The organism is Cupriavidus sp. SK-3 (assembly GCF_000611145.1).
Classification (GTDB): domain Bacteria; phylum Pseudomonadota; class Gammaproteobacteria; order Burkholderiales; family Burkholderiaceae; genus Cupriavidus.
The window spans coordinates 84,253-141,299 of record NZ_JFJV02000185.1 but is presented as its reverse complement, the minus strand read 5'-3'; the positions used below and the strand labels follow the sequence as shown (position 1 = coordinate 141,299).

At 66.3% G+C, this 57,047-nt stretch carries 53 protein-coding genes (2 of these 53 only partly in view); 21 read left to right on the top strand and 32 right to left on the bottom strand.

The features are described from left to right. The 5 genes from CF70_RS18205 to CF70_RS18185 form a co-directional block, all read left to right on the top strand. Positions 1 to 366 carry the 3' portion of a YceI family protein gene (locus tag CF70_RS18205; protein WP_035867508.1) on the top strand. 225 nt of this gene lie to the left of the window's left edge, so only the last 366 of its 591 coding nucleotides appear in the window; the start codon falls outside the window, past its left edge; the stop codon is at positions 364 to 366. A 433-nt stretch (positions 367 to 799) separates the two neighbouring features. Then, a complete protein-coding gene (locus tag CF70_RS18200; protein WP_035867506.1) occupies positions 800 to 2,191 on the top strand; it encodes a class I SAM-dependent methyltransferase in 1,392 nt (463 codons plus the stop codon). Positions 2,192 to 2,213: 22 nt separating this feature from the next. Then, positions 2,214 to 3,545 carry a sensor histidine kinase gene (locus CF70_RS18195; protein ID WP_035867504.1) on the top strand — a complete coding sequence of 444 codons (1,332 nt, stop codon included), beginning with the start codon at positions 2,214 to 2,216 and terminating at the stop codon, positions 3,543 to 3,545. Between the two features lie 8 nt (positions 3,546 to 3,553). Continuing rightward, entirely contained in the window at positions 3,554 to 4,687 is a 1,134-nt protein-coding gene (locus tag CF70_RS18190) for a hybrid sensor histidine kinase/response regulator (protein WP_035867502.1), read from the top strand. Next, entirely contained in the window at positions 4,684 to 5,691 is a 1,008-nt protein-coding gene (locus CF70_RS18185) for a response regulator (protein ID WP_035867499.1), read from the top strand. Before CF70_RS18190 ends, CF70_RS18185 begins: the two co-directional genes overlap by 4 nt. A 108-nt stretch (positions 5,692 to 5,799) precedes the next feature. On the opposite strand, the gene secF is transcribed toward CF70_RS18185, so the two are convergent. From secF to queA, 5 genes are all read right to left on the bottom strand, one after another. Beyond that, complete coding sequence (secF, locus tag CF70_RS18180; RefSeq protein ID WP_035867495.1) at positions 5,800 to 6,771, bottom strand: protein translocase subunit SecF; 972 nt, start codon at positions 6,769 to 6,771, stop codon at positions 5,800 to 5,802. 90 nt (positions 6,772 to 6,861) lie between these two features. After that, the gene (gene secD / locus CF70_RS18175) at positions 6,862 to 8,733 is read right to left on the bottom strand and encodes a protein translocase subunit SecD (protein WP_035867493.1); all 1,872 of its coding nucleotides are present in this window, start codon (positions 8,731 to 8,733) and stop codon (positions 6,862 to 6,864) included. A 235-nt stretch (positions 8,734 to 8,968) separates the two neighbouring features. Further along, positions 8,969 to 9,298 carry a preprotein translocase subunit YajC gene (yajC, locus tag CF70_RS18170; RefSeq protein WP_035867491.1) on the bottom strand — a complete coding sequence of 110 codons (330 nt, stop codon included), beginning with the start codon at positions 9,296 to 9,298 and terminating at the stop codon, positions 8,969 to 8,971. A gap of 188 nt (positions 9,299 to 9,486) precedes the next feature. Further along, entirely contained in the window at positions 9,487 to 10,617 is a 1,131-nt protein-coding gene (tgt, locus tag CF70_RS18165; RefSeq protein WP_035867488.1) for a tRNA guanosine(34) transglycosylase Tgt, read from the bottom strand. Positions 10,618 to 10,664: 47 nt separating this feature from the next. Next, positions 10,665 to 11,711 (bottom strand): tRNA preQ1(34) S-adenosylmethionine ribosyltransferase-isomerase QueA, encoded by a 1,047-nt coding sequence (gene queA / locus CF70_RS18160; protein WP_035867556.1) that lies wholly within the window; start codon positions 11,709 to 11,711, stop codon positions 10,665 to 10,667. 185 nt (positions 11,712 to 11,896) lie between these two features. On the opposite strand from queA, the gene recG reads away from it, so the two are divergent. The 6 genes from recG to ubiA all read left to right on the top strand — a co-directional run bounded on the left by recG (position 11,897) and on the right by ubiA (position 18,927). After that, entirely contained in the window at positions 11,897 to 14,116 is a 2,220-nt protein-coding gene (gene recG, locus CF70_RS18155) for an ATP-dependent DNA helicase RecG (RefSeq protein ID WP_035867487.1), read from the top strand. Positions 14,117 to 14,242: 126 nt separating this feature from the next. Continuing rightward, entirely contained in the window at positions 14,243 to 15,196 is a 954-nt protein-coding gene (locus CF70_RS18150) for a LysR substrate-binding domain-containing protein (RefSeq protein WP_035867485.1), read from the top strand. 461 nt (positions 15,197 to 15,657) lie between these two features. Then, on the top strand, positions 15,658 to 17,103 hold the full coding sequence (locus CF70_RS18145; RefSeq protein WP_035867483.1) for a catalase: 1,446 nt from the start codon (positions 15,658 to 15,660) through the stop codon (positions 17,101 to 17,103). 68 nt (positions 17,104 to 17,171) lie between these two features. Further along, positions 17,172 to 17,375, top strand: coding sequence for a hypothetical protein (locus tag CF70_RS18140; RefSeq protein ID WP_035867481.1), 204 nt, complete (start codon positions 17,172 to 17,174; stop codon positions 17,373 to 17,375). Between the two features lie 78 nt (positions 17,376 to 17,453). Next, a complete protein-coding gene (locus CF70_RS18135; protein WP_035867478.1) occupies positions 17,454 to 17,939 on the top strand; it encodes a Dps family protein in 486 nt (161 codons plus the stop codon). Between the two features lie 130 nt (positions 17,940 to 18,069). Then, positions 18,070 to 18,927, top strand: coding sequence for a 4-hydroxybenzoate octaprenyltransferase (gene ubiA, locus CF70_RS18130; protein ID WP_035867476.1), 858 nt, complete (start codon positions 18,070 to 18,072; stop codon positions 18,925 to 18,927). A gap of 52 nt (positions 18,928 to 18,979) precedes the next feature. Here the strand turns inward: ubiA and proC are convergent, their stop codons facing one another. Both proC and CF70_RS18120 read right to left on the bottom strand, forming a co-directional pair. Next, entirely contained in the window at positions 18,980 to 19,804 is an 825-nt protein-coding gene (gene proC, locus CF70_RS18125; RefSeq protein WP_035867474.1) for a pyrroline-5-carboxylate reductase, read from the bottom strand. A gap of 47 nt (positions 19,805 to 19,851) precedes the next feature. Continuing rightward, entirely contained in the window at positions 19,852 to 20,619 is a 768-nt protein-coding gene (locus CF70_RS18120; protein ID WP_051648628.1) for a YggS family pyridoxal phosphate-dependent enzyme, read from the bottom strand. Positions 20,620 to 20,682: 63 nt separating this feature from the next. Here CF70_RS18120 and CF70_RS18115 point away from each other — a divergent pair, with 63 nt between their 5' ends. The 3 genes from CF70_RS18115 (at position 20,683) to CF70_RS18105 (ending at position 23,473) form a co-directional block, all read left to right on the top strand. Then, positions 20,683 to 21,726: a type IV pilus twitching motility protein PilT gene (locus CF70_RS18115; RefSeq protein ID WP_035867472.1), complete on the top strand. Its 1,044-nt coding sequence runs from the start codon at positions 20,683 to 20,685 to the stop codon at positions 21,724 to 21,726. A gap of 34 nt (positions 21,727 to 21,760) precedes the next feature. Continuing rightward, positions 21,761 to 22,900, top strand: coding sequence for a PilT/PilU family type 4a pilus ATPase (locus CF70_RS18110; RefSeq protein WP_035867469.1), 1,140 nt, complete (start codon positions 21,761 to 21,763; stop codon positions 22,898 to 22,900). Between the two features lie 81 nt (positions 22,901 to 22,981). Continuing rightward, entirely contained in the window at positions 22,982 to 23,473 is a 492-nt protein-coding gene (locus CF70_RS18105) for a glutathione peroxidase (RefSeq protein ID WP_035867467.1), read from the top strand. 10 nt (positions 23,474 to 23,483) lie between these two features. On the opposite strand, the gene CF70_RS18100 is transcribed toward CF70_RS18105, so the two are convergent. The 12 genes from CF70_RS18100 to CF70_RS18045 all read right to left on the bottom strand — a co-directional run bounded on the left by CF70_RS18100 (position 23,484) and on the right by CF70_RS18045 (position 34,814). Beyond that, positions 23,484 to 24,173 (bottom strand): helix-turn-helix transcriptional regulator, encoded by a 690-nt coding sequence (locus CF70_RS18100; protein ID WP_035867465.1) that lies wholly within the window; start codon positions 24,171 to 24,173, stop codon positions 23,484 to 23,486. Positions 24,174 to 24,227: 54 nt separating this feature from the next. Continuing rightward, on the bottom strand, positions 24,228 to 24,593 hold the full coding sequence (locus CF70_RS18095; RefSeq protein WP_051648627.1) for a VOC family protein: 366 nt from the start codon (positions 24,591 to 24,593) through the stop codon (positions 24,228 to 24,230). Positions 24,594 to 24,667: 74 nt separating this feature from the next. Next, a complete protein-coding gene (locus tag CF70_RS18090; RefSeq protein WP_081862229.1) occupies positions 24,668 to 25,393 on the bottom strand; it encodes an LrgB family protein in 726 nt (241 codons plus the stop codon). Next, positions 25,390 to 25,773 (bottom strand): CidA/LrgA family protein, encoded by a 384-nt coding sequence (locus CF70_RS18085; protein ID WP_035867463.1) that lies wholly within the window; start codon positions 25,771 to 25,773, stop codon positions 25,390 to 25,392. Before CF70_RS18085 ends, CF70_RS18090 begins: the two co-directional genes overlap by 4 nt. A 174-nt stretch (positions 25,774 to 25,947) precedes the next feature. Next, positions 25,948 to 27,204, bottom strand: coding sequence for a glycolate oxidase subunit GlcF (gene glcF / locus CF70_RS18080; RefSeq protein WP_035867461.1), 1,257 nt, complete (start codon positions 27,202 to 27,204; stop codon positions 25,948 to 25,950). 55 nt (positions 27,205 to 27,259) lie between these two features. Next, entirely contained in the window at positions 27,260 to 28,375 is a 1,116-nt protein-coding gene (glcE, locus tag CF70_RS18075; RefSeq protein ID WP_235185108.1) for a glycolate oxidase subunit GlcE, read from the bottom strand. 30 nt (positions 28,376 to 28,405) lie between these two features. Then, complete coding sequence (locus tag CF70_RS18070; protein ID WP_035867458.1) at positions 28,406 to 29,353, bottom strand: ion transporter; 948 nt, start codon at positions 29,351 to 29,353, stop codon at positions 28,406 to 28,408. 2 nt (positions 29,354 to 29,355) lie between these two features. Beyond that, positions 29,356 to 30,849 carry an FAD-linked oxidase C-terminal domain-containing protein gene (locus CF70_RS18065; protein ID WP_035867456.1) on the bottom strand — a complete coding sequence of 498 codons (1,494 nt, stop codon included), beginning with the start codon at positions 30,847 to 30,849 and terminating at the stop codon, positions 29,356 to 29,358. A 260-nt stretch (positions 30,850 to 31,109) separates the two neighbouring features. After that, complete coding sequence (locus tag CF70_RS18060) at positions 31,110 to 31,517, bottom strand: GNAT family protein (protein ID WP_349675116.1); 408 nt, start codon at positions 31,515 to 31,517, stop codon at positions 31,110 to 31,112. A 108-nt stretch (positions 31,518 to 31,625) separates the two neighbouring features. After that, positions 31,626 to 32,420, bottom strand: a complete 795-nt coding sequence (locus tag CF70_RS18055; protein ID WP_035867454.1) for a hypothetical protein — start codon at positions 32,418 to 32,420, stop codon at positions 31,626 to 31,628. 71 nt (positions 32,421 to 32,491) lie between these two features. Further along, a complete protein-coding gene (locus CF70_RS18050; protein WP_035867451.1) occupies positions 32,492 to 33,382 on the bottom strand; it encodes a LysR substrate-binding domain-containing protein in 891 nt (296 codons plus the stop codon). 13 nt (positions 33,383 to 33,395) lie between these two features. After that, entirely contained in the window at positions 33,396 to 34,814 is a 1,419-nt protein-coding gene (locus tag CF70_RS18045) for an FAD-binding oxidoreductase (RefSeq protein ID WP_035867448.1), read from the bottom strand. A 241-nt stretch (positions 34,815 to 35,055) separates the two neighbouring features. Here CF70_RS18045 and CF70_RS18040 point away from each other — a divergent pair, with 241 nt between their 5' ends. The 4 genes from CF70_RS18040 to CF70_RS18025 all read left to right on the top strand — a co-directional run bounded on the left by CF70_RS18040 (position 35,056) and on the right by CF70_RS18025 (position 41,365). Further along, positions 35,056 to 35,601, top strand: a complete 546-nt coding sequence (locus CF70_RS18040; protein WP_035867446.1) for a cob(I)yrinic acid a,c-diamide adenosyltransferase — start codon at positions 35,056 to 35,058, stop codon at positions 35,599 to 35,601. A gap of 194 nt (positions 35,602 to 35,795) precedes the next feature. Further along, positions 35,796 to 37,796 (top strand): molecular chaperone DnaK, encoded by a 2,001-nt coding sequence (dnaK, locus tag CF70_RS18035; protein ID WP_304413172.1) that lies wholly within the window; start codon positions 35,796 to 35,798, stop codon positions 37,794 to 37,796. A gap of 175 nt (positions 37,797 to 37,971) precedes the next feature. After that, entirely contained in the window at positions 37,972 to 39,114 is a 1,143-nt protein-coding gene (dnaJ, locus tag CF70_RS18030; RefSeq protein ID WP_035867441.1) for a molecular chaperone DnaJ, read from the top strand. A 313-nt stretch (positions 39,115 to 39,427) separates the two neighbouring features. Then, the gene (locus CF70_RS18025; RefSeq protein ID WP_035867439.1) at positions 39,428 to 41,365 is read left to right on the top strand and encodes a chorismate-binding protein; all 1,938 of its coding nucleotides are present in this window, start codon (positions 39,428 to 39,430) and stop codon (positions 41,363 to 41,365) included. A 9-nt stretch (positions 41,366 to 41,374) separates the two neighbouring features. On the opposite strand, the gene CF70_RS18020 is transcribed toward CF70_RS18025, so the two are convergent. The 8 genes from CF70_RS18020 to hda all read right to left on the bottom strand — a co-directional run bounded on the left by CF70_RS18020 (position 41,375) and on the right by hda (position 48,172). Further along, positions 41,375 to 42,106, bottom strand: a complete 732-nt coding sequence (locus tag CF70_RS18020) for an energy-coupling factor ABC transporter ATP-binding protein (RefSeq protein WP_081862228.1) — start codon at positions 42,104 to 42,106, stop codon at positions 41,375 to 41,377. Continuing rightward, a complete protein-coding gene (locus CF70_RS18015) occupies positions 42,103 to 42,801 on the bottom strand; it encodes an ABC transporter permease (protein ID WP_035867436.1) in 699 nt (232 codons plus the stop codon). Before CF70_RS18015 ends, CF70_RS18020 begins: the two co-directional genes overlap by 4 nt. Before the next feature lie 16 nt (positions 42,802 to 42,817). Beyond that, positions 42,818 to 43,639: a 3-methyl-2-oxobutanoate hydroxymethyltransferase gene (panB, locus tag CF70_RS18010; protein ID WP_035867435.1), complete on the bottom strand. Its 822-nt coding sequence runs from the start codon at positions 43,637 to 43,639 to the stop codon at positions 42,818 to 42,820. A gap of 211 nt (positions 43,640 to 43,850) precedes the next feature. Further along, positions 43,851 to 44,492, bottom strand: coding sequence for a deoxynucleoside kinase (locus CF70_RS18005; RefSeq protein ID WP_035867433.1), 642 nt, complete (start codon positions 44,490 to 44,492; stop codon positions 43,851 to 43,853). A gap of 76 nt (positions 44,493 to 44,568) precedes the next feature. Next, entirely contained in the window at positions 44,569 to 45,087 is a 519-nt protein-coding gene (gene folK, locus CF70_RS18000; RefSeq protein ID WP_035867429.1) for a 2-amino-4-hydroxy-6-hydroxymethyldihydropteridine diphosphokinase, read from the bottom strand. Then, a complete protein-coding gene (gene pcnB / locus CF70_RS17995) occupies positions 45,087 to 46,673 on the bottom strand; it encodes a polynucleotide adenylyltransferase PcnB (protein WP_035867427.1) in 1,587 nt (528 codons plus the stop codon). Before pcnB ends, folK begins: the two co-directional genes overlap by 1 nt. A gap of 1 nt (position 46,674) precedes the next feature. Next, a complete protein-coding gene (locus CF70_RS17990) occupies positions 46,675 to 47,349 on the bottom strand; it encodes an HAD family hydrolase (protein ID WP_035867425.1) in 675 nt (224 codons plus the stop codon). Positions 47,350 to 47,464: 115 nt separating this feature from the next. Next, positions 47,465 to 48,172 (bottom strand): DnaA regulatory inactivator Hda, encoded by a 708-nt coding sequence (hda, locus tag CF70_RS17985; RefSeq protein WP_035867422.1) that lies wholly within the window; start codon positions 48,170 to 48,172, stop codon positions 47,465 to 47,467. A 278-nt stretch (positions 48,173 to 48,450) separates the two neighbouring features. Between hda and purM the strand changes: the two genes are divergently transcribed. Then, the gene (gene purM, locus CF70_RS17980) at positions 48,451 to 49,503 is read left to right on the top strand and encodes a phosphoribosylformylglycinamidine cyclo-ligase (RefSeq protein ID WP_035867420.1); all 1,053 of its coding nucleotides are present in this window, start codon (positions 48,451 to 48,453) and stop codon (positions 49,501 to 49,503) included. A 76-nt stretch (positions 49,504 to 49,579) separates the two neighbouring features. Here purM and CF70_RS17975 read toward each other — a convergent pair whose 3' ends face one another. The 3 genes from CF70_RS17975 to mutL all read right to left on the bottom strand — a co-directional run bounded on the left by CF70_RS17975 (position 49,580) and on the right by mutL (position 53,192). After that, a complete protein-coding gene (locus CF70_RS17975; protein WP_035867419.1) occupies positions 49,580 to 50,083 on the bottom strand; it encodes a GNAT family N-acetyltransferase in 504 nt (167 codons plus the stop codon). A gap of 61 nt (positions 50,084 to 50,144) precedes the next feature. Further along, positions 50,145 to 51,125 (bottom strand): tRNA (adenosine(37)-N6)-dimethylallyltransferase MiaA, encoded by a 981-nt coding sequence (gene miaA, locus CF70_RS17970; RefSeq protein WP_051648636.1) that lies wholly within the window; start codon positions 51,123 to 51,125, stop codon positions 50,145 to 50,147. Positions 51,126 to 51,176: 51 nt separating this feature from the next. After that, positions 51,177 to 53,192: a DNA mismatch repair endonuclease MutL gene (mutL, locus tag CF70_RS17965; RefSeq protein WP_035867414.1), complete on the bottom strand. Its 2,016-nt coding sequence runs from the start codon at positions 53,190 to 53,192 to the stop codon at positions 51,177 to 51,179. 140 nt (positions 53,193 to 53,332) lie between these two features. Between mutL and CF70_RS17960 the strand changes: the two genes are divergently transcribed. Next, positions 53,333 to 53,974, top strand: coding sequence for a VTT domain-containing protein (locus CF70_RS17960; RefSeq protein ID WP_035867412.1), 642 nt, complete (start codon positions 53,333 to 53,335; stop codon positions 53,972 to 53,974). Positions 53,975 to 54,017: 43 nt separating this feature from the next. Here the strand turns inward: CF70_RS17960 and CF70_RS17955 are convergent, their stop codons facing one another. Together CF70_RS17955 and murJ are read right to left on the bottom strand one after the other, a co-directional pair. Then, positions 54,018 to 54,866, bottom strand: a complete 849-nt coding sequence (locus CF70_RS17955; RefSeq protein WP_035867410.1) for a SirB1 family protein — start codon at positions 54,864 to 54,866, stop codon at positions 54,018 to 54,020. A 225-nt stretch (positions 54,867 to 55,091) separates the two neighbouring features. Next, a complete protein-coding gene (gene murJ, locus CF70_RS17950) occupies positions 55,092 to 56,645 on the bottom strand; it encodes a murein biosynthesis integral membrane protein MurJ (RefSeq protein WP_035867406.1) in 1,554 nt (517 codons plus the stop codon). A gap of 369 nt (positions 56,646 to 57,014) precedes the next feature. Here murJ and rpsT point away from each other — a divergent pair, with 369 nt between their 5' ends. Then, on the top strand, positions 57,015 to 57,047 hold the beginning of the coding sequence (gene rpsT / locus CF70_RS17945) for a 30S ribosomal protein S20 (protein ID WP_006157537.1). The gene runs 234 nt beyond the window's last position; 33 of the gene's 267 nt are visible here — the first part of the coding sequence; the start codon lies at positions 57,015 to 57,017; its stop codon lies beyond the right edge, outside the window.

Here is a 57,047-nt window from a genome sequence, read left to right as displayed (position 1 = left end):
AAGATCGACCCCGCCTCGGTCGACTTCGGCAACAGCAAGCTGAACCAGCACGTGAAGGGCCCCGACATGTTCAATGTCGAAGCCTTCCCGGAAGCCACCTACAAGGGCAAGTTCACCAAGTTCAATGGCGACGTGCCGACTGAAGTCGATGGTCTGCTGACCCTGCACGGCGTGACCAAGCCGGTCAAGCTGGAGATCCGTGATTTCAAGTGCATCCAGCATCCGATGCTCAAGCGTGAAGCCTGCGGCGCCGATGCCGTGGGTACCTTCAGCCGTGCCGATTTCGGTATCGACTACGGCGTGAAGATGGGCTTCAAGCCCGAGGTCAAGCTGGCGATCCAGGTCGAAGGCGTGAAGGCCGACTAAGACGGACGACAGATACGTCGCGAGGTCCGGGGGGTGTCCCGACTTCGCGCATCTGGGTAACAAAGAAAAAGGCCGGGGCGCAATCCCGGCCTTTTTTTTTGTTGCCGGCACATTGGGCGAGCCTGCGCGGGCATCGCCCAGGTTGTGTTGTCCGCACCTGGCGGCCACAGTACAATGATTCGCTAGTATTCAGTTACAGTCTCACTCAGTCACAGTCTCAGTCACCGTTACCAGGGTGTAGTCGCGCGCGTGCCTGCCATTAGTCAAGGACGCCCATGCCCGCAACCGATTACCGACATGTATCCCAGCAGTACCCCCTGATACTGGTCTAGCGTAGCGATCCATCGCCCTACGAGCTGTACCCGGCCAGTCAATGCCACACTGTTGAACTGGGCGGCCGGCAGCGTTTCTCGGATTTCTCTGGCGCAATACCGTGTACTCCCAAACGCAAATCGATCCGGTGGTCAGTTTCCGCAACTCGCAGGGCGAGCAGGTGCGGGGCACAATTATCAATCTCCAGAGAAAGTCTCTGGTGATGGAAATCTACAACCCATACTCGATCGTCCAGGTCAGCGAGGTGCTGAGCGAGTTGAGTGTGCGCATGGGGACCAAGAACGCCTACCTGGGCAAGGCGGTGGTGATGAGCCTGGTGAACACCGGCCTCACCGCGGTGGTATCGCTCACGCTGATCGACGAATGGCGCGAGTTGAGCGACCTGCCCAACGAGCCGAAGTCGGTCGGGCGCGAAGCGGAACTGTTTATCAACGACTGGGACGCGCGCTTCAATATCCGGCGCGATTACCAGATCGTGGTCAATGAAATGCGCGCGTTTCTCTCTGAAGTGTCGCGCTGGGTCGAGCAGGTCGACCTGACCGAAAACCTGCCCAAGACCGATGGACGGTTGCGGGAGGACGTATTCTACGAGCTGGCCACGCCGATCATGCTCAAGACCAAGTCCTACCTGGACCGGCTGGAAGGCGAGGCCGAGCAGGTGGACGCCGAGATCGCGCCCGTGCACCGTACCTATGCGCAGTCGGCCCTGCATCCGTTGCTGCTGCGCGCCCCCTTTGTCTATCGCACCTTCACCAAGCCGCTGGGCTACGCCGGCGACTACGAGATGGTCAACCAGATCCTGAGCGATCCGCAGCAGGGCCCGACCACTTACTTCCAGATTGTCAACACGGCGTTCCTCAAGGCGGCGGTAGCCACCGCCCACCGCAACCGGATCGACCTGCTGGTGGACTTCCTGTCGCGCCAGGCAGACGCCGCCCGTGCGGCCGGCAGGCCGTTCCGCGTGCTCAATGTCGGCTGCGGCCCGGCCTTCGAGATCCAGCGCTTCGTGCGTGAATACGCGCAGCCCGAGCTGCTTTCGTTCCAGCTGGTCGATTTCAGCGAGGAAACGCTGGCCTACACCAAGTCCTCCATCGAAAATTCGGCGGCCTCGGCGGGGCACAAGGTATCGGTGGAGATGGTGCACCAGTCGGTGCACGAACTGCTCAAGCGCAAGATTTCGCCGGACGATGCCTCGCTGCGCGAGTTCGACGCGGTGTATTGCGCGGGGCTGTTCGATTACCTGTCGGATAAGGTGTGTTCCCGGCTGCTAAGCTATTTTGCCGCGCGTACACGGCCTGGCGGCCAGTTGCTGGTGACCAATGTCCACTCCGCCAACCCCGAGAAGTTCGGCATGGAACATTTGCTGGAGTGGTACCTGATCTATCGCGACGAGGCCAGGATGAGTATGCTGCTGCCCGAGCAATCCCGCGACCATAAGCTCTACGTCGACCAGACCGGAGTCAATGTGTTCGCGGAAGCGATCATCCTCTGAAACACCAGTAGCCGGCCCAGCCATGAGCACGAATCAACTTTACGCGGGTTACCAGACCGAGCTGGCGGATTTCCGCCTGGCCTTCAGCCGCGGCGGCGCGTATACCGCCATCGTGCTGGTGCTGCTCGGCGTGGGGCTGGACTATGGCCAGTACCCGCAGCTGCAGGCGCCGTTCGCGGTGGCGCGCGTGCTGGTGTCGCTGCTGATCGCCGGCATTGTCATGCTGTTGTACAGCACCGCGGGGCGGCGCTTCGCGCCGTGGCTGACCTTGTCATGGCTGCTGCTGCCGCAGATCATGATCTCCTGGATGATCTGGCATACGGACGGCGTGGAGTCGCCCTACTACGTGGGGCTGAACCTGGCCATCTTCGCCTCCGGCATCGCATTGCCTTTCGGCCTGTGGCAGAACCTGGTGTTCGGGGTCCTTTCCTACCTGTTCTACCTGCTTGCCTGCCTGCTGCATTCCGGCGGCATCGAGCCGGCCGGCACCTTTATCGTCAATTCGCTGTTCCTGCTGTTTGCCGCGGCGGCCAGCGCGGTCTATACCTTCTTCAACGAGCGGGCGCGCTTCATGCTTTTCCGCCTGAAGGCCGAAGTGGCGGAAAAGAACGCCGAGCTCGAAGTCATCAACCGCAAGCTGGTCGACATCAAGGGCCAGATGCTGCAGCAGGAAAAGATGGCCGCCATCGGTACGCTGGCCGCGGGCCTGCTGCACGAGGTCAACAACCCGGTCAACTTTTGCCTGATGGCGATCGAGGTTGCGCTGGAAGAGCCGGTAGCCAAGAATGAACCGATGCTGCAGGAGTGCCTGGTCGATGCCAAGCAGGGCATGCAACGTATCCAGCATATCGTGTCGGACCTGAAGACTTTTGCCTATCGCAAGCCAGGCGCCGAAGCCGAAGGCACGCCGTTCCTGTTCGAAAAGGCGCTCGATTCGTCAATCCGGCTGACCGCGCATGAGTTGCGCGGGGTCGCTGTCACGCGCGAGTTGCCCACCGATACGCTGGTACTGGGCGATGAAGCGGCAGTGATCGGCGTGCTGATCAATTTGTTCTCCAATGCCGCGCTGGCCATGCGCAAGGCCGGCACGCAGAGCCCGGCGATCCACACCACGGTGAAGTGGGTCGAGCGCCGGTTGCATGTCACGGTCAAGGACAATGGCCCCGGCATCGCGTCCGAGCACCTGGCGCGCGTGTTCGAGCCGTTCTTCACGACACGTGAAGTCGGGCAGGGCCTGGGCCTGGGCCTGTCGATCAGCTACGCGGTGATCGAGCGCCATGGTGGCGTGCTGTTTGCTGAAAGCGAGCTGGGCCAGTGGGCCTCGTTCAGCTTCGACCTGCCGCGTGCCGACTGAGGAGCGCCATGAGCGATGCCCGGCAACCGAAGCTTACCGTCCTCTACGTCGATGACGAGGAGATGGCATGCAAGTACTTCGCCCGCGCGGTTGGCACGGAGTACGAGGTGCTGGTCGCCAGCGGTGCCGATGAGGCAATCGCGGTCCTGCGCCGGGAGAGCGCGCGCGTCGCCGTGCTGGTGACGGATTTCCGCATGCCGGGCCGCAATGGCGGCGACCTGCTGCGACAGGTGGCGCTCGAGTATCCGCAGATCGTCCGCATCCTGGTGACCGCCTATGCGGACAAAGACATGCTGTTGCAGACGGTCAACACCGGCGAGGTGTTCCGCATCCTGGAGAAGCCCCTCGAACTGGGGCAGGTGCGCGAGACGCTGCGGCTGGCGGCGGAACGTTACCGCGAGCGGTCGGTGCGCCACCAGCGCCTGATGGCCATTGACGAGACGCTCGCCTTTCTCGCCCATGAACTGAATACACCGCTGGCGGCGATCGCAAATTTTGCCCGCGGCATCGAAAGCCGGATCGCGGCGGAATACAATCCGCAGCGCCAGAGCGAGATCGGCCAGGCGGCAACGTCGATGCACGACAACGCGCAGTATTGCCTGGCCGTGATTTCGTCTTTCCTGCAGTCGGTGCGCAGCAGCGGGGGCCGGCCCAGCACGCAGCCCAATGCCAGCCGGGAAGTGACTGCCGGCGCCCTGATCGCCGCGCTGCTCGATACCTACCCGTTCGCGGGGCCGCAGCGCGAGTGGGTGAAGGTCGAGATGCAAGACGACTTTGCCGTGCGCACGCTGCCCAATTGCGTGGCGCTGGTCTTGTCGTCGCTGCTGTCCAACTCGCTGCGCGCTCTCGATGGCGTCGCTGCGCCGTCGCTGCGCTTCGTGGTGACGGCTGAGCCCGAGGCCGCGATCCGCATTTGCGACAACGGCCCGGGCATACCGCCGGAAGTGATGGGGCGCCTGCTGGTGGACCCGGTCACCACCCATGCGAATACGGGTGGCAACGGGCTGGGCATGATTTTCTGCAACCGTGTCATGCAGTCTTTCGGTGGCGGCATCCGGATCGAGTCGACGTCCGGTGCGGGCACCACCGTAACGCTGGATTTTCCAAATACCAAGAGTCGAATGCACAGGAGTAATCGATGAACGAACCGAATGCCACGCAGGCACCATCACCGGCGATTCTGTTCGTCGATGACGAGGCGACGGCCGTCAAGTATTTCCAGCGTGCCATCGGAGCCCTGGCGCCGGTCGTGACCGGCGGCTCGGTGGAAGAAGGCAAGGCGCTGCTCGATGCGCACGCCGACAGCCTGGCGGTCCTGGTCTCCGACCAGCGGATGCCAGGCGAGTACGGCAACGAACTGCTGCGCTACGCGCGCGAGCGCTATCCGCATATCGTGCGGATCCTGACGACGGCCTACTCGGAGATCGAGCACACCGTCGCCGCGGTCAACGAAGGCCAGATCCATCGCTACATCAAGAAGCCGTGGGACATTACCGCGCTGCGCATGGAGCTCAAGCAGGCGCTGGAGATGGCTGGCCTGCGCAAGGAGCGCGACCAGTTGCTGCGCGAGAAGCTAAGCGTGCTGCAAAGGCAGACCATCGCCGCGCGCATCGGGCTGATCCGCACGCTGTCGGCCAGCCTGATCGGCCCGGAGCGTTTCCAGCCGGTGGAAACCTACCTGGCTTCGGCCGCGCTGGCAGGCGTACAGAATCCCGAGCCGGACTGGCTGCTGATGGACTACGCCGACCTGGTGGCGGCGGAAAGCCGGCGCAGCGGCAGCTTCGGCTATGCGGTGGCGGCAAGGCTCGCGGGCCTGCGTACGCAATTCACCGGCCGTGGCGCGGGCGATGCCGTGGCGGTACTGGCCGAGACGCTGGCCGAGGCCGGCGGGGCGGATGCGGTGCGCCGGGATGGCGATGCCCTGGTGTGGATCCAGGGTGCCGCGCTTGGCGAATACCTGGGCGAGCCGGTGGACAAGGAGGTCTCCGCGCGCCATGTGGCCTGGCTGGCCGGACTGTTGTGGCTGGATGAAGCCGGCGGGGCGCTGAAGGCCGTGCGCGAGGGCGGCTCGATTATCTACCGCGCCGCCGAGCGCACGCCCGAGTTTTCCGCGGATCGCTTGGCGGTGTGGATCGAGCAGTTCTGACGCGCTGGCGATATGCGGTGCCCGGATCGAAGCGGGCAGGCGCGGCAATGAAAAATGGGCACCCGAAGGTGCCCATTTTTCATTGCCGGAGAATCCGTTGCGGGGCCGTCAGGCCTGCGCGCCGAAGTTCGGGTCGTCGCGGTCGACGTCGCCCGGCTTCTTCTCGCCCTTGACCAGGTCCTCGCGCTTGACGCCCAGCCACATGGCCAGCGCCGCGGCAACGAACACCGAGGAGTAGATGCCGAACAAGATGCCGACGGTCAGCGCCAGCGCGAAGTAGTGCAGGGTGGGGCCGCCGAAGAAGAACATCGACAGCACCATCATTTCGGTAGAACCGTGGGTGATGATGGTCCGCGAGATGGTGCTGGTGATCGCGTTGTCGATGATCTCATGCGTGGTCATCTTGCGGTACTTGCGGAAGTTCTCGCGGATCCGGTCGAAGATCACGACCGACTCGTTGACCGAGTAGCCCAGCACCGCCAGGATCGCCGCCAGCACCGACAGCGAGAATTCCCACTGGAAGAAGGCGAAGAAGCCCAGGATGATCACCACGTCGTGCAGGTTGGCGATGATGCCGGCGACAGCGAACTTCCACTCGAATCGGAACGACAGGTAGATCACGATGCCGGCTACCACGCACAGCAGCGCCAGCAGGCCGTCGGTGGCCAGTTCCTTGCCGACTTGCGGGCCGACGAACTCGACACGCTGAAGCTTGACGTCCGGTGCGGCGGCCTGCAGCGCGCCCATCACCTGCTCGCTCTGCTGGGCCGAGGTGGCCGGCTTGCCGTCCGGGCCTTTTTGCAGCGGCAGGCGGATCATGACGTCGCGCGAGGTGCCGAAGTTCTGCACCTGCACGTCGCTGTAGCCCAGCTTGCCGACCTGGCCGCGGATATGCTCGAGATCGGCGGGCTGCTGGTAGTTGACCTCCATCACCGTGCCGCCGGTGAACTCGATCGACAGGTGCAGGCCCTTGTGCGCGAGGAAGAACACGGCGGCGGCAAACGTCAGGAAGGAAATCACGTTGAAGATCAACGCGTGCTTCATGAACGGAATGTCGCGCCGGATGCGGAAGAATTCCATGTTGAATCCTGTTTTATACGGCAGCTGTGCTGCTGTTTTGTACTGCAGGTCTATGCTGGTTGGCTGCCGCGCGCGCGGCAGCCATGATGCTTACTTGGCGACGGTGCCCTGGCTGTCCGAGCCCGGCTTCCAGATCTGGCCGATCGCCACGCTTTGCAGCTTCTTCTTGCGGCCGTACCAGAGGTTGACCAGGCCGCGATTGAAGAACACCGCCGAGAACATCGAGGTCATGATGCCCAGGCAGTGCACCACGGCGAAGCCGCGCACCGGGCCGGAGCCGAAGGCCAGCAGCGCCAGGCCGGCGATCAGCGTGGTCACGTTCGAGTCCAGGATGGTGGCCCAGGCGCGGTCGAAGCCGACGGCGATTGCCATCTGCGGCGAAGCGCCCGCGCGCAGTTCCTCGCGGATACGTTCGTTGATCAGCACGTTGGCGTCGATGGCCATGCCGAGCACCAGGGCGATAGCGGCAATGCCGGGCAGCGTCAGCGTGGCCTGCAGCATCGACAGCACCGCCACCAGCAGCAGCAGGTTGACGGCCAGCGCGGCCACCGAGAACACGCCGAACAGCATGTAGTACAGCATCATGAAGACGGCGATGGCACCGAAGCCGTAGGCTACGGAGTCGAAGCCCTTCTTGATGTTGTCGGCGCCCAGCGACGGGCCGATGGTGCGTTCCTCGATGATTTCCATCGGCGCGGCCAGCGAGCCGGCGCGCAGCAGCAGGGCCAGGTCGTTGGCGGCTTCGGTGGAGTAGGAGCCGGTGATCTGGAAGCTGGAGCCGAGTTCGGACTGGATGGTCGCGACAGTCAGGACCTCGCCCTTGCCCTTCTCGAACAGCACGATGCCCATCGGCTTGCCGATGTTCTCGCGCGAGACGTCGCGCAGCACGCGGCCGCCCTGGGCGTCGAGCTTGATGTTGACGGAGGGGCGCTGGTTCTGGTCGAAGCCGGCCGAGGCGCTTTCAATGCGGTCGCCGGTGAAGATGACCTGCTTCTTGAGCACCACCGGGGCGCCGTTGCCCTGCGTGAACAGCTCGCTGCCGAAGGGAATCGGGTCGCCCGGACGCGGGTTGCGCGGCGCCTCGGGGTCCGCCAGGCGGGCTTCCAGCGTAGCGGTGCGGCCGATGATGTCCTTGGCCTTGGCGGTGTCCTGCACGCCCGGCAGCTGTACCACGATGCGGTCGGCGCCTTGCTGCTGGATCACCGGCTCGGCCACGCCGAGTTCGTTGACCCGGTTGTGCAGGGTGGTGATGTTCTGCTTGACCGCCGCATCCTGCACCGCCTTGCGGGCAGCCTCGGTGAACACGCCGGTGATGTTGCTGCCGTCCGGGGTGAACGCCAGCTCGCGCAGGCTATCGGCCAGGATGGCACGCGCCTTGGCGGCGTCGTCGGCGTTATTGAAGCGCACCGTCAGGCGCTCGCCGTCGCGGTCGATGCCGCCATGGCGGATACCCTTGTCGCGCAGCAGCGTGCGGGCGTCGCCGGCGAGGCTGTCGAGCTTCTTGTCGACCGCGCCCTTCATGTCCACCTGCAGCAGGAAGTGCACGCCACCGCGCAGGTCCAGCCCCAGGTACATCGGCAGCGCGTGCATGGCGGTGAGCCAGCGCGGCGAGCCCGACAACAGGTTGAGCGCGACCACGTAGGTGGCGTCACTGGGGTCCGGGTTGAGCGTGCGGGTCAGGATGTCCTTGGCCTTGAGCTGCTCGTCGGGCGTGCGGAAACGTGCCTTGACCGAGCCGGACTGGCCGTTCAGGTCGAAGAACATGCCGTCGGGCTGCAGGTTGTTCTGCGCCAGGATCTGCTCGATCTGCTTCTGCATGGCCAGGTCGATCTTGACCGTGGCCTTGGCGGAGGAGACCTGCACGGCAGGCGCCTCGCCGAAGAAGTTCGGCAGCGTATAGGTGATGCCGATGGCCAGCGCCACCAGGATCACGAGGTATTTCCAAAGCGGATAACGATTCATCTTTGGCCAGTCGTTCTTCGGTTGGCGGGGCCGACGTTACCGTCAGCAGGGAGGTCGGCACCACCGCACCGGTTGGCAAACAGCCGCCTGGCATCCACGGATAACCCGGGCTGGATCAGGCGGCTGCGGGGGCACGCGCGCTAAAGGCGTGCCGGGAAGGGCGAAAAAGCAGGCTAACGGGCGGGAGAGCGGTAAAAGCCGGAATATGGCAACGATCCACCCGCCATCGCGGTGCTCAGAGCGACTTCAGCGAGCCCTTGGGCAGCACCGTGGTGACCGCGCTCTTCTGCACCGTGATCTCGGTGCCCGCGGCGATTTCGAGGGTCACGTATTGCTCGTTGACCTTGGTGACGCGGCCAAGGATGCCGCCGGCGGTGACCACTTCGTCATTCTTGGCCAGGGCTTCCATCATTGCCTTCGCTTCTTTCTGGCGCTTCATCTGCGGGCGGATCATGATGAACCACAGCACCGCGAACATCAGGATGATAGGCAGGAAACTCATCAGGCCACCCGCCGCGCCGCCGGTGACACCGGCAGTCTGGGCAAATGCGTTAGAAATCAGCACGTTGCTTCTCCGTCACAAAGTCAGTCAGTTAGTCGATCATTCTACCACCCGCTTGCAACCGCACCGCACGCCGGATAAGGGCAATTGCAGTGGTTTACGGGTTTGTTCGGAGCGCCTTGGGCGCCGCTTGCGGCAGCCGGGCACCGCTATTCGACCGGCGCCCGGCGGAAAGTTCACGCCGGCGCGGCTTACTGCGGCCCGCGTGCGCGGTCGGCGGCGAACCGCAGGCGGAAGGCTTCGAAGCGGTGCTGCTCGATGGCCTCGCGCATTTCGGCCATCAGTTGCAGGTAGTAATGCAGGTTGTGGATGGTATTCAGGCGCGCGCCGAGGATCTCGCCGACCCGGTGCAGGTGGTGCAGGTAGGCGCGCGAGAAGTTGCGGCAGGTATAGCAGCCGCAGCTCTCGTCCAGCGGCCGCGTGTCGTTGCGGTGGACGGCGTTCTTGATCTTGACGTCGCCGAAGCGGGTGAACAGCCAGCCGTTGCGGGCATTGCGGGTCGGCATCACGCAGTCGAACATGTCGACACCGGCGGCCACGCCCGCCACCAGATCTTCCGGCGTGCCCACGCCCATCAGGTAGTGGGGCTTGTGGGCCGGCAGGCGCGGCGCCACGTGCTCCAGCACGCGCATCATGTCTTCCTTGGGCTCGCCGACGGACAGCCCGCCGATGGCGTAGCCGTGGAAGTCCAGTTCGGACAACCCGGCCAGCGACTCGTCGCGCAGGTCTTCGAACATGCCGCCCTGGACGATGCCGAACAGCGCGTTGGGGTTGGCCAGGCGATTGAATTCGTCGATCGAACGCTTGGCCCAGCGCAGGCTCATGCGCATGGAGGTCGCCGCCTCCGCATGGGTGGCGGGCCGGCCTTCGATCTCGTATGGCGTGCACTCGTCGAACTGCATCACGATGTCGGAGTTCAGCGTGCGCTGGATCTGCATCGAGATCTCGGGCGACAGGAACAGCTTGTCGCCGTTGACCGGCGAGGCGAAGGTCACGCCATCCTCGGTGATCTTGCGCAGCGCGCCCAGCGAAAACACCTGGAAGCCGCCCGAATCGGTCAGGATCGGCTTGTCCCAGCCCATGAAGCGGTGCAGGCCGCCGTGGGCCTCCACCACTTCCAGGCCGGGGCGCAGCCACAGGTGGAAGGTGTTGCCCAGGATGATCTGCGAATTGATCTCGTTCAGTTCGAGCGGCGACATCGCCTTGACCGAGCCGTAGGTGCCGACCGGCATGAAGATCGGGGTCTCGACCACGCCGTGGTTGAGAGTGACGCGGCCGCGGCGGGCGTTGCCGTCGGTGGTGAGCAGTTCGAAGTTGAGCATGGCTGGAATCGGGTTCGGGCGGTCGGTACGGCGCTGGCGCGGCGCGCTCAGGGCTGGGGCTGGCGCGTCAGCAGCATGGCGTCGCCGTAGCTGAAGAAACGGTAGCGCTGCGCCACTGCATGGCGGTAGGCGGCACGGATGGGCTCCACCCCGGCCAGCGCCGATACCAGCATCAGCAAGGTCGACTTGGGCAGGTGGAAATTGGTGATGAGGGCATCCACCACGCGGAACCGGTAGCCCGGCGTGATGAAGATATCGGTGTCCCCGCGCCCGGCGGCCAGCGTGCCATCGGCAGCGCCGGCGGATTCCAGCGCGCGCAGCGAGGTGGTGCCGACCGCGATCACGCGGCCGCCGGCGGCGCGCGTGTCGCGCACGGCCTGGGCGAGTGCCTCGGACACCTCATACCACTCGGCGTGCATCTTGTGTTCGGCAAGGTTCTCGGTACGCACCGGCTGGAAGGTGCCGGCGCCCACGTGCAGAGTCAGGAAGCCGCGGCGCACGCCCAGCGCATCGAGCCGGGCGAACAGCGCCTCGTCGAAATGCAGGCCGGCGGTGGGGGCCGCCACCGCGCCGGGGGCGCGGGCATAGACGGTCTGGTAACGGGTCTCGTCGAAGGCGTCCGGGTCGTGGGTGATATACGGCGGCAGCGGCAGGCGGCCGTGGCGCTCGATCAGATCCAGCGCCGGCTCGGGGAAGGTGAGCGTGAAGAACTGGTCCACGCGCGGGCCCACGGTGACGTCGAAGGCATCCGCCAGGCGCAGTTCGCTGCCCTCGGGCGGCGTCTTGGAGGCGCGCACCTGGGCCAGCACGGTATGGCTGTCCAGCACCCGCTCGACCAGCACCTCGACCTTGCCGCCGCTGCCCTTGTGGCCGAAGAAGCGTGCCTTGATGACGCGCGTGTCGTTGAATACCAGCAGGTCGTTCGGGCGCAGGTAGCCGACGATGTCGGCGAAGGTGCGGTCGGCCAGGCGGGTGGTGCCGTCCCGCGCGTCCGTATCCACCACCAGCAGCCGGCTTGCGCCGCGCTCCGGCAAGGCGGTCTGGGCGATCAGTTCGGGCGGCAGTTCAAAGTCGAAGTCGGACAGCGTCAGCATCATGGGGGCAAAAACGACCACTGGCCGCGCAGTGGCGCGGCCGGCATAGGTACAATCGGCGAATCCGATATTGTAAGGCTTGGGGCGGCGCGGCCGCCCGGGCGCGCATGATATCGCCTATTTGCGCCAGCCCTCCCTTGCCGCCAGGCATGAATCCCGACCCGAATCCGTAGCCACGCCGCCCGATGCCAGGAACCGCTCCAGACCCGATCCCGGAAACCACCGACAGCCTGCCCGCGGCGCCCGCCGGGGACAAGGCCGGCCGGCCGGGCAAGGGGCCGGGGGCCGCCAAAGGTGCCGCCGGCAAGCCGTCCTCGGCCATGGCGCGCTTGCACAAGCTTGGCCTCAAGCGCGACGTCGACATGGTGCTGCACCTGCCGATGCGCTATGAGGACGAGACCACGCTGCTGCCGATCGCCGATGCCATCCACCGCGCGGGCCTGGGCCTGGCGGTGCAGGTCGAGGGCGTGGTCACGTCCAATGAGGTGAGCTTCCGCCCGCGCCGCCAGCTGGTGGTCAAGATCGCCGACGATACCGGCGAGCTGACGCTGCGCTTTCTGAATTTCTACGGCAGCCAGGCCCAGCAGATGGCCGAAGGCACCTGCCTGCGCGTGCGCGGCGAACTGCGCGGCGGTGGCTTCTTCGGCGCGGAGATGGTCCATCCCACCGTGCGCCCGGTGACGCCGGGCGAGGCGCTGCCCGATAGATTGACGCCGGTGTACCCGAGTACCGCGGGCATTCCGCAGACCTACTTGCGCAAGGCCATCGGCGGGGCGCTTTCGCGCACGCCGCTGCCCGAGACCCTGCCATTGCCGGTCCTGAAAGGCCCGCTCGCGCAGCTCAGGCTGCAGCCATTGCCGGATAGCCTGCGCCTGCTGCACTCGCCGCCGCAGGATGTCGATGAAGCCGCGCTGATCGAGCGCTCGCACCCGGCCTGGCAGCGCATCAAGTTTGACGAACTGCTGGCGCAGCAACTCTCGCTCAAGCGCTCCCAGGCGGCGCGGCGCGACAAGAGCGCGCCGCCCATGCCGCGCCGCGCCGGCGGCCTGCTGACGGCTTTCCTGGCGGCGCTGCCGTTCAAGCTGACCGGTGCCCAGCAGCGCGTGGTGGAGGAGATCGCCAGGGATATGGGCGCACCCCATCCGATGCACCGGCTCCTGCAGGGCGACGTCGGCAGCGGCAAGACCATTGTCGCGGCGCTGGCGGCCTGCCAGGCCATCGACGCCGGCTACCAGGCTGCGCTGATGGCGCCCACTGAAATCCTGGCCGAGCAGCACTACCGCAAGCTTTCCGCGTGGCTGGAGCCGCTTGGCGTGACCGTGGTGTGGCTGGCCGGCAGCCTGAAGGCGCGCGCCAAGCGCGAGGCGGCGGCGCAGGTCGAGTCCGGCGAAGCCAAACTGGCCATCGGCACCCACGCGCTGATCCAGGACAGCGTCAAGTTTGCGCGCCTGGGTTTGTCGGTGGTGGATGAGCAGCATCGCTTCGGCGTGGCCCAGCGCCTGGCGCTGCGCGGTAAGGCGGAGCCCGATGCGGGCGCGCCGCCGGACAAGGCCGCAAAGGGCGCTGGCAAGGCTGCCGAGACCGTGCCGCACCAGCTGATGATGTCGGCCACGCCGATCCCGCGCACGCTGGCAATGACCTACTACGCCGATCTCGACGTCTCGGTGATCGACGAGCTGCCGCCCGGACGCACCCCGGTGGTGACGCGGCTGGTCAACGACGCGCGCCGCGACGAGGTGATCGAGCGCGTGCACCATGCCGCCGCCGATGGCCGGCAGGTCTACTGGGTGTGCCCGCTGATTGAAGAGAGCGAGGCGCTGCAGTTGCAGACCGCCGTGGAAACCTACGAGACCCTGGTGGCCGCCTTGCCGGAGCTCAAGGTAGGTCTGGTGCACGGGCGCCTGCCGCCGGCGGAAAAGGCTGCCGTGATGGAGGATTTCACGGCCAACCGCCTGCAGGTGCTGGTAGCCACCACCGTGATCGAGGTGGGGGTGGACGTGCCAAACGCATCGCTGATGGTGATCGAGCACGCAGAGCGTTTCGGCCTGGCGCAGTTGCACCAGTTGCGCGGCCGGGTGGGGCGGGGCAGCGCGGAATCGGTCTGCCTGCTGATGTACCAGGCGCCGCTGTCGCCCACCGGGCGCGAGCGCCTGGCGACCATGCGCGAGACCACCGACGGCTTCGAGATTGCCAGGCGCGACCTGCAGATACGCGGCCCCGGCGAGTTCCTCGGCGCGCGCCAGTCCGGCGAGGCGATGCTGCGCTTCGCCGATCTCAACACCGACGCCTGGCTGGTCGACTATGCCCAGGAAGCGGCGGAACTGATGCTGACACGCTATCCGGAGGCGGTGGAGGCGCACCTGCTGCGCTGGCTGGGCGGCAGGGAGCATTTCCTTAAGGCCTGAGGCAAAGGGCAGCATGCTTCTCATGGTCGCGCGACGACAAGTATCGCCTGCGCCGCATTGCCCTTCATCTCTGACAGAACCCCGAATCGAAGGTAAAATCTATCGCCTAATGGAAATTGATAAGTCATGACGCTCACCGAACTCAAGTACATCGTCGCCGTGGCGCGCGAGCGCCATTTCGGCCGGGCGGCCGAAGCCTGCTTCGTGTCGCAGCCGACGTTGTCGGTGGCCATCAAGAAGCTGGAAGACGAACTCAATGTGCAGATCTTCGAGCGAGGCACTTCCGAGGTCTCGGTGACGCCGATCGGTGAGCAGATCGTGGCGCAGGCCCAGCGCGTGCTGGAGCAGACCATGGCCATCCGCGAGATCGCCAAGCAGGGCAAGGACCCGCTGGCCGGGCCGTTGCGCCTCGGCGTGATCTACACCATCGGACCCTACCTGCTGCCCGCGCTGGTCAAGGAAATGATCCAGACCGTGCCGCAGATGCCCCTGATGCTGCAGGAGAACTACACGGTCAAGCTGATCGAGCTGCTCAAGCAAGGCGAGATCGACTGCGCCATCATGGCCGAACCCTTCGCCGATTCCGGCCTGACCGTGCAGCCGCTGTACGACGAGCCCTTCGTGGTAGCGGTGCCGCGCGGTCACCATCTGGAAAACGCCAGCCATGTTGACCCCGACGAACTGAAGCAGCAGACCATGCTGCTCCTGGGTAGCGGGCACTGCTTCCGTGACCAGGTGCTGGGCGTGTGCCCCGAGTTGTCGCGTTTCTCCCAGGCGGCCGACGGCATCCAGAAGACCTTCGAAGGTTCCTCGCTGGAAACCATCCGGCATATGGTGGCAAGTGGTGTCGGCATCACGGTGCTGCCGCGCACGTCAGTGCCGGATCTCAAGTCCGGCAAGAACGACCTGCTGGCTTATGTGCCCTTCACCGACCCGGTGCCCGACCGGCGCGTGGTCCTGGCCTGGCGCAAGAGCTTTACCCGGCTGCCCGCCATGGAAGCGCTGCGCCGCGCCGTGACCGCCTGCGACCTGCCCGGGGTCAGCATGCTGGCTGCCAAGGAACTGGCCAAGGCGGCCTGACCTGCCCCGCTGGCTGCCCGTCCTCGCGCCGGGGATCGGTCACGCCATGCTGCCAGCGCGCAGTCGCTGGCAGCGTCATCGCCCATCTTTGCCCGCCTCCGTCTTTTCCCGCCGTCGATTTTTGTAACTTCACTGTGCCTTTGCCGCGTGCCATGCTGGCGTGCGCGGGAAATAGGCATGCTCTATTCAATAGTTAGAAATAATTGAATTTCTGATTCGATAGTTAATCCGTACACTGCCTGTATCGGCGCACTGCGCGCGGTTACCCACAAGGAGTCGTACATGACCGGCACGGATCCCAACCCAGTCAGCCCTGTCGCCGCGGGAGACATCCTGGGCGCGCTGGCGGGCTGTGTGGCCGACTGTCTTGCCAGTTATGCCACGGTGTACTGAAATAACCCGGCGGTTCCCAACTCCCGCCCCAGCCCAACTCCCGATTTACCCCACGAAAAGAGGTCAAGATGAGCAAGGACAAGGACACTCTCACCACCGCCGCCGGCGCCCCGGTTGCCGACAACCAGAACTCGCTGACCGCCGGCCCGCGCGGTCCGATGCTGCTTCAGGACGTGTGGTTCCTGGAAAAGCTCGCCCACTTCGACCGTGAGGTGATTCCCGAGCGGCGCGTGCACGCCAAGGGCTCAGGCGCCCACGGCACTTTTACCGTCACGCATGACATCACGCGCTTCACCAAGGCATCGGTGTTCGGCAGCGTCGGCAAGCAGACGCCGATCTTCATCCGTTTTTCCACAGTGGCGGGCGAGCGCGGCGCGGCCGATGCCGAGCGCGACGTGCGTGGTTTCTCGGTCAAGTTCTACACGGACGAAGGCAACTGGGACGTGGTTGGCAACAACACGCCGGTGTTCTTCGTGCGCGATCCGCTGAAGTTCCCCGATTTCATCCACACGCAGAAACGCAATCCGCGCACCAACCTGCGCGACCCCATCGCGGTGTGGGACTTCTGGTCGCGCCACCCGGAATCGCTGCACCAAGTCACCATCCTGATGAGCGACCGTGGCCTGCCGCAGAACTATCGCCAGATCCATGGCTTTGGCTCGCATACCTTTTCGTTTCTCAACGCAGCCAACGAACGCTTCTGGGTGAAGTTCCACTTCAAGTCGCAGCAGGGCATTGCCAACTGGACCAACGAGGAAGCCGCCAAGGTGGTGGCGGGCGATCGCGAAAGCGCGCAGCGCGACCTGTTCGAGAACATCGAAAAGGGCAACTTCCCGCGCTGGAATGTGCGCGTGCAGGTCATGCCCGAAGCCGATGCGGCCAAGTACCACATCAACCCGTTCGACCTGACCAAGGTGTGGCCGCACAAGGACTATCCGCTGATCGACGTCGGCGTGCTGGAGCTTAACCGCAACCCGGACAATTACTTCGCCGAAGTGGAGCAGGTGGCGATGAACCCGTCCAACGTGGTGCCGGGCATCGGCTTCTCGCCCGACAAGATGCTGCAGGGCCGGCTGTTCTCATATGGCGACACGCAGCGCTATCGCCTGGGCGTGAATCACAACCAGATTCCGGTGAACGCGCCCAAGTGCCCGTTCCACAATACGTTCCACCGCGACGGCGCGATGCGCGTGGACGGCAACCAGGGCGGCAAGCTCAACTACGAGCCCAACCGCGAGGGCGCCTACGCCGCCAGCGAGCGCGCCGCCGAGCCGCCGCTGGCCGTGGATGGCGCGGCGGACCGTTGGGACCACCGTGTGGACACCGACTATTACAGCCAGCCGGGCGCGCTGTTCCGCCTGTTCAATGCGGGCCAGCGCCAGCAGCTGTTCTCGAACATCGCGGCAGCCATGCAAGGGGTGCCGGAAGAGATCGTGCGGGTGCAACTGGAGCACTTCACCAAGGCCGATCCGGCCTACGGCGAAGGCGTCAGGCGCGCCCTCAACCTGAAGTAAGGCAGTAGGGGCATCGGGCGGTCCCGCGCCAGCGGCGACACCCGATGCACCAGGCAAGGAGAAGCATCATGGCTATGTTCGGCATGTTCATCGGTGAGTTGCAGCAAATGCAGCAAGTGCAGCATGACGCTGGCGACGGCTCCCGCGGCGGCGACGCGGCGCGCCTGCAGCGCAAGCTGTGGCGCACGGAAATCGGGCTGGCGGTGATCGCCCTGGGCGCGGTCGCGATGTTCCTGGACGCGGCCACGCGTTTGTCCGGCTTTACCGGGTGATGCCATAATGTGCGGGTTTTGCCGCGTCGCCAGGCGCGGCCGTCACTGTGGCCACCCCCAGACTGGAGCGTACCTATCATGGCAAAGAAGAATGAGATGAGCGTGAATATCGGCATTTCCGACAAAGAGCGCAAGAAGATCGCGGAAGGCCTGTCCAAGTTGCTGGCGGATACCTACACGCTTTATCTCAAGACCCATAACTTTCACTGGAACGTGACGGGTCCGATGTTCAACACGCTGCACCTGATGTTCGAGACGCAGTACACCGAACTGGCGTTGGCCGTGGACTCCATCGCGGAGCGTATCCGCGCGCTGGGCTACCCGGCACCGGGCACCTACAAGGAATACGCCCGCCTCTCGTCGATCCCCGAGGAAGAGGGCGTGCCCGAAGCCACCGAGATGATCCGCAAGCTGGTCGAAGGCCAGGAGGCCGTGGTGCGCACCGCGCGCTCGCTGTTCCCGGTGATCGATGCGGCAGGCGACGAACCCTCGGCCGACCTGCTGACCCAGCGCATGCAGACGCACGAAAAGACCGCGTGGATGCTGCGCTCGATGCTGGCCTGATGGCCTGAATCGACGCCGCCGGCGGCACGATGTGCTGCCGGCCATGCGCGCCGCGCCCTGACCGGGACGCGGCGCGTTTTTCGTTTATTGTCCTTGCCTTGCCCCGTACCGTGGTGCGCGGGCCACTACCATGTATGAACGCTTAGCCCTGTACGCGCGCCTGGTGCGCATCGACAAGCCGATCGGCACGCTGCTGCTGCTGTGGCCCACGCTGTGGGCATTGTGGATGGCCACGGGCGGGCCGCCGGCGTGGCACCTGTTCTGGATCTTCTTTGTCGGTACCTTCCTGATGCGATCGGCCGGTTGCGCGATGAACGACTGGGCCGACCGCGACTTCGACAAGCATGTGAAGCGGACCAAGGAACGGCCGTTGACTGCCGGCAAGATCGCGGCTTGGGAAGCAGTGATGGTGGCGGTGGTGCTGGCGCTCGCGGCCTTCGCGTTGATCACGCCGCTCAATGCGCTGACCAAGTGGCTGGCGGTGGTGGCCGCGGTGCTGGCCGGCACCTATCCGTTCTTCAAGCGCTTCTTTGCCATCCCGCAGGCCTACCTCGGCATTGCCTTCGGCTTCGGCATCCCGATGACGTTCGCCGCGGTGCAGGATCATGTGCCCGCCGTGGCGTGGGTGATGCTGCTGGCCAATGTGTTCTGGGCGGTGGCCTACGACACTGCTTATGCCATGGTGGACCGGGATGACGATCTGCTGCTGGGCATGAAGACTTCGGCCATCACGTTCGGGCGCTTCGATGTGGCCGCCATCATGATTTGCTATGCGGTGTTTCTTGGGCTGATGGCTTGGGCTGGCGCGCAGTTCGGACTGGGCTGGCCATACTGGCTTGGGCTGGCAGCCGCGGCGGGATGCGCGCTGTATCACTACACGCTGATTCGCGATCGCGATCGCATGCGCTGCTTCGCTGCGTTCCGGCACAACAACTGGCTGGGAGCTTGTGTGTTTGCCGGAACGGCGGTGGCATACGCGCTGCGTTGAGGGGAGTGGGCGGGCGCTCCCTACTCCCTATGCCGTCGTGCCTGAAAAGACCTCAGTCCTTCCCGAACTCCGCCCCCATCTCCGTAGCCCGCGCCGCGGCGGCATGCATCGCTTTGACGAAAGCCTCGCCGATGCCGGCGGTTTGCATCGCGGTGAGCGCCGCATAGGTCGTACCGCCCTTGGACGTCACGCGCTCGCGCAACAGGCTGACCGGCTCCTCGGACTGCGCCGCCAGCACCGCGGCGCCGCGGAAGGTTTCCACCGCCAGCGCGCGTCCCTGGCTGGCGGTGAGGCCGAGTTCTGAGGCGGCTTTTTCCATCGCTTCGATGAAATAAAAGACATAGGCCGGGCCGCTGCCGGAGATGGCGGTGACCGCGTCGATCTGCGCGTCGCCTTCCACCCACTCGCATTTGCCTACGGCTTCAGCCAGCGCGCCGGCAATCTCGCGGTCTCGCTGCGCCAGGCCGGGCACGGCGGCCAGGCCGGTCATGCCCATGCCGGCCAGCGCCGGCGTGTTCGGCATGGCGCGCACCAGACGGGTGCGGCCGCCAAACCAGCGCTGCATATCGGCCAGGCGGATGCCAGCCGCCACGCTGACGATCAGGTTGTCGCCCAGGTACGGCAGCAACGATGCCGCCGCGTCGCGGAACTGCTGCGGCTTGACCGCCAGCACGAGCACATCGCTGGCGCCGAAGGCCGCATCCGGCGCGCCTGCGGCATGCACCCCCAGGTCGCGCCGCAGGTGCGCCTGGGCTTCCTCGAAAGGATCGACCACGCGGATCGACGTGGCCGGCACGCCGCGGGCGATCAGGCCGCCGATCAGGGCGGTGGCCATATTGCCGCCGCCAAGGAAGCCAAAGGTGAGGGTGTTGAGCATGGGTGTCTCTTGCAGGGAGTGTTCTGGGAAGAAGTGATGCCGGCGTTCTAGCCGCGCGTAATGGGCGCTGCGGGCGTTGTCGCAGCAGGGGCCGTCTCGACGGCATCGGTTGCAGGCGCGGCGGCATGGCCGCGCGCGCCGAAAATGGCGGTACCGATGCGCACCAGGGTGGCGCCCTCGGCAATGGCGGCGTCCATGTCGGCAGACATGCCCATCGATAAGGTGTCGACCTCAAGCCCGTCCGCGCGCAGGGTGTCGAGCAGCGCGCGCAGCGCGGCGAATGGCCGGCGCTGGGCCGCCGGATCGGCAACGGCCTCGGGAATCGCCATCAGGCCGCGCAGCCGCAGGCCGGGCAGCGCCGCCACGGCGCGCGCCAGCGCCGGCACTTCGGCGGGCGTCACGCCGCTCTTGCTGGCTTCTCCGCTGATATTGACCTGCAGGCAAACTTGCAGCGGCGCCTTGCCGGCGGGCCGCTGCGCCGACAGGCGCTCGGCGATGCGCAGGCGGTCGATGGCGTGGACCCAGTCGAAATGCTCGGCCACGGCACGCGTCTTGTTGCTTTGCAGGGGGCCGATGAAATGCCAGCACAACGCGTCGCGCAGGTCGGCAAGCCGGGCGATCTTGTCCACGCCTTCCTGTACGTAGTTCTCGCCAAAGGCGCGCTGGCCCGCATCGAAGGCAGCCCGTACGTCGGTGGCGGGGAAGGTCTTGGAAACCGCCAGAAGCGCGACTTCACCGGCCGGTCGCCCGGCCTGTTGTGCGGCTGCCGCGATGCGCCGGTTGACGGCTTGCAAGTTGGCGGCGATTACAGACATAATCCGGCGAACATATCAAGAAGTACAACAAAGTACGACAATAATAGGGTGGGGTCATTATAGATGGACATCGCGCAGCTATTAGCTTTCGCCGTCAAGAACAAGGCGTCCGATCTCCATCTCTCGGCAGACATGCCGCCGATGGTGCGTATCCACGGCGACATGCGCCGCATCAACGTAGCGGCGATGGGCCACAAGGATGTCCACGCCCTCGTGTACGACATCATGAGCGACACCCAGCGCAAGCAGTATGAAGAGCGGCTGGAAATCGATTTCTCCTTCGAGATCTCCGGCCTCTCGCGCTTTCGGGTCAATGCATACAATACGCAGCGCGGCGCGGCTGCGGTGTTCCGGACCATTCCCTCCAAGGTTCTGACGCTGGAAGACCTGCGCGCGCCGGCGGTATTCGCCGACCTCTGCATGAAGCCGCGCGGCCTGGTGCTGGTGACCGGCCCGACCGGTTCAGGCAAGTCCACCACGCTGGCGGCGATGGTGGACCACCGCAACGATCACGACATGGGCCACATCCTCACCGTGGAAGACCCGATCGAGTTCGTGCACACGTCCAAGAAGAGCCTGATCAACCAGCGCGAGCTGGGGCCGCACACGCACTCCTTCGCCAACGCGCTGCGCTCCGCCTTGCGCGAGGACCCCGACGTGGTGCTGGTGGGCGAACTGCGCGACCTGGAAACCATCCGGCTGGCGCTGACCGCCGCGGAAACCGGCCACCTGGTGTTTGCCACGCTGCATACCAGTTCGGCAGCCAAGACCATCGACCGGATCGTCGACGTGTTCCCGCCCGAAGAGAAAGACATGGTGCGCACCATGCTGTCGGAATCGCTCGAAGCGGTGATCTCGCAAACGCTGCTCAAGACGCGTGACGGCAATGGCCGTACCGCGGCGCACGAGATCATGATCGCCACGCCGGCGATCCGCCATCTGATCCGCGAGAACAAGATCGCGCAGATGTACTCGATGATGCAGACCAGCAGCGGGCTTGGCATGCAGACGCTGGACCAGTGCCTGTCGGACCTGATCAAGCGCGGGCTGATCAGCTACAACGACGCACGCGCCACCGCCAAGAACCCCGATTCCTTCACGGGCTGAGGCGAGTCCGCCGCATCCAAACCAGGACAACGCCATGCTCGATCGAGAATCCGCCGCCAAGTACATCAACGACCTGCTTGTGCTGATGGTCGGCAACCGCGGCTCGGACCTGTTCATCACCGCAGATTTTCCGCCCGCGATCAAGGTCGACGGCAAGATCACGCCGGTGTCGCAGCAGCCGCTCAATCCCACCCAGGCGCTCGGGCTGGTGCGCTCGATCATGAATGAGCGCCAGGCGGGCGAGTTCGAGGGCAGCCGCGAGTGCAACTTCGCCATCTCCGCGCCCAATGCCGGGCGCTTCCGGGTCTCGGCCTTTATCCAGCAGGGCAAGGCGGGCATGGTGGTGCGTACCATCAATACGCGCATTCCCTCGGTGGAAGATCTTGACCTGCCGCAGGCGCTGCATGACATCGTGATGTCCAAGCGCGGCCTGGTGATCGTTACCGGCGCCACCGGCTCGGGCAAGTCGACTTCGCTGGCGGCCATGCTCGACCATCGCAACGCGCATTCCTACGGCCACATCATCACCATCGAGGACCCGATCGAATACGTGCACGCGCACCAGAACTGCATCGTCACGCAGCGCGAGGTCGGCATCGATACCGAATCCTGGCACGTGGCCCTGAAGAACACCCTGCGCCAGGCACCCGACGTGATCCTGATCGGCGAAATCCGCGATCGCGAGACCATGGAATACGCGATGCAGTACGCGGAAACGGGCCACCTGTGCCTGGCCACGCTGCACGCCAACAACGCCAACCAGGCCATCGACCGCGTGGTCAACTTCTTCCCGGAAGAGAAGCGCCAGCAGTTGCTGATCGACCTGTCGCTGAACCTGAAGGCAATGATTTCTCAGCGCCTGTTGCCGCGCAAGGGGCAGAAGGGCCGCGTGCCAGCGGTGGAAATCATGATCGGCACGCCACTGGTGGCCGACCTGATCTTCAAGGGCGAGATCCACGCGTTGAAGGAAGTCATCAAGAAATCGCGCGAGCAGGGGATGGTCTCGTTCGACCAGGCGTTGTTCGACCTGTACGAGGCCGGCAAGATCAGCTACGAAGACGCGCTGCGCAACGCCGACTCGCTCAACGACCTGCGGCTGATGATCAAGCTGCACGGCACCATGGACCGCGAAACCGACCTCGGCGCCGGCACCGAACATCTGAATGTGATCTGATCTGCCGCCAGCGCGGCGCTTGCGGCTCTAGTACACTGTCCGCGCCGCCGGCACCCCGCCGCGCCATCAGAGGAGCCCGCCATGAGCAACGTCTACCAGTTCGAAGCCAGTTCCCTTGCCGGCCAGCCGGTACCGCTGTCGCAATTCAGCGGCAAGGTGCTGCTGATCGTGAATACCGCCAGCGAGTGCGGCTTCACGCCCCAATACGCCGGCCTGCAGGCACTGCAGGACCAGTTCGCGCAAAGCGGCCTGGAAGTGCTGGGTTTTCCCTGCAACCAGTTCGGCAAGCAGGAGCCGGGCGACGCCGCGCAGATCGGCCAGTTCTGCGAGTCGCGCTTTCACGTCACCTTCCCGATGTTCGGCAAGATCGACGTCAATGGCGCCAACGCGCATCCGCTGTATCGCTGGCTGACTTCCGAGAAGCCGGGTGTGCTCGGCCTGGAAGCAATCAAGTGGAATTTCACCAAGTTCCTGCTGCGCCGCGATGGCACGGTGTTCAAGCGCTACGCGCCGACCACCAAGCCCGAGGACATCAAGGGCGACATCGAGAAGCTGCTGGCCGAGCCGGCCTAGTCCGCGGTGCCTAGCCGCTGGTCTGCTGCACTGCGCGCAGGAAGCCGTTGAGCGAGCGGTCCGGCGTTTCGTGGAAGCGTTCGTCCAGCATGACGATGCCGCGGCAACGGTCCAGCCGGAAGCTGCGGTAGTCGGTGCGCGTGGTGCACCATGCGGCCAGCAGCCAGCTATTGCCCCAGAAGAACAGGCCCAGCGGCTGCACGATGCGGTCGGTAGCACGCTGTTGCGCGTCGGTGTAGTCCAGGCGCAGCAGGCGCTGCGCGTTCATGGCGCTGTGCACCACGTCAAAGGCGTCGCGCACCTGCGGATGATTGACGAATTCCGGGGCGAACACGCGGCTTTGCTGCGCCGCGTGACGCCGCGCCGGCGGCAGCGCCGCCACCAGTTTCTCCAGCGCGGGATCGGCCGCGGCGGCCAGCGCGCCGCCGCCCCAGGCCTTGAGCAGCCGCAGCCCGGCCACCAGCGCTTCGACTTCGATCGCGGTGAACATCAGCGGAGGGACGTCATAGTCGGCCCGCAACCGGTAGCCGATGCCCGCTTCGCCCTCGACCGGCACGCCCGACAGCGACAGTGCCTGGATGTCCCGGTACACCGTGCGCTCGGATACCCCGAGCCGCTGCGCCAGCAGCGCCGCCGTGGTCAGGCGGCGCCCGCGTAGTACCTGGACAATCTGGAAAAGGCGGTCGGCACGGCGGCTCATCGAGGTTTTATCTTGGTTCTACGCGGATATCGGCAAAACGGTCGCAGCCATCGCCTAGCCGGCCAGGGGCTGGTGCAGGCCCACGCGGTTGCCTTCGCTGTCGATGATATGCGCAATATGGCCGATATCGCCGGGCAGTTGCATCGGGCCGAATACCGTCTTGCCGCCGGCGGCCTGCACGCGCGCCAGCAGCGCCGTGAGTTGCGGCGCGTGCAGGTAGGGCAGGCAGCCATCGGCCGATGGCCGGAAGCCTTCGCCGGCCACCAGTGCGCCGCCAGGCTCATGGCTCGCAAAGACGGCCATGTCGATTTGCGCCATGGTTTCGCGCTTGAGGGTGGTTTCGAACACCTGTTCGTAGAACCGGATCGCGCGCTGCATATCGGCGACGGGAATTTCAAGCCAGTTGATCAGTCCGCTCATGATGGTCTCTCTCGGGAGGTGTTGGAGGGACGGATCATGCGCGGGGGCTACTGACAACGTCCTGTCAGCAGGGATCAGCGCGGCATCCACGCCGCCAGCATCGGCACCATCACGGCGGTCAGCACGCCGTTCAGGCCCATGCCGAGCGCGGCGAACGCGCCGGCCTCCTGGTTGACCTGGAAGGCGCGCGCGGTGCCGATGCCGTGCGCCGCCACGCCGGTGGCGAAGCCGCGCACGGTGTAGTCGGAAATGCGCAACAGGTTGAGCAGCTTGGTGGCGCTGACCGCGCCAATGATGCCCGTGCCCATCACCAGCACGGCGGTGAGCGAGGGCAGGCCGCCGATCTTCTCGGCCACGCCCATGGCGATGGGGATGGTGACCGACTTGGGCGCGAGCGAGCGCATCGTCTCGGGCGACGCGCCCAGCAGCCAGGCGATGCCCACGGCGGATACCACAGCCACCAGCGAGCCGGCCAGCAGTCCGCCCAGCAGCGGCAGCACGTGCCGGCGCAGCTTGGGCAGTTGCATGTAGAGCGGCACCGCCAGCGCGACGGTGGCCGGCCCCAGCAGGAAGTGGACGAACTGCGCGCCGTCGAAATACGTCTTGTAAGGCGTGCCGGTCACCGTCAGCAGCGTGACCAGGATGGCTACCGCGATCATCACGGGATTGGCCAGCGGCGAAAAACGCGCGCGTTCGTAGACGCGGAACGCGAACACATAGGCCAGCAGTGTGGCGGTCAGCCCCAGTAGCGGGCTGGCGGCCAGGTAGACCCAGATCTCGTTGAGGCGCGGCGTCATCATGCCTGTTCTCCCGGCGCCGCGGGTGCGGCGGCCTCGGGCGGCCTCGCCTTGCCCATCAGGGCACGCGCCACCAGCGCCGTGGTAGCGATCGCAAGCCACGTGGAGAGCACCAGCGCCACCACGATCGGCATCCATTCCCCGCCGATGCGATGCGCATGCACCATGATGCCCACGCCCGCCGGCACGAACAGCAGAGACAGGTGCTTGAGCAGTTCGGACGTGGTGCCCTGGATCACCGGCAGCAGCCGGTCGTCGAAGGTGAGCCAGCCGAACAGCAGGATCATGCCGATCACCGGGCCGGGCACGGGCAGGCTCAGGGCGTAGCTGAGCGCCTCCCCGACGGATTGGAAAACCAGGAGGATGGCAAAGGTTTGAAGCATGAGAGAGCGGGGCGCGGACAGCCGGGATTGGAGCCCTCGCATGGTAACTCGTAGTAGCCTCTTCTGGCAGCGGGTTTGCGCCCCTCTCCCGCATGCGCGGGAGGGAGCGACGGCCAGCGCCGTGCCAGACGCCGAGGGCGCAGCCGGTCAGCTTCGTTCCGGGATTCGGGCCACTTACCCCAACATCTTGTCCACCAGTTCGATCCAGTGCATCACCGGCGTTCCAGTGCCGCTTTGCAGATGCGTGATGCAGCCGATATTCGCCGAGACAATGGCCTGCGGCCCCGAAGCCTGCAGGTTGGCGAGCTTTTCATCCCGCAAGCGGTACGACAACTCCGGCTGCAGCACCGAATACGTGCCCGCGGAGCCGCAGCACAAGTGGCTGTCGGCGCAGAGCTTGACGTCCACGCCCAGGCCGGTCAGCAACGTCTCCACCTTGCCGCGGATCTGCTGGCCGTGCTGTAGCGTGCAGGGCGGATGGTAGGCGACCCGCTGGCCGTTGCCGCTCTTGCCCTCCCGTGCCTCGGTGGCGAGGGCCTGCAGTGTGTCGGAAAAATCCGGCAGCAGCTCCGACAGATCCTTGGTCAGCGCCGAGATCTGGCGCGCGCGCTCCGCGTAGCGCGCATCGTTGCGCAGCAGGTGCCCGTACTCCTTGACCATCACGCCGCAGCCCGACGCTGTCATCACGATGGCCTCGACGCCCGCTTGCACCGCAGGCCACCAGGCGTCGATATTGCGCCGCATATTGTCGAGGCCGCCGTCGTGGTCGCCGGTGTGATAGCGCACCGCGCCGCAACAGCCGGCCTCGCGCGCCACGACAAGCTGCACGCCGAGGCGGTCGAACACGCGGGCCGTGGCGGCATTGATGTTGGGCGACATCGATGGCTGCACGCAACCGTCGAGCAACAGCATCTTGCGCGCATGTGTGTTGCGCGGCCAGGCGCCGGCATCCACCGGCTGCGGCACCTTGTTGCGCAGTGCCTGCGGCAGCAGCGGGCGAAAACGCTGGCCCAGGCGCATGGCCGGCCCGAACAGCGCGGGCCGGGTCATGCTCTCGCGCAGCGCCCAACGCGCGAACCGCTCGCGCGCGGGGCGATGGATGCCTTGCGCTTCGAGACGGTCATCGACGACCTTGCGGCCGATATCGACCAGCCTGCCGTACTTCACGCCCGAAGGGCAGGTCGATTCGCAGTTGCGGCAGGTCAGGCAGCGGTCCAGGTGCAGGCGTGTGCTTTCCGTGACGGGCTGGCCCTCCAGCACCTGCTTCATCAGGTAGATACGGCCGCGCGGCCCGTCCAGTTCGTCGCCGAGCAATTGGTAGGTGGGACAGGTCGCGGTGCAGAAGCCGCAATGCACGCATTTGCCGACGATGGACTTGGCTTCTTCGCCGTCGGGCGTGTCGCGCAGGAATTCGGCCAGGGTGGTTTGCATGGTTCGGGGACTCTCTGGTGCCTTGGCTGGGGATCGGAAGGGCGTGGCGCGTGGCTCAGAGGCCGGCGTACATGCGCTGCGGGTTGAAGATGCCGGCGGGGTCGAAGCTGGCCTTGAGGCGCTGGTGGATGGCGGCCAGTGGCGCCGACAGCGGCGTGAACACGCCCACCGACTTGTCGCCGTTGCGGAACAGCGTGGCGTGGCCGCCGGCGGCCTTCGCGGCGGCGCGCACGATGGTGCCGTCGGCGGCGCTATCGGCGCCGCCCAGCCACCAGCGCTGGCCGCCTCCCCATTCGATCAGTTGCCCGCCGGGCAGCGCCAGCGGTGCTGCGGTGGTGGGCACGGCAATGCGCCACAGGGCCCGGCCGGCTTGCACCGGGGCGAAGAAGGGATGGCCTTGCTCGCGCAGCGCGCGCCACAGCGCGTCGGCTTCGCCGGGTTCCACGGCTTCGCCGCCAAGCCGCGCGCGGGCGGCACGCAGCGCCGCCGCCGCACCCGACAGGCGCAGGTGCAGCACGCCGTCGTGCCACGCCGAAGCGGCAATCGGCAGCGGCTGGCCGCCCCATTGGTTGAGACGGTCCAGCGCCTCGGCCTCGCCCAGCGCAAAGCGCAGCGTGGCGTCGTCGAATGGCATCGGCAGGACCTTGAGCGAGACTTCCAGGATCAGCCCCAGCGTGCCGAGCGATCCCGACATCAGGCGCGATACGTCGTAACCGGCCACGTTCTTCATCACCTGGCCGCCGAAATTCAGGATGTCGCCGCGGCCGTCCATCACCTGCGTGCCCAGCACGAAATCGCGCAGCGCGCCGACCGCCTGCCGGCGCGGGCCGGACAGGCCCGCTGCCACCGCGCCGCCCAGGGTTGCCACGTTGCCACCACTGGCGCCCGTGCTGAAATGCGGTGGCTCGAACGCCAGCATCTGGCGCCGCTCCGCCAGCGCCGCCTCGATCTCCGCCAGCGGCGTGCCGCAGCGCGCGGTGATGACCAGTTCGGGTGGGTCGTAGTCGACGATGCCGGCGTAGGCGCGCGTGTCGAGCACATCCCCCTGCAATTGCTGGCCGTAGAAATCCTTGCTGCCGCCGCCCCGCAGGCGCAGCGGCGCGCGCGTGTCGGTGGCGTGCCGGATGGCGTCGCGAAATGCGGTGAGGGTGGCTTGCAGGTCGGCTGGCATGGTGGCTGGCTGGGGTTGGCGTGAATGAGATCAGGCGGAGGACGACGGGCGGTCCGGCGATGCGCCGGGCGCGATCTGCGCGTGCTCGCTCTCGTTCCGGTAATGCGGCAATGCACTGCCGCAGTGCTTGCAGTAGGCGGCGTCGGGATCGTGCCCTTCGGTCAGGCAATGGTTGCAGGTGCGCGTTGTCAGCTGCCGCTTCATGATGTTCGCGGCCAGTTCCGCGCCGACGATGCCGGTCGGGAAGGCGATGATGCCGTAGCCCAGCAGGATGGTCAGCGAGGTGATGAACTGGCCCAGCGGGGTCTTGGGCACCATGTCGCCGAAACCCGTGGTGGTCAGCGTCACCACCGCCCAGTACATGCTCACGGGGATGCTGGTGAAGCCATGCTGCGGGCCTTCTACCACGTACATCACCGTGCCAAGGATCACGGTGATGATGAACACGGTGCCGAGGAAGACGAAGATCTTGCGCCGGCTGTTGGCCAGCGCGCTATACAGGATCTGCGCTTCTTCGAAATACACCGTCAGCTTGAGAATCCGGAATACGCGCAGCAGCCGCAGCAGGCGCACATCGATCAGGAAGGCCAGCTCCGGCACGAAGAAGGCGAGCCAGGTCGGGATGATCGACAGGAAGTCGACCACGCCGAAGAAGCTGAACACATAGCGCAGGGGACGCCGCACCACCAGGATGCGCATTACGTACTCGGTGGTGAACAGCAGCGTGAACAGCCATTCCAGCACGGTGAAAATCCGGCCCAGCCGCAGGCTGATTGCCGGCAGGCTGTCGAACATGACGATCAGCACGCTGGCGACGATGGCCACCAGCAGGGTGATATCAAACAGGCGGCCGTAGCGCGTGTCAGCTTCGAAAATGATGGTGTACCAGCGCTCGCGCCAGCCCGATTCGGGCTTGCCCAGGCGCTGGCGGGTCTGCGCGCTGCTGTGGGCGCGCTGCGTGGCGTTTTGACCTGGCATGGTCAGAAGCGTGGCAGTTCGGGGTGCGGCAGCAGCCCGCGTTTCACATGCATGCGGCCGTACTCGGCGCAGCGCGCCAGCGTGGGGATGGCCTTGTCGGGATTGAGTAGCCGCGCCGGGTCGAAGGCGGCCTTGACGCCGAAGAACAGCTCGCGCTCCTCCGGCGAGAACTGCACGCACATGGAGTTGAGCTTCTCCACGCCCACGCCATGCTCGCCGGTGACGGTGCCGCCCAGTTCCACGCAGCTCTCCAGAATGTCGGAGCCGAACAGCTCGGCGCGGTGCCATTCGTCCTGGTCGGCGCCATCGAAGAGGATCAGCGGATGCATATTGCCGTCGCCGGCATGGAACACGTTCATGCAGCGCAGGCCGTACTTGCGCTCCATCTCCTCGATGCGCTTGAGCAGCGTGCCGATATGCTTGCGCGGGATGGTGCCGTCCATGCAGTAGTAATCCGGCGAGATGCGCCCGGCCGCGGGGAAGGCGTTCTTGCGCCCGCTCCAGAAGCGCAGCCGCTCGGCCTCGCTCTGCGACACCTGGATGCGGCTGGCGCCTGAGGCGCGCAGCACCTCGCTCATGCGTTCCACTTCCTCGGCCACTTCTTCCGGCGTACCGTCGGATTCGCACAGCAGGATGGCGGCGGCGTCGAGGTCATAGCCGGCGCGCACGAATTCCTCGACCGCGGCGGTAGCGGGCTTGTCCATCATTTCCAGCCCGGCGGGGATGATGCCGGCGCCGATCACGTCGGCCACCGCGTTGCCGCCCTTGGCCACGTCATCAAAGCTGGCCATGATCACCTGTGCCAGTTGCGGCTTGGGGATCAGCTTGACGGTCACTTCGGTCACCACCGCCAGCATGCCTTCGGAGCCGATCACGGCGGCCAGCAGGTCCAGCCCCGGCGCGTCGGGCGCTTCGGAGCCGAATTCCACCACTTCGCCCTCCATCGTCACGGCGCGCACGCGCAGCACGTTGTGTACCGTCAGGCCGTACTTGAGGCAATGCACGCCGCCCGAGTTCTCGCTGACGTTGCCGCCGATGGTGCAGGCAATCTGGGACGAGGGGTCGGGCGCGTAGTACAGGTTGTACTGCGCGGCGGCCTCGGAGATGGCGAGATTGCGCACGCCGGGCTGGACCACGGCCGTGCGCGAGCGTGCATCCACGGTGACGATGCGCTTGAACTTGGCCAGCGACAGCACCAGGCCGGTGGCGATCGGCATGGCCCCGCCCGAAAGGCTGGTGCCGGCGCCGCGCGGCACCACCGGCACCTGCAGCGAGTGGCACAGGCGCAGGATCGCGCAGACCTGTTCCTCGTTATCGGGCAGTGCCACGGCCAGCGGGATCTGGCGGTAGGCCGCCAGGCCGTCGCACTCGTAGGGCACGGTGTCTTCGGGCTTCCACAACAGGGCCGCATCGGGCAGGATTTTCGCCAGGCCTTCGAGCAGCGCGTTGCGGCGCGCGTCGTCGGCGACCAGGGAGACTTCGTGCGGGGCGTTCATGGCAACTCCTGTAATGGCCGCGGGCGTCCGCCATGGCAGGGCGCAAGCGGGTGGGGAGCAAGGACTATAGCGCAGCCTGGTGGCTGCGAAACCTCGTGGCGACGTGAATTCCGCATGGCAGGCTGATCAAAATCGCTCATGACAGCGTTGGGCCGGAGCGTGCCATGCGGGGCGTGGCGCGGTGGCCGGACCGGTTCAAGTCCAGCTTAGCACCGGCGCGGTGCAAGGCGGCAATGGGGCTCTTTTTTGTCGGCGCGCCATCAGCGCGGCGCCAGCATGTGCACCATTTCCAGATTGTCGTGATAATCCGGTGCCACATAGAGCGCCTGGGGCTCGACGCCGTAGCGCCGGAAGCCCATCGATTCGTAGAGCGCGATCGCGGGTGCGTTGGCGGCGGTGACGCTCAGCGTGACCTGGCGCAGGTCCGGCATGGCGGCGGCAACGGCCAGTGCCTGCGCCATCAGCTGCCGGCCAAGGCGCCGGCCGCGATAGGCCGGCGCCACATACATGCCCCAGACAAAGGCCTTGTGGCGCTGCTTGACCTTGTCCTCGCGCATGACGCCGACCACGCCGGCCAGCGCGGCGGCCCCATCGCCGTGCTCGAAGGCGCCGATCACGGCCTTTCCGGGCGTCGCCGCCAGCCGTCCGGCGATGGTGGCCAGTGGCAATTCGCGCTCTGGAGCCGAAGGCGGTGGGCGCCTCCAGCAGGCTTTCCAGGCGCAGCGCCTGGAAAGCTCCGGCATCGGCGGGGGTAAGCAGGCGGATCTGCGTGGGCATCATGCGGTCTCCTGTCCGGCAATCCCGGGCTGTTTCCTGGTACGTCTGTCCCCGGCCGCTTTCACGGCCCATTGGGTCGCGGCGGTCGCGAGGACGGCTGTGGCAAAGGCGATGGCGATGGTGCATCGCGGCAACAGCACGGCCAGGGTGAAGCAAAAGGCGACAAGGGAAAACAATCCGCCGGCCATCGACGTCAGCAACGCGACAACAAAGTCCGGGCCGGCCGCCCGGTGCGAGAACACCGAGAGCACGATGCCAAGGACTGGAAAGAGCGCCAGCAGTCCGCTCCACGTGGATCCGATCGATGCGGACAAGGTCGTCACCGCGAGCGTAAGGCCGGCGCCGGCCAGCATGCGGACCAGCAGACCTGTGCGCGATATGCCCGCAGCGCGGGCGGCGGCACCCGGCGGCGGGAAGAGGGATGGGCAAATGAACAGCGTGGCCAGCGCCAGCGCCAGCGCAGCGAACGGTGAGAAGGGCCGCCAGCCAAGCAGTGCCACGGCGGCAAGCCAGGCAGCCAGCGCCGCCGCCAGCGCCAGCGGCCAGCCGTGCCGGCGGCAACTCCAGGCATAGGCGAGGCTGAACGCAACCGAGGCGAATACCGCGCAAAGGGCGCTGGTGGCCGCCGCAGCGGCGAAAGGCGCACCGCGTTCCAGCGCCAGCAGGAAAAGAATCGGGCCAACCACCACGGGCAGGCCGGCCAGCCAGCCGGCCACGGCCGGTCCCCAGCGCTTGCCCGCCACGGAGATGCAGGCGATGAAGGCGGGCACCAGCAGCAACTTCAGGGCGAGCATGGGCGAGGATCCTCTTTCATCCGGGTTTCCGTCTTATTTGGTTTCTGTTGGTTTCTGTTGCAGTTCGGGCGCTACCAGTCCAGGCCCAGCAGCCACTCGACGAAGTACCTAGCCTCCGGCTTGAGCGGCGCCTGTTCGCGCTCGACGATGTAGTAGCCGTGCGGCGACACTGACTCGATATCCAGCAGCCGCACCATCTGGCCCAGCGAAAGCCAGTGCCGGGCCATGCGCTGGCGCACCAGGGCCACGCCCTGGTTGGAAGCGATGGCCTCCAGCATCAGGCCGATATCGTTGAACTGCGGGCCGGTCTGCGGCTCGGGCCAGTCCAGTCCGGCGGTTTCGAACCAGGGCTTCCACGGCTCCAGCGGGCTGCGCAGCAGCACCAGGTTGTGCAGGTGCTCGGGCCTGGTGATGGCGCGGCCATCGATGCGCTCGTAGTACTCGCGCCCGCATGCCGGGAACACAGGCTCGACCAGCAGCTTGGTGGTTTTCAGGTCGGGATAGCGTCCGGTGCCATAGCGGATTTCCACATCGGTGTCTTCCGCCTTCACGTCGAGGAACGGAATGGCCAGGTGCAACTCAGTGTCGATATGCGGGTACAGCGCCGTGAACTCGGGCAGGCGCGGCACCAGGTGCTGGCGGCCGAAGGTGGGCGGGATCGCCACGCGCAGCCGGGTGCGCTGCTTGTTGTACTCCGGGCGGGCCAGTTCGTTGAGCGACTTGAGGGCGTCCTGCACATTGCGCAGGTAGCGCGTGCCCGACGCGGTCAGCCGCAGCGCGGCATTGGAGCGCACGAACAGATCCTCGGCCCACAATTCCTCGAGGTTCTTGATCCGGTGCGATACCGCGCTGGGCGTAACCGACAGTTCCTCGGCCGCGCGCGCGAAGCTGCCCAGCCGGGCGGCGGCCTCGAACGCGATCAGCAGGTGCAGCGGCGGAACGCGGTTGAACACGGATGCCATGCCGCGCCGGTCCTCAGCGCACCGGGCGGAAGATCTTGCCCGGGTTGAGGATGTGGTTGGGATCGAGCGCGTTCTTGATGGCGCGCATCAGGTCCAGCGCGTCCTCGCCATGCTCGCTGACCAGGAAATCCATCTTGTGCAGGCCCACGCCATGCTCGCCCGTGCAGGTGCCGCCCATCGCCAGCGCGCGCTCCACGATGCGCCGGTTGATGGTCTCGGCTTCGGCCAGCTCCTCGGGCTTTTCGGGATCGGTCAGGATCGCCACGTGGAAATTGCCGTCGCCCACATGGCCCACGATGGGGCAGGGCAGGCTGGATGCGTTCAGGTCGCGCTCGGTCTCGGTCACGCAATCGGCCAGCCGGGAGATCGGCACGCAGACGTCGGTGGTCACCGCCCTGCAGCCTGGCTTGAGCTGCAGCATGGCGAAGTAGGCGGTATGGCGCGCGTTCCACAGGCGGCTGCGGTCTTCCGGCCGCGTGGCCCACTCGAAGCCCTGGCCGCCGTGCTCGGCGGCAATCTGCTGCACGGTCTCGGCCTGTTCCTTGACGCCGGCCTCGGTGCCGTGGAATTCGAAGAACAGGTGCGGCATCTCCGGCATGGACAGGTTGTCGTGCCGGTTGATGGCGCGGATGGCCAGCGCGTCGACGAATTCCACGCGCGCCACGGGCACGCCCAGCTGGATGGTGTCGATGGTCGCCTGCACCGCGCTGCCCATGCTGGGAAAGGCGCAGATGGCGGCCGAGATGGCTTCGGGCTGCGGATACAGCCGCACCGTCACTTCGGTAATGATGCCCAGGGTGCCTTCGCTGCCGATCATCAGGCGCGTCAGGTCGTAGCCGGCCGAAGATTTGCGCGCATGGGTGCCGGTCTTGATGATGCGGCCGTCGGCGGTCACCACGGTCAGCGCCAGCACGTTCTCGCGCATGGTGCCGTAGCGCACCGCATTGGTCCCCGAGGCGCGCGTGGCGCACATGCCGCCCAGCGAGGCATCGGCGCCGGGGTCGATCGGGAAAAACAGGCCGCTGTCCTTGATTTCCTGATTGAGCTGCTTGCGGGTCACGCCCGGTTGCACCGTCACGTTGAGGTCCTCGGCCTGTACCGACAGCACCCGGTTCATCTGCGACAGGTCCAGGCTGATGCCGCCCGCCACCGCCAGCAGGTGGCCTTCGAGCGAGGAGCCGGCGCCGTAGGCGATCAGCGGCACGCGGTGCGCGTTGCACAGGCGGGCCACCTCGGCCACTTCCTCGGTGGTATGGGCGAACACCACGCCGTCCGGCGCCGCCGGCGGGAAGGGCGACTCATCGCGCCCGTGGTGGTCGCACACGCCGGGCGAGGTGGAGAAGCGTTCGCCGAAGCGGGCCTGCAGGGCCTCGCGCACGGCGGCGGGCAGGGGTTGGCGCACCAGCGCGGCGTGGGGAAGGGGATGGTTCATGGCGTCTCCGGCGGGGCTGAAGTGGCTGCATGCCGTGCGGCGGCGGCCTTTTCGTAGCCGCACGGAACGGTGCCTGCGCTTGCACCCGGTAGCGTTTCAAGCGAATCCCGTTATTCTACGCCGCCCCCGGCCTGGCTCGTTGCCGGGGCGCCGCAACGGCCACTTGAGCGGTGTCGCCGGTTCTCCCGCCGGCGGCCAGAAGCGCGCCATAATGCAAGATTCGCCAACGCCGGAGACCCACATGGGCAACCGCCTGACCAAGATCGCCACCCGCACCGGAGACGCCGGCACCACCGGGCTCGGCGACGGCAGCCGTACCAGCAAGGACAGCCTGCGCATCGCCGCCATCGGCGATGTCGACGAGCTCAATTCGAATCTCGGCGTGCTGCTCACCGAGGCGCTGCCCGAAGACGTCCGCTCGGCCTTGCTGCATATCCAGCACGACCTGTTTGATCTCGGCGGCGAGCTGTCCATCCCCGGCTATGAGCTGGTCAAGCCCGGGCAGGTGCTGCAGCTCGACGAATGGCTGGCCCACTACAACGCCAGCCTGCCGCGCCTGGCCGAATTCATCCTGCCTGGCGGCAGCCGCGCCGCGGCGGTGGCGCACGTATGCCGCACGGTTTGCCGGCGTGCCGAGCGGGCGCTGGTGGCGCTGGGCGCGCACGAGGCGCTGAACGAGGCGCCGCGCCAGTACCTGAACCGGCTCTCCGACCTGTTGTTCGTGCTGGCGCGCGTGCTCAACCGGGCGGGCGGGGGCAGCGATGTCTTGTGGCAGCGGGGCCGCTAGCCATCAAGGTAGCCTCGATTTGTGGTGACTCAAGAAGCACAAAAGGCCGGGCCGTCGCGCAACGTCCCGCAACGCCCCTCAACTTGGCCGGTCGGGCTGCCGCTGGCCAGAGGGAGAAGTCGAGAAATTTAGTCGGATTTGCGTGCCCGGCCCTTGAAATGGCCCCGGACGGCCACATTTCGGCCTCAGGATGAATTGCAGTCCCCGCGGATAGCGGGGCTCAAGAGGAGAGAATAATGGGTAAGATCATCGGTATCGACCTCGGTACCACCAATAGCTGCGTCGCGATCATGGAAGGCAATACGCCCAAGGTGATCGAAAATGCCGAAGGCACGCGTACCACCCCGTCGATCATCGCCTACATGGAAGACGGCGAGATCCTGGTCGGCGCGCCTGCCAAGCGCCAGGCGGTCACCAATCCGCGCAACACCCTGTACGCGGTGAAGCGCCTGATCGGCCGCAAGTTCGAAGAAAAGGAAGTGCAGAAGGATATCGGCCTGATGCCGTACTCCATCGTCAAGGCCGACAACGGCGACGCATGGGTATCGGTGCGCGACCAGAAGCTGGCGCCGCCGCAGGTGTCCGCCGAAGTGCTGCGCAAGATGAAGAAGACCGCCGAAGACTACCTCGGCGAGCCGGTGACCGAAGCCGTGATCACCGTGCCGGCTTACTTCAACGACTCGCAGCGCCAGGCCACCAAGGATGCTGGCCGCATCGCCGGTCTGGACGTCAAGCGCATCATCAACGAGCCGACCGCGGCCGCGCTGGCCTTCGGCCTGGACAAGAACGAAAAGGGCGACCGCAAGATCGCCGTGTATGACCTGGGTGGCGGCACGTTCGACATCTCGATCATCGAGATCGCCGACGTTGACGGCGAGAAGCAGTTCGAAGTGCTGTCGACCAATGGCGACACCTTCCTGGGCGGCGAAGACTTCGACCAGCGCATCATCGACTACATCATCGGTGAGTTCAAGAAGGATCAGGGCGTCGACCTGTCCAAGGACGTGCTCGCGCTGCAGCGCCTGAAGGAAGCCGCTGAAAAGGCCAAGATCGAACTGTCGAGCTCGCAGCAGACCGAAATCAACCTGCCGTACATCACGGCGGATGCCTCCGGTCCGAAGCACTTGAACCTGAAGATGACCCGCGCCAAGCTGGAGTCGCTGGTCGAGGAACTGATCACCCGCACCATCGAGCCGTGCCGCATCGCCATCAAGGATGCCGGCGTCAAGGTCAGCGAGATCGACGACGTGATCCTGGTCGGCGGCATGACCCGCATGCCCAAGGTGCAGGAACAGGTCAAGGAGTTCTTCGGCAAGGAAGCGCGCAAGGACGTGAACCCGGACGAAGCCGTGGCCGTTGGCGCCGCGATCCAGGGTTCGGTGCTGTCGGGCGACCGCAAGGACGTGCTGCTGCTGGACGTGACGCCGCTGTCGCTGGGTATCGAAACCCTGGGTGGCGTGATGACCAAGATGATCACCAAGAACACCACCATCCCGACCAAGCATGCGCAGGTGTTCTCGACCGCCGACGACAACCAGCCGGCCGTGACCATCAAGGTGTTCCAGGGCGAGCGCGAGATGGCGACCGGCAACAAGCTGCTGGGCGAGTTCAACCTCGAAGGCATTGCCCCGGCACCGCGCGGCCTGCCGCAGATCGAAGTCTCGTTCGACATCGACGCCAACGGCATCCTGCACGTGGGCGCCAAGGACAAGGCGACCGGCAAGGAAAACCGCATCACCATCAAGGCGAACTCGGGCCTGTCGGAAGACGAGATCCAGCGCATGGTGAAGGACGCCGAGGCCAACGCCGAGGAAGACAAGAAGGCCCGCGAGCTGGCTGACGCCCGCAACCAGGCCGATGCGCTGATCCACTCGACCAAGAAGGCTGTCACCGAATACGGCGACAAGCTGGAAGCGGGCGAGAAGGAAAAGATCGAAGCCGCGATCAAGGAACTGGAAGACGCCGCACGCGGTGGCGACAAGGCCGAGATCGATGCCAAGGTCAGCGCGCTGTCCGACGCCAGCCAGAAGCTGGGCGAGCGTGTCTACGCCGACATGCAAGCCAAGGCCGGCGACGCCGGTGCGGCGGGTGCGGCCGGTGCCGGTGCTGCCGGCGCGGGCCAGCAGCAACATGCCCAGCCGCAGGACGACAACGTCGTGGACGCCGAATTCAAGGAAGTCAACGACAAGAAGTAATGGAAGAGCGGGGCGGGGGCGCGGCACACAAGCTGCGCCAGCCCCCATCCCGACGCCGGGCGACGGACATTGGACCAAGCGGGTTACCGCCGTCGAATGCCTCGCTCGGCTTTTTTGCTATTTTGCTCGGGCGGGTTTTGCACGCGCTTCCGGGCCAATCAGGTAAGCAGCCACCATGGCAAAACGTGACTTTTACGAAGTGCTCGGGGTGGGCAAGAACGCCAGCGACGACGACATCAAGAAGGCGTATCGCAAGCTGGCGATGAAGCACCACCCGGACCGCAATCCGGACAGCAAGGATTCCGAAGAGAAATTCAAGGAGGTCAAAGAGGCCTACGAGATGCTCTCCGATCCCGAGAAAAAGGCAGCCTACGACCAGTACGGCCATGCCGGCGTCGACCCCAACATGGCGGGCGGTTTCGGTGGTGGCGGCCAGGCCTATGGCGGTTTCGCCGAAGCTTTCGGCGATATCTTCGGCGATATCTTCGGCCAGCAGGGCCAGGCCGGCGGACGCCGGGGCGGAGGGCCGCAGGTGTACCGCGGCGCCGACCTGCGCTACAGCATGGAGATCTCGCTGGAGCAGGCTGCCCACGGCCACGACGCGCAGATCCGCGTACCGCACTGGGACGAGTGCGAGCATTGCCATGGCAATGGCGCCGAACCCGGCACCAACGTCGAAACCTGCCCGACCTGCCATGGCGCGGGCCAGGTACGCGTGTCGCAGGGTTTCTTCTCGATGCAGCAGACTTGCCCCAAGTGCCACGGTACCGGCAAGCATATTCCCAAGCCTTGCACCAAGTGCCACGGCCAGGGCAAGCTGAAGTCGCAGAAGACGCTGGAAGTGAAGATCCCGGCTGGCATCGACGAGGGCATGCGCATCCGCTCCACGGGCAACGGCGAGCCGGGCATCAACGGTGGGCCCCCGGGCGATTTGTATGTGGAAGTCCACATCAAGCAACACTCGGTGTTCGAGCGCGACGGCGACGACCTGCACTGCCAGATGCCGATCTCCTTCGCCACCGCGGCGCTGGGCGGCGACCTGGAAGTGCCCACGCTGGGCGGCAAGGCCAGCTTCCCGGTGCCCGAAGGCACCCAGCCCGGCAAGACGTTCCGCCTGCGCGGCAAGGGCATCAAGGGCGTGCGTTCGGGCTATCCGGGCGACCTCTACGTGCATGTGAACGTGGAGACGCCGGTCAAGCTGACCGAGGCGCAGAAGGACATCCTGCGCCAGTTCGACCGCTCGGTGCACGAAGGCGGCTCGCGCCACAGCCCGCAGGAGCAATCCTGGCTGGATAAGGTGAAGAGCTTCTTCAGCTGATCCGGCGACGGCATGCGGCCGGCCACGCGTTGATGCGTGGCCGGCTTTTTTGTTTTGGGGCGATAAAACCGTTGGCTTCGATTCAATTGGCTCCTGGCTAAGCCACCCCTCTCCCCAACCCTCTCCCCCTGAGGGGAGAGGGAGCGACAGCCGTCGTCATTCCGAACGGTTTTGGCGCATCCTGCCGGCTTCGTTCAGTGCCTCAGGTTTGCTCCCCTCTCACTTGTGGGAGAGAGGCCGGGGAGAGGGCGGGCGCGCGATAATGCGATGTCGCCCGCTTTATGGCGACCTCAATTTACGCTGGTGATTTACCGTGGCTGTCTCCCTGACCCGCTTGTCTTCCTCCTCTCCCTTCCCGCAAACGCCCGAATCCGGCCCGGTCGGCGCCGCCGAGCCCTTCGTCCTGCTCGACGACGCCACCGCCGCCCCCGGCGAGGCATCTTCGCGCCTGTACACCGGCTTCGCCCGTGAAGACGCGCTGCCCGATGCCGCTGCGCTCGGCACGCTCGACGCCATGCTGGCAGAAGGCTGGCGCCAGGGCTGGCATGCCACGCTGTTCGCCCCTTACGAATTCGGCGGCCCGCTGGTCGGCGTGCCGGTCCATGTCGACCGCGCGCTGCCTTTCCATGACGGCGCGCTGCGCCTGCTGTGGTTCCGGCAGATGCGGCGGCTGGACACGCGGGAGGTCGCGCGGTGGCTGGCGCCGTCCTCGGGCGAACCGGCCGGCGTGATGGACGTCACAGCCGACACGCCGGAAGCGGCTTTCCACGCGGCCATTGCCCGGATCCACCAGTGGATCGAGGCTGGCGATACCTACCAGGTCAATTTCACGCAGCGGCTGCGCTTTGCCGCTTTCGGCGACCCGCTGGCGCTGTATGCGGCGCTGCGCGCCGCTCAGCCGGTGCCCTATGCCGCGCTGGCGCGGCTGCCGGGCGATGGCTGGGTGTTGTCGCTGTCGCCCGAGCTGTTTGTCCGGCATGACGGGCAAGGCCGGTTGCTGGCGTGCCCGATGAAAGGCACCGCCCCGCGTACCGGCGACAGCGCGCGCGATGCCGAGGCCGCCGCAGCGCTGGCGGCGGACCCGAAGAACCGCGCCGAGAACGTGATGATCGTCGACCTGCTGCGCAACGATCTCGGCCGCGTCGCCGTGCCCGGCACGGTGGCCGTGCCGGACCGCTTCGCGGTGCAGCCGTTCGGCCAGGTGCTGCAGATGACCTCCACCGTCACCGCCGCCGCGCGTCCCGGCACCAGCCTGGCCGACCTGCTGCGCGCGCTGTTTCCCTGCGGCTCCATCACCGGTGCGCCCAAGCGGCGCACCATGCAGATCATCGGTGAACTGGAGCAGGCACCGCGCGGCCTCTATACGGGCTCCCTGGGCTGGATCGATGCGCCCGGCGGCGAACAGGCCGATGGGTGGCCCGGCGCCTTCGCGCTGTCGGTGGCGATCCGCACGCTGGTGCTGGGCGCGACGGGCGCGGATGGCCTGCGCGCGGGCGAGATGGGCGTCGGCGGCGGCATCGTGCACGACAGCGACGCCGCGGGAGAATATGCCGAATGTGGCTGGAAGGCCCGCTTCCTGACCGCGCACGATCCGGGCTTTACCTTGTTCGAGACCATGCGGGTGGAGGATGGGCAATGCCAGCGCCTGGCCCATCATCTGGCACGGCTGGCCGCTTCCGCCGGTTGCCTGGGCTTTCGCTTCGAGAGGGATCGCGCGCTGGCGGCCGTGCAGGGTGCCGTGACGGATCTCGGCGCCGGTACCTGGCGCTTGCGCCTGGCGCTGGACAAGGCCGGCGGTTTCGCCATCGCCCACGGCCGGCTGGCGCCACTGGGCGCCGTCCCGGTGCTGGTCACGCTGGCGCCGCAGGCGTTGGCATGCGCTGATCCGCTACGCCGCCACAAGACCAGCGCGCGCGCCGTCTACGATGGGGGCTGGCAGTCCGCTGAGCGCGCAGGCGCCTTCGACAGCCTGTTCTTCAACGTCCGCGACGAACTGCTTGAGGGTGGCCGCAGTTCGGTGTTCGTCAAAGTGGACGGGGCGTGGCTGACGCCGCCGTTGACCGCGGACATCCTGCCCGGCGTGATGCGCGCGGCGGTGCTGGCCGACGGTGCGCGCTACCTGGGCGGACCGGTGAGCGAGGCAGTGATCACGCGGGCCATGCTGCGCCGCGCCGAAGCGCTGGCGCTGGCCAACTCGCTGCGCGGGGTATTGCCCGCGGTATTGCCGGCGATATTGCGCCCGGAGGACTGACCCGGCCGCTCAGCGATGGCGCGTATCCAGGCGTCCGTCGGTGAGCTTCCAGCGCACCACGCCTGGCAGGTTGATCAGGTCGCGGTCGTGGCAGATCATCACCACGGTGCGACCCTCGGCGGCCAGTTCGCGCACCAGTGCGATCACCTGTTCGCGCGCGTGGCCGTCCAGGCTGGCGGTGGGTTCGTCCAGCAGCAGCAAGTCGGGCTCGAGCACTTTGGCGCGTGCCAGCGCCACGCGCTGTATCTCGCCGCCGGACAGGCGTTCGGGCGCGGTGTCCTGCACATGCGCAATGCCGGCCCAGCCCAGCGCAGCCCCCACGCGCCGCCGGATCTCGTCGGCGTCCAGGCCGCGGGTTTTCAGGCCGTAGGCAATATTCTCCCGTACCGAGGTGCGAAACAGGTAGGGATGCTGGTGGAGATAGGCGATGCGCTGCCGCAGCGCCGCCGGCAGTGGATCGAGCGCCGCCTCGTGCGGCTGGCCGTTCGCATCGGTCCAGGACACTGTGGCACCGGGCGCGCGCTCCAGTCCCGCCACCATGCGCAGCAGCGTGGTCTTGCCGGCGCCGTTGACACCGGTCAGCACCACGGCGGCGGCGCGGGGAAAGGCCAGTTCACCGATGTCGAACAGACGCCGCGCGCCGACCTGCCGCCGCAGGCCGCGCACGGTCAGCACCGGGGGCAATTGCGCGGGAGGCAGCGCGCGTCCGTCGGGAGTCTGGCGTGCGGGCAGCGTGCTCATCGGCGAAATCCTCCCGCGCCTTGCAGCCACGCCAGCATCACATTCACCAGCAGTGCCAGCGCCACCAGTACGATGCCCAGCGCGATGCCCTGGGCAAATTCGCCTTTGCTGGTTTCCAGCGCGATGGCGGTGGTGATGGTTCGGGTAGCGCCTTCGATATTGCCGCCGATCATCAGCGCGGAGCCGACTTCGGCAATGACCCGCCCAAATCCGGCCACCAGCGCTGCCATCAGGCCAAAGCGCAGCTCGCGCAGCACCGTGAAGAAGGTCCGCCAGCGGCCAGCGCCCAGCACCCACGCCGTTTCACGCAGGCGCGCGTCCGCCCCCTGCAGGGTGGACAGGGCAAAGGCCAGCACCACCGGGAAGCCGATCACCGCCTGCCCGAAGACCATGCCGCTACGGGTGAACAACAATGAAAAATCGCCCAGCGGTCCCTGGCGGGTGAACAGCAGATACAGGATCAGCCCGACCAGCACGGTCGGGAAGGAAAGGAAGGCCTGCGCCACCACCACGACTACCCGGCGGCCGGGAAAATCGTGGGTGGCGATCAGGTAGGCCGCGCCGATGGCGGGCACGGTGGCGAGCGCCAGCCCCAGCACGGCCACCACCAGCGAGGTCCAGACGATGAACCACAAGGCGCCGTCGCCGCTGGCCAGCAGATGGAAGGCCGTAGCGGTGGCGGCACCGATCTCCATGTCCGGAGCCGGCCGGTCAGGCCGAGAAGGTGTGCTCGACGGCGGGGAAGCTGCCGTCCTTCACGGCCGCCACATAGGCACGTACCGCAGCCTCGATCGAGCTGGCGCCATCCATGAAATTGCGTACGAACTTGGCCTTGCGCCCTGGGTAGACGTTGATCATGTCCTGCAGTACCAGCACCTGGCCCGAGCAATCCGCGCCGGCGCCGATGCCGATGGTCGGGATGGTCAGCAAGCCGGTGACTACGCCAGCCACCGTTGCCGGCACCGCTTCCATCACGATCAGCTGGGCGCCCGCTGCCTGCAGCGCGAGCGCATCGCGCTTGAGCTGCGCGGCGCTCTCGTCGGTCTTGCCTTGTACCTTGAAGCCGCCCAGCGCGTGCACCGATTGCGGCGTCAGGCCGATGTGGGCGCACACCGGGATGCTGCGCTCGACCAGGAACTTGACGGTGGGCACGAGCCAGTCGCCGCCCTCCAGCTTGACCATGTGCGCGCCGGCCCGCATCAGCGCCACGGCGCTGGCGTAGGTGGCTTCCGGGGTGGGGTAGGTGCCGAACGGCAGGTCTGCCACCAGCAGGGCGCTCTGGTTGCCGCGCGCCACGCATTCGGTGTGATAGACCACGTGCTCCAGCGTCACGGGCAGCGTGGTCTGCTGGCCTTGCATGACATTGCCGAGGGAGTCGCCGACCAGCAGCACCTCGACCCCGCAGTAGTCGAGCAGCGCGGCGAAGCTGGAGTCGTACGCGGTCAGCATGGCGATTTTTTCGCCGGCGGCGCGCATGGCTTGCAGCCTGGGGATGGTGACAGTCTTGCGGGAGGGGTCGAGGAGGTAACTCATGACGTTGGGCCGGTAGAGAGACGGGAGTCGGGCCGGCCGCAATGCCGCAGTGCATCCAAGCTCAGTGCATCAGCGCATCTGCATCCTTGCGGCAAGGCTTTTGCCCCCTTCAGTTTGCTTCGCAGCGAGGTATGCGGCCCGATCTGGACGGGCGCTGGCTTCGCGGCAGCGACTGTTGTCGTTATGGTTAAGGCTGGCAGGCGGGAACCTGTCAGGGCGCAGCGAGATTGAGAAAGGCCTTGCGGCCACGCATGTTTTCGATGCGCGACAGTAGTGTACGGAAATCGGCGTCGTTGTCTACCGGGCTGAAGTGGGCCGTGTCGACGATCATCACCGGCGCTTCGTCGTAGCGATGGAACAGCTCGCCGTAGGCGTCGGACAGGCGCTCCAGGTAGGCTTCGTCGATGCTGGACTCGCCGGGCGCGTTGCGGCGCGCGATCCGCTCGCGCAGCAGGGCGGGCGAGGCCTGCAGCACGATGACCAGGTCCACGCGCTGGCCCTGGGCCGGCAGGCGCGCGGCAAGGGCGTCGTACAGCGCCAGTTCGTCCTCGGGCAAGGTCAGGCCGGCGTAGAGACGGCTCCTGGTGTAGAGGAAATCCGCCACCATGCGCTGTCCCGCCAGCAATGCCGCCTGCCAGGTTTGGAGCTGCTGCGCGCGCTGGTTCATCAGCGAAAGCTGCAGCGGCAGCGCGTAACGCGCGGGCTCGCGGTAATAGCGTTCGAGGAAGGGGTTTTCGCGTGCGGCGTCGAGCAGCTCGCCGGTGCGCAGGGTTTGCGCCAGGCGTTGCGCGAGCGCGGTCTTGCCGGCCCCGATGGGGCCTTCCACCACAATGCGGCGCAGGTGTTCGAGCATGGGCGGGTCCGGTCGGCTGATGCCAGGCTAAGAGGGCGGATGAAGCGGGGACGGCTGGCCTGGGCCGGTCATGGCATCAGGAAGCGTCGCGCGCATCCCGCTGCCGCGTGCATTGGCAGAACGAGACTTTCTCGACACGCTGCCCGCTGACCGCGGCCAGGTAATCCGCCGCGGGGCCAAGTCCCGGGATGACCAGGCCGGCATCCAGTTCGAGCAGGGGCACCAGCGTGAAGGCGCGTTCGGCCACGCGCGGATGCGGCACCACGAGCTTTTCGTCCTGGTGGATCTCGTCGCCGAACACCAGCAGGTCCAGGTCGAGGGTGCGCGGCGCGTTGCGGAATGGCCGTTCGCGCCCGAACTGGTCCTCGATGTGGTGGCAGATACGCAGCAGCTGCGCAGCGGTGAACGAGGTTTCCACCTTGACCACCGCGTTGTAATAGTCGCCGCCCGTCGCATCGACCGGAGCCGTGCGATAGAGCGATGATCTCGCCATCACCGTGATGCCGACCTGCTGCGCCAGGCATACGATGGCATCTTTCAGGGCTTGCCGGGCGTCGCCCAGGTTGGCTCCGATGCCGATAAAGGCAAGTGTCATTACGATTCCTCCGGCTGGACGCGTACCTTGCCGGCTTTCCGGTCTGCAGTGGAGCCGGAATCCGGGCTCGCGTCCAAATCACTCCGCGAAGAAACTGTATCCGATTTCCGCGGACTGCGCCTGCGGCGCTTCTTGCGCGCCGGAGCGCCGCCTTCGCCATCGTCGGCCGGCTCGCCGCCCTCGCTGCCGCCGCCGCCTTGCCTGCCACCACCGCGCACCGGGCGCACGGCATCGATCAGGTCCTCGCGGCCATGGCTATCGGCGTCCTGGAAATCCTGCCACCACTGCGCCAGCTCGGTTGGCTGCTCCCCGGACTGGCAGCGCAGGTAGAGGAAGTCGAACCCGGCGCGGAAGCGTGGCGATTCGATCAGGCGGAACGGCATGCGGCCCACGCGCTTCTCGAAGCGGGGCTGCATGCCCCAGATGTCCCGCATGTCGGTGACAAAGCGGCGCTGGATGGCGAGCTGGCCGGTCTGGCGCTCCAGCACATCGTCCATCGCGATATTGAGCGCGGCGATGGCGTGCTCGCCTTCCTCGCGCAGCGTGGTCCAGCGCTGCAGCACGTGGTGCCACAGCAGCGCGGCGAACAGGAAGCCCGGCGACACCGGCTTGCCGACCTGCACGCGCTGGTCGGTGTTATCCAGCGCCAGCTGCACGAAGCGCTGGCCCATCGGCTGCTCCAGCGCGACGTCCAGCAGCGGCAGCAGGCCGCGGTGCAGGCCGGCCTTGCGCAACTCCTGCAGCGAGGCCCATGCGTGGCCCGACATCAGCAGCTTGAGCATCTCGTCGAACAGGCGCGCGCTGGGCACGTTATGGATCAGCGAGGCGAGGTCGGCGATCGGCTGGCGGGTTTCCTCGTCGATGGTGAAACCGGTCTTGGCGGCGAAACGCACCACGCGCAGCATGCGGATGGGATCTTCGCGGTAGCGCGTGACCGGGTCGCCGATCATGCGCAGCGTGCGCGCGCGGATGTCTTCCATGCCGTGGTGGTAGTCATACACCGTCTGCTCGGCCGGATCGTAGTACATCGCATTGATGGTGAAGTCGCGGCGTTCCGCGTCTTCCGCCTGCGAGCCCCATACGTTGTCGCGCAGCACGCGTCCGGAGGCGTCGATAGCGTGGGTCTTGCTATCGAGCTCCGCGCGCTTGAGACGGCGCCCTTCGGGCAGGGTCTCGCTGGCGACCGCGTCCACCAGAGCGCGGAAGGTCGAGACCTCGATGATCTCCTGATCGCGCCCGCCGTAGAAGGTCACGTGCACGATCTGGAAGCGCCGGCCAATGATGCGCGAGCGGCGGAACAGCGCCTGCACCTGGTCGGGCGTGGCGTTGGTGGCGACGTCGAAGTCCTTGGGCTTGATGCCCAGCAACAGGTCGCGCACCGCGCCGCCGACGATAAAGGCCTGGTAGCCCGCCTGCTGCAGCGTGGAGGTGACCTTGATGGCGTTGCGCGAGATCAGCGACTGGTCGATCTGGTGTTCGGCATGCGCAACGATATTCGGCGTATGGGCGCGTCCGCCGCGGCGTTTGGCGGGGCGCTGCTGGGTGCCCGGCTTGCCGAGCAGCCGGTTGATTAGCTTCTTGATCACGTCAGAACAGATCCATGATGCGCCAGCCGGCCGCGGCGGCGTGGTGACGCAGGCGATCGTCCGGGTTGGCGGCGATCGGTTCGCTGACCTTTTCCAGTAGCGGCAGGTCGTTGGCCGAATCGCTGTAGAAGGTGGTGTTTTCGAAGGCATCCCATTGGGTGCCCATGCTCTTGAGCCAGGCTTCGACGCGGGCGATCTTGCCCTCGCGGAAGCATGGAGTGCCTGCGACTTCGCCGGTGAAGGCGCCGTCGGGCTTGCCATTGGCGGTGGCCGGCTCGGTGGCGACCAGGTGCTTGATGCCAAAGGCCGCCGCGATCGGGGCGGTGACGAAGCTGTTGGTGGCGGTGACTACCGCGCACAGGTCGCCGGCGTCGAGATGCTTGTAGACCAGCGCCCGCGCCTGCGGCGTCATCACCGGATCGATCACTTCCCGCATGAACTGACCCCGCCACGCTTCGAGCCGGTCGCGCGGGTTGGCCGCCAGCGGCGCCAGCGCGAAACGCAGGAAAGCCTGGATATCCAGGGTGCCAGCCTTGTAGTGGCCGTAGAACTCATCGTTCCTGCGGCGGTAGGATTCCTCGTCGACAGCGCCCAGGCGCACCAGGAAGCGGCCCCATTCGTGGTCGCTGTCGGTCGGGAGCAAGGTGTGGTCGAGGTCGAACAATGCCAGATTCATGGGCGGCGATTTTACATTAACGTGACTGTGGCCGTTTCTTTAACGTGACCGGCTGGCAACGAATACAAGCACGGGACATGCCAAGTGCCGTGCGCGCCGTGCCGGCAGCCCGCGCTCACTCCCGCAACTCGGCAAACATTTCCCGCAGCAGGGGCAGGGTGACGGCGCGCTTGCGCTCCAGCGAATAGGTGTCCAGCGCGTCCAGCAGCGCCATCAGGCTGGGCATGTCGCGGTATTTGCGCGTGACCAGCCAGTGCGGGATTTCCGGCGAAAGCTGCAGGCCGCGTTCGCGCGCAGCCTGCACCAGCGCCGTCATCTTGTCTTCGTCCGACAGCGGCGCGAGCTGGTAGACCAGGCCCCAGCCCAGCCGGGTGCGCAGGTCCTCGCGCACCGGCATGGCCAGCGGCGCCTGGCTGCCGGCCACCACGATGGCGGTGCGCACGTGGGCCCGGACCTCGTTGTAGAGCGAGAACACGGCGATCTGGCGCGCTTCGTCGAGCAGCTCCACATCGTCCACGGTGTAGAGCTGGCAGCTCGGGTCGAAGATGAAATCCGACAAGGCATGATGCGGGCTCAGGTAGCGGCAGCTGATGCCGGCCTGGTAGCCGCTGTCGCAGACCGCGTGCAGCAAATGGGTGCGGCCCGAGCCCACCTCGCCCCACAGGTAGATCAGGCGGTCGGCGGCGCGCTCCTGGGCCACCGCGGCGGCGAGGTCGTGCAGGCGTTGCACGGGCTCGCGGTTTGCGGCCACGAAAAAATTCTCGAAGGTCGACGGCGGCGGACTGCCAAGTTCAAGCGAAAGCTGCTTGGGGCGGGGAAACATGGCTTATCGGTTACTTGGGGTAAAGGTCAGCTATCGGGTAAACGCGTCGCGACAGTCCGGCGCTGACCACCTGGATGGCGCTGGCGGGAAGGCGGGAGGCTGCCAAAATTATCTTCATCGGTAAGGGCTGGGGGCAACACTTCATGACGCGGGACACCGGAAACTGGAAGCCGGAAGCCTGTATCCGTTAAAATTGCGATTCTACTGGACTCGCGGCCGCAAATCGCCGTCGTGAGCGCCGCATTACTCACTTCATACTCCAGGAAAAGCAGGTTCCCATGAGCGCATCCCCCACTTCCGGCCAGGCAGGCCTTTCCTACCGCGATGCCGGCGTCGATATCGACGCGGGCGACGCGCTCGTCGACCGCATCAAGCCGTTCGCCAAGCGCACCATGCGCGAGGGCGTGATGGCCGGCATCGGGGGCTTCGGCGCGCTCTTCGAACTGTCCAAGAAGTACAAGGAGCCGGTGCTGGTGTCCGGCACCGACGGCGTCGGCACCAAGCTCAAGCTGGCCTTCCAGCTTAACCGCCACGACACCGTGGGCCAGGACCTGGTGGCCATGAGCGTCAACGACATCCTGGTGCAGGGCGCCGAACCGCTGTTCTTCCTCGACTACTTTGCCTGCGGCAAGCTGGACGTGGATACCGCCGCTACCGTGATCCAGGGCATCGCCCAGGGCTGCGAGCTGTCCGGCTGCGCGCTGATCGGCGGCGAGACTGCCGAGATGCCGAGCATGTATCCCGACGGCGAATACGACCTGGCCGGCTTCGCGGTGGGCGCGGTCGAAAAGAGCCGCATCATCGACGGCAGCACCATCGTGCCGGGCGACGTGGTGCTGGGCCTGGCTTCGTCTGGCGCGCACTCCAACGGCTACTCGCTGGTGCGCAAGATCATCGAAGTGGCCAAGCCGGACCTGAACGCAGACTTCCACGGCCAGCGCCTGCAGGACGCCATCATGGCGCCCACCCGCATCTACGTGAAGCCGCTGTTGTCGCTGATCGAGACGCTGCCGGTCAAGGGCATGGCCCACATCACCGGCGGCGGCCTGACCGAAAACGTGCCGCGCGTGCTGGCGCAGGGCGTGACCGCCGTGCTGCAGCGCGACGCCTGGACCCTGCCGCCGCTGTTCCAGTGGCTGCAGGCGCAAGGCAACGTGGCCGACGACGAAATGCACCGCGTGTTCAATTGCGGCATCGGCATGGTGGTGATCGTTGCCAAGGAAGACGCCGACCGCGCCATCCGCCATCTGCAGGCAGCTGGTGAAACCGTGTGGCAGATCGGCGAGATCCGCGAGCGCGAAGAAGGCCAGGCGCAGACCATCGTGGTCTGAGCGGTCCGCTTCCAACGCAAAACGGCACATGCTTGCGCATGTGCCGTTTTTGTTTGCGCGGGGCGCAGTGGCGGCCTTACCCGGCCGCGCCCAGCTTCGTCAGCGCCTCCCCTGTAACCCGGCAAATCCGCCAATCCGGCATCACGTCCGCTCCCATCGCGCGGTAAAACTCGATCGACGGCGTGTTCCAGTCCAGCACGCTCCATTCGAAGCGGCCGCAGCCGCGTTCCACCGCCAGCGCCGCAAGATGCTTGAGCAACATCTTGCCCAGTCCGTGGCCACGCCAGGCCGGATCGACATAAAGGTCTTCCAGATACAGCCCGGGCTTGGCCAGGAAAGTCGAGAAGTTGTGGAAGAACAAGGCAAAGCCCACCGCCTTCGCGCCTTGCGCGCCCGGCACCTCCACCAGCACGGCCTCGGCATGCGGGCGCGCGCCGAACAGGGCTTCGCGCAGTTTTTCCGGCGTGGCTTCGACCAGGTGGGTGAGTTTCTCGTATTCGGCCAGTCCCGTGATCAGCGCGAGCAAGCTCTCGCAGTCGTCAGGCGTGGCGGGGCGCAGTACGAAATCGGTAGTGGGCATGGCGGGTTTGACGCATCGGCAGGTAATAAAGGGCGATTATCGCCTACTCGTCACATCTGGCCTAGGCCTGCCCAATCCTTGCCAGCCGTGCCACCTGTGCGACGTAATCCGTCGCCAGGCAGTCCACCACTTCGCGCTCGGGCGTGCTGCGCAGCCAGGTGAGCTGGCGCTTGCAGAGCTGGCGCGTAGCCGCCAGGCCGCGTTCGCGCATGGTGGCGAAGTCGGTTTCGCCATCCAGGTACTCCCACACCTGGCGGTAGCCTACGCAGCGGATGGACGGCAGCGTTGGCTGCAGGTCGCCGCGCGCGCGCAGCCGTTCCACTTCCTCGATAAAGCCGCCGGCCAGCATGGCGTCATAGCGGGCGGCGATGCGCGCGTGCAGCACAGCGCGGTCGGACGGCTCCAGCGCGATCACGCGATAGCGGCGGTCGGCGGCGCCGGCAAAAGTGCGTTCGTCGGCTTGCCGCGCCAGCAGCGCCGACATCGGTTGCCCGGACAGCCGGTGGATCTCCAGCGCGCGCTGGATGCGCTGGGCATCGTTGGGCGCCAGCCGTGCCGCGGTCACCGGGTCGACTTCGGCCAGCATGGCGTGCAGCAGCGGCCAGCCGCGCTCGGCGGCCAGCGCGTCGAGTTCCGCGCGCAGCGCCGGGTCGGCTTGCGGCAGGTCGTTCAGGCCCTGGGTCAGGGCCTTGTAGTACAGCATGGTCCCGCCGACAATCAGCGGCTCGCGGCCGCGCGCGCGGATCTCGCCGATCAGGCGTTCGGCATCGGTGACGAACTGGGCGGCGGAGTAACTGTCTGCCGGGTCGATGATGTCGATCAGGTGGTGCGGCACCGCGGCGAGCTCGGCGGGCGAGGGCTTGGCGGTGCCGATGTCCATCTCGCGGTAGACCAGCGCCGAGTCCAGGCTGATGATCTCGATCGGGGCTTGCGCCGCCAGCGCCAGCGCGGCGGCGGTCTTGCCGGAGGCGGTTGGGCCGAGCAGGCAGACCACGGGCGGGAGGTCTGCGCCGAGGCTGGCGGGAGCTGGTGCGGCGTTCAAGGCGGAGGGAACCGGGTTGGCGGAACTGGCGGCGGGCTGCGACACGGCAGTCTATTGGCCGCGCAAGAACAGGCGGTCGAGTTCGGCCACCGACAACTGCACCCAGGTGGGCCGTCCATGGTTGCACTGGTCGGCGCGCTCGGTCTGTTCCATCTGGCGCAGCAGCGCGTTCATCTCTTCCAGCGTGAGCTTGCGGTTGGCGCGCACCGCGCTGTGGCAGGCCAGGGTGGCGAGCAGTTCGTTCTGGCGTTCGACCAGCACGCGCGAGCCGCCGAAGGCGTGCAGGTCGCGCAGCACGTCGCGCGCCAGGGCTTCGGTGTCGGCCTGCTTGAGCAGGGACGGGATGGCGCGGATCGCCAGCGTGGTGGGTGAGACCTGCGCGATGTCGAAGCCGAGCAGGGTGAGGGTTTCCTGGTGCTCCTCGGCAGTGCCGATCTCCACCGGGCTGGCCGTCAGCGTGACCGGGATCAGCAGCGACTGCACCGCCAGTTCACGCGTTTCCAGCGCGGTCTTGATCTGCTCGTACAGGATGCGCTCGTGGGCGGCGTGCATATCCACCAGCACCAGGCCGCGCGCGTTCTGCGCCAGTACATAGATACCGTGCAGCTGCGCGATGGCATAGCCCAGCGGGCTGGCATCGTCCTCGGTGAATTCCTGCCCTGGAAGCTGCTCGAGCAGGCCAGGCGGGTCGTTCTCGCGGGCGGCCTGCGCATCGGCCAGCCAGGCCGGGGGCGTGCTGGCAGGGCCGGCGGAGGCGCGCGAAAATCCGTTGCCCGGCTGGATCGCATCGCGGACCATGCCGAGGTAGGCCTGGCGGGGCTGGGCAACGCCGAGTTCGGTCTGGCGCGCGGCGGCCGTATAGTCCACCCACGGGCGCGGGCTGGCGCCACCACCACCCATGCTGCCGCTCCTGCCTGATCCACCGAAGCCGCCGGAGGCTCCGGAACCGCCGCCAATGCCGCGCGCGCCCGGGAAACCGCCGGGGCCGCCAAGGCGTTCCCCTGCGGCAGTATCGTCCATATCGGACGCGGTATGCAGGCTGTCGCCCTGTTCGCCCGCCTGGCGCGCCAGGCAGCGCTGCACGGCGTGGTAGACGAACTGGTGCACCGCGCGCGATTCACGGAAACGCACTTCGATCTTGGACGGGTGCACGTTGACATCCACCATCTCGGGCGGCAGGTCCATGCACAGCACGTAGGACGGGAAGCGGTCGCCGTGCAGCACGTCCTGGTAGGCGCTGCGCACGGCGTGGGTGAGCAGCTTGTCGCGGACGTAGCGGCCGTTGACGAAGAAGAACTGCTGGTCGGGACGCCCGCGCGAGGCGGTGGGCAGCCCGGCAAATCCGTACAGGTGCAGGTTGCCGGCTTCCTCATCCAGGGGCAGGCGGGCGTTGGCGAAGTCGGCGCCGAGCACCTGGCCCGTGCGCGTGGCGACATCACCGGCATTCCAGTGCTCCATCGGCTTGCCATTGTGATGGACCGAGATGGCCACGTCCGGCCGCGCCAGCGCCGCGCGCCGCACCATCTCCAGGCAATGGCCGAACTCGGTTTGTTCCGATTTGAGGAACTTTCGGCGCGCTGGCGTGTTGAAGTAAAGGTGCTGCACGTCGACGGTGGTGCCCACGCCGCCGGACGCGGGCTGCACTTCGCCGGTGTCGGCGATGACCTGCGTCGCATGCGAATCGCTGGCGGTGCGGCTGGTCAGGGTCAATTCGGAAACCGAAGCGATCGAAGCCAGCGCCTCGCCGCGAAAGCCCAGCGTGAGCACCGATTCGAGTTCGTCCAGCGAGGCGATCTTGCTGGTGGCGTGGCGCATCAGTGCGACCGGCAGTTCGGCGGCAGGGATACCGCAGCCGTTGTCCGCGATCACGATGCGCCGCACTCCGCCCTCTTCCAGCCGGATATTAAGCTGGGTGGCGCCGGCGTCCAGCGCGTTCTCAAGCAGTTCCTTGACCACCGAGGCGGGGCGTTCCACCACCTCGCCGGCCGCGATCTGGCTGATCAGCTGGTCGGGCAGGGGGCGGATGGGACGGGGCGGCTGGGCGGGGCGCGGGTCTAGGGCAGGCATGGGCGGAATTATACGTGGGTGCGCCGCTGGCCCGGGCGCGTGGGAGAAGCACATTGCGGCCGGATCAGGTGACTTGGGCGTCGGTCCGGTCTTGTATGATGTCGTCTAAATTCAGAACGGGGATCGAATTGGATATCGTATTGCAGTTTCTCGACATGCTGCTGCACGTCGACAAATACCTTGGCACCGTCATCGAGAACTACGGTGCGTGGGTCTATGCCATCCTCTTTGCCATTGTCTTCGCGGAGACAGGCCTGGTGGTGTTGCCTTTCCTGCCGGGCGATTCGCTGCTCTTCATCGCCGGCGCCTTTTGCGCCACGCATGCGATGAATGAGTGGGCACTGGTCGGCCTGCTGCTGGTGGCGGCGATTGGCGGCAATACGGTCAACTACCTGGTGGGAAGCTGGGTCGGCCCGAAGGTGTTCGACGGCCATTGGCGCTTCCTGGACCAGCAGGCATTGCGCAAGACCCACGATTTCTACGAGCGCCACGGTGGCAAGACGCTGGTCATGGCCCGTTTCCTGCCGATCGTGCGTACTTTCGCGCCGTTCGTCGCCGGCGTGTCGCAGATGACGTTCGCCAAGTTCCAGATGTTCAACGTGATTGGTGCGATGGCCTGGGTCCTGGGCCTGGTGTTTGCCGGCTATTTCTTCGGCAACCTGCCGTTCATCAAGCAATACCTGAACCTGATCGTGCTGGCTGGCATCGGCGCGGCGGTCGTGCCGCTGGTGCTGGGCGGGTTGTGGAAGCTTGTGCGGGGCGCCAGGCGCCGCCCTTCCTGAGCGGCGGGGCAGGCCGGGGCCTGCCCCTGCCCCTGCCCGGGCTTCAGTTCACGCTGCGGCTCATCATGCGCAACGCTGGCATGCGGTCGCGGATCTGGGTGGTATCGGCCGCATCCGGGCGCGCCATCACGTAGGCTTCCAGGTCGGCCAGCGCCGGCCGGAAGCACTCCAGGTTGGCATAGGCCAGGCCGCGGTCCCGCACTTCCTCGATCGAGCCTGGCAACAAGATCACCAGGCGGTTCTGTACCGCCAGCAAGCGCTGCCAGCGCGATTCCTGCAGATAGATCGACTTGAGATTGCGCAGCACGCGCGCCACGATCTCGCGGTGGCTCGCCACCTGCAGGAACAGGCCCAGCGGCACCTCGTTGGGGTCTGCGATGCCCTCGCGCTCCAGGTGCGGGTCGAGCATCTCCTGCAACTGCTCCTTCGACAGCGTCTCGCCGGTGAGCGGGTCCACCACCACCTCGCCGGCGGGAATCGACATCCGCACCAGGAAATGGTTGGGGAAGGACACGCCCTTGAGCGGCAGGCCGATATGCTGGCCCAACTCCATATAGAGCACCGCCAGCGAGATCGGGATGCCGCGCCGCTGCTTGAGCACGACGTTCAGGTAGGAGTTGTCGGGATCGTAATAGTCGTTCGCGTTGGCGCCGAAACCCAGGTCGCGGTAGAAGAAATGGTTGAGCAGGCGCATGCGCTGGATGGCCGGCGTGCCTTCGGCGATCCGACGCTTCAGGCGTACCGCGAGCATGTCGAGCATGGCCAGTTCGGCTTGCAGGTCCAGGTCCGGGTAGGCGTCCTGGGCGATCGAGAGCACCGTCTCGGTAAGCGGGATACCGTCCTCGTCCGCCACGAGACTGGCAAAGTATTCCAGGACTTTCGTGGTTGTCATTGCGGCTTTCCTGAATGCGGCCTGGCGGCTGTTCGAGATCGAAACTGGCGGCATGGCTGGCGTTCCCGGACGGTGCATAGGCATCGTCCGCGTCCGCCTGCCTGCTGGGCAGAACCGCTTCGTCTCATTCTGACACAACCTCAGTTGCCTTGACCCTGCACCGCGCGCTGCCGCAGCCCTTGCGCCGCGCTGGCGCGACTGGCTGGATTGGCAGGCGGGGGCCTCTTAGCCGGCTCTCCGCTTGAAAGCGGAGTATCTCAGCCCCATGAGCCACAGTGTACCGAAGTAGACGACCGCCGCAAGTACCAGGCACGAGGCCAGCAGCGCGATGCGCAGCAACGGCGTGGCGCCCAGGCCGACCCAGTCGAAGTTGCGGGCGAACCAGAGCAGCATGCCGGCCAGCAGTGTCACGGCGGTCAGCAACTGGGCAAGGAACAGCCACCAGCCCTTGGCCGGCTTGTAGAAGCCGCGCCTGCGCAGTCCCAGGAACAGCAGCAGGGCGTTGACAGTGGCGCCGAAGCTGATCGAGAGCGCAAGGCCGGCGTGGCCGAGGCGCGGCACGAAGACGTAGTTGGACAACTGCGTGATCACCAGCACCAGCAAGGCGATCTTGACCGGGGTGCGGATGTCCTGGCGGGCATAGAAGCCCGGCGCCAGGATCTTGATCAGGATCAGGCCGAGCAGGCCGGTGCCGTAGGAAACCAGCGCCTGCCGGGTCATCTCCACCGCATGGGCGTCGAACTTGCCATAGTTGAACAGCACCGCGGTCAGCGGTGCGCCAAAGACGAACAGTCCGACCGCGCACGGCACGGCCAGCAGGAAGGTCAGGCGCAGGCCCCAGTCGAGCAGGCCGGAGTATTCGGCCCGGTTGTCCTCGGCGCTGGCTTTCGACAGGCTCGGCAGCAGGATGGTGCCCAGCGCCACGCCCAGCAGCGCCGTCGGGAATTCCATCAGGCGGTCGGCGTAGGTCAGGTAGGACACGCTGCCGGCGGCCAGGCGGGAGGCAATGTTGGTATTGATGATCAGGCTGATCTGAGCCACCGAGACCGCCAGCAGCGCCGGTGCCATCTGCCGCATGACGCGGCGCACGCCTGGTTCGGCCCAGGCCGCGCGCAGGTTGAAGCGCAGGCGCGGCATCACGCCCAGCCGCCGGAGCGCCGGAATCTGCACCGCCAGTTGCAGGATGCCGCCCACCAGCACCCCCCAGGCCTGCGCGTAGATCGGCTGCGCCATATGCGGGCCGACGAACAGCGCGGCTACGATCAGGCAGAGATTGAGCAGCACCGGCGTGAAGGCGGGCATGGCGAAGCGGCGCCAAGTATTGAGGATGCCGGAAGCCAGCGCCACCAGCGAGATCAGGCCGATGTAGGGAAACATCACGCGGGTCATGAAGACCGCGGCGTCGTAGGTCTCGCCGCCATGCTGGCGGAAGCCCGTGGCGACCACCATCATCACGAGCGGGGCGCCGATCACGCCGAGTAGCGAGACGCCCATCAGGACCCAGGTCATGACCGTGGCAACCGAGTCGATCAGCGCACGGGTCTCGGCCTCGCCGCGCTTGCTATGGTATTCGCCCAGGATCGGCACGAAGGCTTGCGAGAATGCGCCTTCGCCGAAGATGCGGCGCAGCAGGTTGGGAATGCGGAACGCCACGTTGAAGGCGTCGGTCATGTCCGAAGCGCCAAAGGCACGGGCGATCAGGATCTCGCGGATAAGGCCGGTGATGCGCGACAGCATCGTCAGGCTGCTGATGGTGGCGAGCGCTTTGAGCAGGTTCAAGATCGGTCGGCGGCAAAGGGAAGGCGGCGGCAGCTTGGATCGGACCGCCGGTGCGAACCGGGTTCAGACGTCGGGCACGCCCCAAAGTTGCATCGAGGCCACGCAGGGCGGGCCGGTGTGGCGCGTATTATACGGTTCGGCCTCGCCGGCGCCCGTATATTGGCCTTTGCGTCACCCCGTCCCACATGGGTCGTGGCTCGGCTTGCCAGCCGCTTTTTCTTGTGTGTATAATTGCCGATTCACAAGGCTAGTTGCGTTCCGGATTCGTGTGCCAGTGCATCCCGGGTCGCTTGATGTGCACTTAATTGTGTCCGCGGTTTGCTCCGTCCTTCCGCTGGGCACGCATCTGAATTCAGGAAATCTACTTAAATGGCAAATTCCGCACAAGCTCGCAAGCGCGCG

Coding starts and splice junctions, on each gene's coding strand:
- mutL (WP_035867414.1), bottom strand. CDS start 53,192: ATGCCTGCCCTAGACCCGCGCCCCGCCCAGCCGCCCCGTCCCATCCGC.
- CF70_RS18100 (WP_035867465.1), bottom strand. CDS start 24,173: ATGAGCCGCCGTGCCGACCGCCTTTTCCAGATTGTCCAGGTACTACGC.
- CF70_RS18185 (WP_035867499.1), top strand. CDS start 4,684: ATGAACGAACCGAATGCCACGCAGGCACCATCACCGGCGATTCTGTTC.
- CF70_RS18120 (WP_051648628.1), bottom strand. CDS start 20,619: ATGTCTGTAATCGCCGCCAACTTGCAAGCCGTCAACCGGCGCATCGCG.
- CF70_RS18055 (WP_035867454.1), bottom strand. CDS start 32,420: ATGCTCGCCCTGAAGTTGCTGCTGGTGCCCGCCTTCATCGCCTGCATC.
- CF70_RS18065 (WP_035867456.1), bottom strand. CDS start 30,849: ATGAACGCCCCGCACGAAGTCTCCCTGGTCGCCGACGACGCGCGCCGC.
- CF70_RS18070 (WP_035867458.1), bottom strand. CDS start 29,353: ATGCCAGGTCAAAACGCCACGCAGCGCGCCCACAGCAGCGCGCAGACC.
- CF70_RS18135 (WP_035867478.1), top strand. CDS start 17,454: ATGGCAAAGAAGAATGAGATGAGCGTGAATATCGGCATTTCCGACAAA.
- dnaJ (WP_035867441.1), top strand. CDS start 37,972: ATGGCAAAACGTGACTTTTACGAAGTGCTCGGGGTGGGCAAGAACGCC.
- CF70_RS18115 (WP_035867472.1), top strand. CDS start 20,683: ATGGACATCGCGCAGCTATTAGCTTTCGCCGTCAAGAACAAGGCGTCC.
- secD (WP_035867493.1), bottom strand. CDS start 8,733: ATGAATCGTTATCCGCTTTGGAAATACCTCGTGATCCTGGTGGCGCTG.
- CF70_RS17990 (WP_035867425.1), bottom strand. CDS start 47,349: ATGAATCTGGCATTGTTCGACCTCGACCACACCTTGCTCCCGACCGAC.
- folK (WP_035867429.1), bottom strand. CDS start 45,087: ATGACACTTGCCTTTATCGGCATCGGAGCCAACCTGGGCGACGCCCGG.
- CF70_RS18105 (WP_035867467.1), top strand. CDS start 22,982: ATGAGCAACGTCTACCAGTTCGAAGCCAGTTCCCTTGCCGGCCAGCCG.
- CF70_RS18140 (WP_035867481.1), top strand. CDS start 17,172: ATGGCTATGTTCGGCATGTTCATCGGTGAGTTGCAGCAAATGCAGCAA.
- ubiA (WP_035867476.1), top strand. CDS start 18,070: ATGTATGAACGCTTAGCCCTGTACGCGCGCCTGGTGCGCATCGACAAG.
- CF70_RS18040 (WP_035867446.1), top strand. CDS start 35,056: ATGGGCAACCGCCTGACCAAGATCGCCACCCGCACCGGAGACGCCGGC.
- recG (WP_035867487.1), top strand. CDS start 11,897: ATGCCAGGAACCGCTCCAGACCCGATCCCGGAAACCACCGACAGCCTG.
- CF70_RS18095 (WP_051648627.1), bottom strand. CDS start 24,593: ATGAGCGGACTGATCAACTGGCTTGAAATTCCCGTCGCCGATATGCAG.
- hda (WP_035867422.1), bottom strand. CDS start 48,172: ATGTTTCCCCGCCCCAAGCAGCTTTCGCTTGAACTTGGCAGTCCGCCG.
- CF70_RS18195 (WP_035867504.1), top strand. CDS start 2,214: ATGAGCACGAATCAACTTTACGCGGGTTACCAGACCGAGCTGGCGGAT.
- CF70_RS18020 (WP_081862228.1), bottom strand. CDS start 42,106: ATGAGCACGCTGCCCGCACGCCAGACTCCCGACGGACGCGCGCTGCCT.
- CF70_RS18145 (WP_035867483.1), top strand. CDS start 15,658: ATGAGCAAGGACAAGGACACTCTCACCACCGCCGCCGGCGCCCCGGTT.
- CF70_RS18190 (WP_035867502.1), top strand. CDS start 3,554: ATGAGCGATGCCCGGCAACCGAAGCTTACCGTCCTCTACGTCGATGAC.
- queA (WP_035867556.1), bottom strand. CDS start 11,711: ATGCTGACGCTGTCCGACTTCGACTTTGAACTGCCGCCCGAACTGATC.
- secF (WP_035867495.1), bottom strand. CDS start 6,771: ATGGAATTCTTCCGCATCCGGCGCGACATTCCGTTCATGAAGCACGCG.
- glcE (WP_235185108.1), bottom strand. CDS start 28,375: ATGCCAGCCGACCTGCAAGCCACCCTCACCGCATTTCGCGACGCCATC.
- CF70_RS18085 (WP_035867463.1), bottom strand. CDS start 25,773: ATGCTTCAAACCTTTGCCATCCTCCTGGTTTTCCAATCCGTCGGGGAG.
- panB (WP_035867435.1), bottom strand. CDS start 43,639: ATGAGTTACCTCCTCGACCCCTCCCGCAAGACTGTCACCATCCCCAGG.
- glcF (WP_035867461.1), bottom strand. CDS start 27,204: ATGCAAACCACCCTGGCCGAATTCCTGCGCGACACGCCCGACGGCGAA.
- CF70_RS18150 (WP_035867485.1), top strand. CDS start 14,243: ATGACGCTCACCGAACTCAAGTACATCGTCGCCGTGGCGCGCGAGCGC.
- CF70_RS18050 (WP_035867451.1), bottom strand. CDS start 33,382: ATGGCATCCGTGTTCAACCGCGTTCCGCCGCTGCACCTGCTGATCGCG.
- tgt (WP_035867488.1), bottom strand. CDS start 10,617: ATGCTCAACTTCGAACTGCTCACCACCGACGGCAACGCCCGCCGCGGC.
- CF70_RS18110 (WP_035867469.1), top strand. CDS start 21,761: ATGCTCGATCGAGAATCCGCCGCCAAGTACATCAACGACCTGCTTGTG.
- CF70_RS18045 (WP_035867448.1), bottom strand. CDS start 34,814: ATGAACCATCCCCTTCCCCACGCCGCGCTGGTGCGCCAACCCCTGCCC.
- purM (WP_035867420.1), top strand. CDS start 48,451: ATGAGCGCATCCCCCACTTCCGGCCAGGCAGGCCTTTCCTACCGCGAT.
- proC (WP_035867474.1), bottom strand. CDS start 19,804: ATGCTCAACACCCTCACCTTTGGCTTCCTTGGCGGCGGCAATATGGCC.
- CF70_RS17955 (WP_035867410.1), bottom strand. CDS start 54,866: ATGACAACCACGAAAGTCCTGGAATACTTTGCCAGTCTCGTGGCGGAC.
- CF70_RS18005 (WP_035867433.1), bottom strand. CDS start 44,492: ATGCTCGAACACCTGCGCCGCATTGTGGTGGAAGGCCCCATCGGGGCC.
- CF70_RS18090 (WP_081862229.1), bottom strand. CDS start 25,393: ATGATGACGCCGCGCCTCAACGAGATCTGGGTCTACCTGGCCGCCAGC.
- CF70_RS17975 (WP_035867419.1), bottom strand. CDS start 50,083: ATGCCCACTACCGATTTCGTACTGCGCCCCGCCACGCCTGACGACTGC.
- CF70_RS18015 (WP_035867436.1), bottom strand. CDS start 42,801: ATGGAGATCGGTGCCGCCACCGCTACGGCCTTCCATCTGCTGGCCAGC.